Below are 50,630 nucleotides of genomic sequence, written 5' to 3'. Positions count from 1 at the left end.
TTACTGAAACCACGGGTGATAGAGAATGGTCTTTGCAATGGGAAAATAATTCATTAAAAAGCATTGAGTCCCGCTATCTAGATTTTCAAGACACTAACCATACTGGTAACTTAAAGTTACTCTTCAATGATAAAGAACAGATCAACCGTGTCATTATTGAAGATGATTTTGCTTATGTATCCCTCTTAGTTCCTCGCGATGATTTGGAGATTGATTTTAAAACCTTTAATGATTTACTAGCAAAGCAGAATATTTTTGCCGATAATCTATCAATTTGGTCTATCGAAGATGCACTTTTTAATCAATGGTTAGATCAAGGATTCTTAAATCAAGTTAAGCAATTAGAGTTATATAAAACAAAAATCGAACTTTCAACTACTGCTAGATTGATTAAATTACCTTCTTTAGAAAGACTAAACTATCGAGAATCTTCGTTATACCAAACAGATTTAGCCCATGCTGAAAAACAAAAACAACAATATCGAGCACAAGCACTCGCCTTATTTGCTTTACAACAAAATAGCAACGTAAAAATAAGGTTTACTGATGGTAGAGTTGATTACTTTCAAGCGTTTTTACCCGATGAGTTAAAGCAGCAGCTTCCTAAACAAGAATAACAATCATGATAGTCAGAATAGAACTCAATCAACTAGAAAATCGTAGTGGAATTATCCATTAATCTTTAACAATTTTTTCAGCGATATAAGTACAAACATCATTTAATTGGTCGAAAACCTTCTCAAAATCTTCAATATTGCCATAATAAGGGTCAGGAACGCTTTTTTTTTCTGTATTGGGTGATTCAGACATAATTAATCTAACCTTTTTCTTATCGACTTCTTTCTTTGCTTTAAAAATCAGATCACTGTAATTAGCATGATCCATAGCATAAATAATATCAAATTTATCAAAATCAGAAGTTACGAATTGCCTACTTTTTAATTGAGAAATATTGATATTGTTTTTTTTGCAAATTTCAATGGCTCGTTTGTCAGGTTTTTCATTAACATGATAATCGGCAATTCCTGCACTATCAATAATATAGTTATCCGGAAGCTTTGATCGTAGAATACCCTCTGCCATTGGAGAACGACAAATATTTCCTAAACATACCATTAAAATTTTCATATCTAAGATGTCAATTTTTTATTTAATTCGTCAACATAGGATTTGAATAACTTATTAGTTTCAAATAAATTGTCGACAGTTTTACAGGCATGTAGTACAGTAGCATGATCTCTCTTTCCTATTTGAAATCCGATTGAAGAAAGAGACGCATTGGTATATTTCTTGGCAAAATACATGGCTAACTGTCTTGCCTGTACAATATCCCTTTTTCTAGTTTTAGACTGTAATGCATCTATAGATACTTTAAAATAGTCACAAACTAGATTTTGAATATATTCAATTGTAATATCTTTTTTCGAATTGGTAATAAGGTTTGATAGTGTCTTTTCAACAAGTTCTAATGTTATTTCCTTCTTATTAAAAGTAGCCTGAGCAATAATTGAATTTAAAGATCCCTCAAGCTCTCTTATATTAGTTTTTATATTTTTAGCAATATATTCTAATACTTCTTCAGAAAGCTCAATCCCATCAAATTCCATTTTTTGCTGAAGAATTGCAAGTCTTGTAGTATAATCAGGAATTTGAATTTCAGTGGAAAGTCCCCATTTAAAACGTGAAATTAACCGTTGTTCGACATCTTGAATATCAACAGGGGATTTGTCAGAAGTTAAAATAATTTGTTTTCCGTTTTGATGAAGGTGATTGAAAATATGGAAAAAAACTTCTTGTGTACCTTTTTTGCCAGATATAAAATGAATGTCATCAACTATTAGAACGTCAATCATTTGATAGAAGTGCATAAAATCATTTCTATTATTTGACTTAGTAGCCTCTTGGAATTGCTGACAAAATTTTTCCATTGAAACATACAAAACTGTTTTTTCAGATTGTATTTTCTTTACCTCTAAGCCAATAGCATGGGCCAAATGAGTTTTACCTAATCCAACACTGCTATAAATAAATAATGGGTTGAAAGAAGTTCCACCAGGTCTTTTTGCAATTTGTTTTCCTGCTGATCGAGCCAGACGGTTAGAATCTCCCTCAATAAAATTCTCGAAAGTATAATTAGTATTGAGTTGGCTATCAATTTTTACTTTTTGTAACCCGGGAACTGCAAATGGACTTATAGATCCTCTTTCAATAAATAGAGGGGCTTCAACTTCCTGAAGCTTGATTTGTGCTTTTTGCGAACTTGGTATATTTACTGTAAAAGAAGCATCTGTTTGTTGGTTCTTTTCCATCATAATGGAATAAACCAATTTTGCATCTTTTCCAAGATTTTTAGTTAAAGCACTTTTGATTATTTTAATATAATTTTCTTCAAGATATTCGTAATAAAATTTACTAGGTACTTGAATTGTTAAAATTTTATCTTGAAGCTTTACGGCTTTTATCGGTTGAAACCATGTGAAATAAGATTTCTCAGAGATATTATCTTTGATATACTGTAGACAAGCTTCCCATATTGAAATCGCCGTTTTTATCATCTTAATTATGGTAAATATATGTTGAAATATTCAACAGTTTTTTAGATCACAAAATTGTTAATTTATTTTAGAAAAAAAAAGAGTATTTGCTGTTGTATTTTAAGAAATTTATTAGTAAGTAAATAAATATAAGTTTTATCTTATTTATATAAAGGCTAATTTTAGGCGTAATGTAAGTGAAAGTAATATAAAAAACAAAGTTGAACTAATTAATTGCAATATTTTAGGAAATAGAATGCTAAGATTTATTTATAAATTTCAATTAATTTTTATATGGAGTAAATTAATAAAAATAGTCTCCAACAATCAATATAAATGCTTCTATATAAAATAATGAAATTTGACTATTTTTCATGTCAGGATATAAAATTTTTTTAAAAATAAAAGGTTTGCTTAAGTAAGTAAAATATTCATATGAAAAGATGAATCAAGCTTAATGTTAATAATATTTTTTAAAATTAATATAAAAGAATTGTAATGATTTAAAAATTTAGCCTATGGTATCATATTTATAGAAACAAAATGTTGAGCAATATGAGAATCGAATTTTTCAAAAAATAAATTCTTTTTCTTCATAGGTATTTCAATGCATAGATTACATTTTTCATAAAAATTAGAATTTAAAATATCAATATTTAATTTTTTTAATAGCGTCATTACGGAAGATTGATGGGTATAATCAAAAGTTAGTTCATATTTTTCGCTAAGTTCTCTTATAATAATCTTTGCTGATTCTATGGTATGTTGGGCGCTTTCCTTATAAGCTTTAATTAGTCCGCCTACGCCAAGTTTTGTTCCTCCAAAATATCGTACGACAATTAAAATTACATTAGTAAGTTCCGAAGAAAGTAACTGATTATAAATGGGTAATCCTGCTGTTCCGGATGGTTCTCCATCATCATTTGCCCTATAAAGTTCTCCTGAAATTCCAAGACGATACGCATAACAATAATGAGTAGCATTGGGGTAAAGTTCTTGGCTATATTGTAAATAGTTTTTTATTTCTTGTTCATTACTTACATTAAATAAAAGACCATAAAATTTGCTTCCCTTTATTTTTAAAAGTGCATCAGTTATTTCAGAATCTATAGTTTTATAAATAAATTTATCAGACATACATAAATTTAAAATAAAGTAGATTTCGTGCTTACAATATGGAGGATATATTTCTTATGTATGAGATAAGATTATTTCCTATATATTCCTGTTCAGTGATTTCACCAAAGAGATTGGGAGATTTAGTGCCATTTTTGACGATAGTTTGAGAAGATATAATAATTGCCTCATCCCATAATTCCGAATCAATAAAATGTTGTAAAGTTTGTCTACCTCCTTCTACTATAATTGATTGAATATTTTTATCATATAGAATTTTCATTATCTGTGGAAGAATGTCCGTATCAAAATTTATCTTAAAATAATTTATTCCTTCTTCCGAACTCGTCATTATTTTATTAAAAACATAAGTTACGATATCCTGATTAAATATATTAAAAGAGGAGGGGGTTTCTAAATCTTTATCTATGAGTAATCTAATCGGATTTTTGCCGTAAATAGTTCTTGTTGTTAAACTGGGGTTATCTATTAATGCAGTATTTTTACCGACTAAAATTGATTGTTCTTGGGATCTTAATAAATGAGTTTTCTGTATTGAAAATGGGTTACTGATCCAGAAGGGGTGTTTTCTTTCCACTCCATTATCCATTTTTTTATTTAATGTTTCGGCCCATTTCAAGATAATGTAAGGTCGTTTTTTTATATGATATGTTAAAAATCTTTTATTTAGTTCTTTACATTCTTTTTCTAAAATGCCAATAATAACCTCGGCTCCAGAATTTTTAATCAATTCAACTCCTTTTCCATTCACCTTACCGGTGGGGTCTAAAGTACCTATAACAACTTTTTTAAACTCTAATTCAATAATTTTTAAAGCACAGGGAGGAGTTTTACCATGATGGGAACAAGGCTCCAAAGAAACATATAGTGTACTTTCTTTTAATAAACTTTGATCGTTTACAGAAGAAATAGCATTGATTTCTGCATGAGCTTCACCGGATCTCTTATGCCAACCTTCGCCAATAATTTTGTGATCATAAACAATTACAGCGCCAACTAAAGGATTAGGATAGGTGGTTCCTAATCCATTTTTAGCTAGTTCTATACAACGATGCATGTAGATCTCATCCTCATTTTTAGTCATAAATTTATATAACAAAAGATAATAATCCTAATCTGCACTGTCCTCTTCGTTTGATTCATCGCCAGACAAATTCAGATTAACAAGCTTAGAATATGTTTGCTTTAATTCTTCAAGTTTTGCTTTTTTTGCTTCAATATTATTTAAAGTATTTTGTAAAATAGGGTTATCTTGTTTCGCATTTGAAAAAAACGATAAATTATTTTCAAGTTGTACAATTTCATGTCCAAGATCTTGTATTTGCTTTCTCATCTTTCTAAGATCTTCATCCAGCTTTTTATCGTCTTTAGATTGTTTGTAATTTTCAACCTTAATATTTAACTGAATTTCATCAACAACATTCTTATCTATATCAAACTTTTTGATAATATTTTTTATCGCTTGATTAAATTCTTTGTTAATACTCATTTCTTCTCTTGGGACTTTTCCGATAGAGTTCCATTGAATGCTATATTCATTGATTTTAGCTAGCGCCTCTTCTTTATTGTTCGCAGTAAATGAAGATATTTCTGACAAAAGGTTTTGTTTTCTTTTCAAATTTTCGGTCCATTCTTCATTTACTTTGTTATTTCTTTGTTTATATCTATTAAAGAAGTAATTACAATTTTCTCTAAACTCATCCCATAGCTTATCAGAATATTTTCTTGGAACATGACCAATGTTTTTCCATTCGTTCTGAATCTTTTTATAAAGATTTAAGATCACATCCCAGTCTTCGCTATCTTTATTTGCTTTGGCAATCTCCAATAAATCGTTTTTCTTTTTAAGATTCTCTTGTTGTACCCTTTTTAAGTCTTTATAGAAAGTATTTTTTTTACCGTTTATTTCATGAAGAAGATTTTTGAATTTGCTCCATGTATCGCCACTTACTTCTTTAGGAATTCTACCTGTTGTAAAAAAAGCTTCTCGTAATTCTTCAATTTTTTTGACATTATTCTGCCAGAAAGAATGATCCGGATTTTCTACTGTTGCTATTGATTCAAGCTGAGAAATGATAGTTTGCTTTTTTTCTAAATTAGCTTGTTGTTCTTCTTTTATTTTTTCGAATAGTTCAGATTTTCTTTCATGAATTTTTTGAGTAATGGTTTTAAATTCTTGCCAAGTACTTTCTCTAAATTCTTCAGCTACTGGTTCTGCTTGTTCTTTCCAAAGTTTATGTAAATATTGCAGTTCGTTTAATGCTTTTTGTACACTTGGTTCAGTAATTAGTTCATTAGCTCTGCTTATTATAGCTTTTCTTTGTTCCAAGTTATGAGCATAATCTAACTCTTCAAGCTCTTTATTTAATTTAATAAACTCATGCGCATTATCCAAGTGATGAAAATATGTTCTGAATACATCTCCAGCTTTTGATTTTGGAATTTTACCTGCATTATGCCATTTTTCTTTTATATCTCTGAACTTTTTAAAGAAAGAACTTATGGATTCCATGGGAGTCGTATAAAGCTCTTTTAATTCTTCAATAATTTGAAGTCTTTTAGTAAGATTGTTTTGTTCGTTTTTTTCTTGCTCTTTATAATATGAGTTAAGTTTTGCTCTGTAATCATGATATACGGAATTAAATTTGTTTTTTAAAAATAGATCCGGTTGATAACTTAACTCATCGCCCCCTTCTTCAAGAAACTTTTCCTTTCTTGTAACCTCATGCTCATCAAATTTTTTCGTAAATATATCTCTTATTGAGTTTATATTTTCTCCAATTAAATAAACAGGGTATTTAGTAAGGAGGTGTTTAACTTCATCAATAAGTTTGTCTAATGAAAAAGACTCATAATCTTTTTCCGGGATCGTTGTTTCTTCAACGGAATGATCCGCCTTATTGTTTTCAGAATTAAGCTCATCAATAGAATCTTCCTTAGCAGAGTCTTGATGATAGGATGATTCTACATCATTTTGTAATGATTCAACATTTTTTTCATTTCCTTCTGCATGATGCAGGTTATCCGATTCAGTGCCCATATTATTGATATTTTTCCAAACAAAAATATAAAAAATATTGCATATGTGCTATATAAGTAATAATAAAATGTAAATGATTTAAATAATTAAAAGAAAATTAATTTTTATATTATAAGATAAATTAGTTATAAAAACCTAAGAGTAGTTTAATAAATAAAATAGTAAAAAAATAAAATTTAAAATTCCTTAAATATATGTTAAATTAGCTACATATGTTCAATCCTAGCCTCAATTAAAATATAATTTTTTAAAAATTTGTTTTTAAAGGATTTAAGGTTTTATATAACTGTTATAAAAGGAGAAATATTAATACTTATATGGGATGATTATTGAAAAAAATAGTAGTAAAAAACTAATGCTAGGTCTAATTTTTATAAGAATTGGAAAAATTATAAAGTATTAAATCCATTCAAAATCGAATATTTCAGAAAAATTTTTTTTAATAAGTTTTTTTACTTCATAAGGATCCACATTCCTTTCTAACTCTTTTTCTAAGGATGTGACTGATTTGTCTTTAATTCCGCAAGGAATTATGTAATCAAAATACGAAAGGTTAGGAGAGAGATTCAATGCAAAACCATGCATAGTAACCCATTGGCTTGCTTTTACGCCAATTGCACAAATTTTCCTAGCAAAAGGTTTATCTGCATCAATCCAAACTCCTGTTTCACCAGTTGATCTTTCCCCTTTTATTCCATAATGATTTATAGTTTTAATGATTACTTCTTCCAACTTCCGCATATACATATGTATATCGTTAAAAAAATTATCAAGGTCTAAAATAGGATAACCTACAATTTGTCCTGGACCATGATACGTAATATCACCTCCTCGGTTAGTTTTAATGAACTGAGCATCAATTTCTTGGAGTTTAGAATTAGTGATTAAAAGATTTTGAAAATTACCGTTTTTTCCTAAAGTAAATATATGAGGATGGGAGACGCTTAAAAAATAATTAGGCGTAAGTAGTGATTTACTATTACTAAGTTTTTTATTATTTAACTTAATTGAGATAATGTGTTGTAATAATTTTTCTTGTAATTTCCAGGTTTTAAGATAGTCAGCTTGATGCAAATCTTTATATATGACTTTTTTATTTTGAATTTTGTACATTCGGCAAATTTAATTTTATAAATATAAATAAATATATAGGAAAAGAAAGTCAGACTTATTAATAAACTAATATAAGCTAAGTCGAGACGAAGAAAGTAAGTGAAAAATATTATAAAATGTTATAACATGTAAAACCCTTTCAATAGAAACTATGAAAGGGTTCATTAACACTAAAAAACTTTATTAAAGAACAACTAATTATTGATGCAAATATACATCTTTTTTCTTAAAAACAAAAATAAATTACAGATTTAGGTAAAAATTGTTAATAAAATCTTTAAACTTGATATTATTATGTTAAGGATAAAATTTGAGATAAATAATTTTTTCTTTAACTTTTCTTAATAAACTTAGCATATATTAATTTTTTTTAAATATAAATCATTTAAAATGCTTTTTTATTAATAGTGTAAAATGAAATTTTTAAATTATTTTTGTTCAATAATTTAATGATGCAAATAAATATAATTATATGAGCTTAGAAATTAATGATCAAACCTTCAAAGAAGAAGTATTAAGCTCCAAGGAACCTGTTTTAGTGGATTTTTGGGCAGAATGGTGTGGGCCATGTAGAAGTTTAAAACCAATTGTGGATGAATTATCTGAAGAATTTAAGGGTAAAGTAAAAGTGGCTAAAATTGATATTGATGCAAATCAGGAAATTTCAGTAGAATATGGAATCAGAAATATTCCAACGCTTTTATTCTTTAAAAATGGACAAGTTGTAGATAAAGTTGTGGGGGTTCAACCTAAAGAACAACTTGCAGAAAAAATGAATGCATTATTGGATTAAGACAATTAGTAAAAATTAAAAAAAATAAAAATATCCTGAATTTATTCAGGATATTTTTATTTATAATAAAATATAATATTTATTCTAAATTAGGAATTGATTTTCCTCATTCGTAAGCTTTTAGGAGTTATTTCAAGATATTCATCATCTTTAATATATTCCATAGCTTCTTCTAATGAGAATTCAACTTTTGGGAAAATTTTGGCTGCTTGGTCAGAACCGGAGGCTCTCACATTAGTCAATTTCTTTCCTTTAATTAGATTTACCTCTAAATCGTTATCTCGGCTATGCTCACCTACTACCTGACCTTTATATATCTGATCTCCGGGTTCTACAAAAAATTTGCCTCTATCTTGTAGTCTATCAATTGCATAAGCCAAAGCTTGACCCGTTTCAGATGAAACCATTGATCCGTTTTGTCTTTGTGGAATTATGTCCTTAACCGGTTCGAAATCTTTAAATCTATGATTGATGATAGCTTCTCCGGAAGTTGCTGTTAGTAATAGATTTCGCAATCCGATAAGTCCACGAGAAGATATATCGAATTCTAAATGTTGCAAGTCTCCTTTAGGCTCCATCACTTTTAATTCTCCTTTTCGTTGAGTAACTAGTTCAATTGCTTTACCTGCTACTGCATCCGGAACATCAATTACCAAATGTTCATAAGGTTCATGTTTTACTCCGTCTATTTCTTTAATAGTAACTTTAGGTCTTCCTACTTGCAATTCATATCCTTCACGTCTCATAGTTTCAATGAGGACTGATAAATGTAAAATTCCTCGTCCAAATACATTAAATTTATCTTCAGAATCTGTTTCTTCAACTCGTAAAGCTAAATTAATTTCAGTTTCTTTCATAAGGCGATCCCTTAAATGGCGCGAAGTAACATATTTACCCTCTTTACCAAAAAAAGGAGATGTATTTATGGTAAATAACATACTCATAGTTGGCTCATCTACCGCAATACGAGGGAGTGCTTCTGGTTCATTTAAATCTGCAATGGTATCTCCGATTTCAAAATTATCAATTCCGATCACAGCACACAAATCGCCACTTCTTACAGATTCTACTGATTTTCTTCCTAACCCTTCGAAGACTTGTAATTCTTTAATACGTATTTTTTTATTTTTACCATCTTCTTGACATAGAGTATAATCTTTTCCGGAGACTAAATCTCCTCTATATACACGGCCTATTGCTATTTTACCGACAAAATTAGAGAAATCAAGGGAAGTAATTTGCATTTGAGGAGTTCCTTCAACATAAGGTGCTTCCGGTATCAGTTCGATGATCTTATCTAATAAATAGGTAATATTATCTGTTGGTTGTTTATAATCTCCCGACATCCATCCTTGTTTAGAAGACCCATATACGGTTTCAAAATCCAATTGCTCTTCTGTAGCCTCCAAATTAAACATCAGTTCAAATACTTGGTCGTGAACATGCTCTGGCTGGCAATTTTCTTTGTCTACCTTGTTGATTACTACAATCGGTTTTAAACCTAGCTCAATCGCCTTACTTAATACAAATCGTGTTTGAGGCATAGGCCCTTCAAAAGCATCTACAAGTAATAAAACACCATCAGCCATTTTAAGTACTCGTTCAACTTCTCCTCCAAAATCAGCATGTCCGGGAGTATCAATAATATTGATTTTTATTCCCTTATAATTTACAGAAACATTCTTTGACAAAATGGTTATTCCTCTTTCACGTTCTAGATCATTATTATCTAGAATTAAATCCCCGTCATTTTTCTCAACAACATTACAGGATTGAATAATTTTATCTACCAATGTTGTCTTTCCATGATCGACATGGGCAATAATTGCTATATTTCTAATTGATTGCATATATGATTTTAAAATTCAGGTGCAAATGTAAGTTTTTTATTACTAAATATATGGTTTTGTGATATTAAATTAAATTATAATAATAGTAATTAAAATATTTAGTTAAAAACAAGATTTATTGTAATTTTGATAGCAAATAAAAAGATTTGAATATGAAAATAGCTTATATCCTTTTTTTATTAGGTATAACAATAACAATGAATTCTTGTAAAGAGAAAAAAAAGATTCAAAATGAACCGGAAAAAATAAATTATAATGATAGTGCTAATCTTATAGACAAGAAATCTATAAATAAGGATGTCATAAGTTTAGAACCTATTAATGATATACCCACATTTGATACTAAATATGCTAACCAGTTTGTAATTGACATAAAATCTTATTTTGAACAAATGGCTGAAGCTTCCCGAAAAGGAGAAACTGATAAAATTTTGGAATTGCAATTAAAAGCAAACGATTTTGATACAGAATTTAAAAAAGTCAAAGAAAGTTTAGACCCAAAACAACAGGAAAAGCTTACGACTTGGTATATGCAATTGGTTAAAGCTGCTTCAAACTAGGATTTATTCGTAATAAATTTCTTATTTTTTAATTTATATTAGACTCAAACCAAAAATATAATGATCTTTACCTAATATATAATTCATAAATAATCTACTTAATTATTCAGCACATAACATATTAAATTTAATAATTGCACTATTACAGGATGAATTTCGAAAATGAAAAAATTATTATAAGTAAAAATATTTTAAAAAATTAGAATTATATAAGTATTTTCTTTGCAAGTTAATCCAATTGATAACATTGTTAAATTTTTTTTAACATTCTTCTTTTTAAGGAGCTAATAGCATCAAAATGAATATAAATAAAAGAATTACTTATTGATATATAATAATTTAAGTTAATAACTGTTTTCATTTTATATAAATATTTTAAAATAGCTGGAGAATAGTAGCACTGCATTAAGATGTAATAATATAAAATAAAATATTTTTATCTTTATACGGATAAATTATATTTATATGCTAACTAAAACTTATGGAAGTTCTGTTTATGGTGTAAATGCCCAATTAATTACAATTGAAGTAAATGTTGATAGAGGAGTAGGATATCAGTTAGTTGGAATGCCTGATACAGCTATAAAAGAAAGTGCCCATCGTATTTCTGCTGCTCTTAAAAATTGTGGTTATAAAATGCCAGGTAAAATGATTACCGTAAATATGGCTCCGGCAGATTTAAGAAAAGAAGGATCTGCTTACGATTTGACCATTGCTATTGGCATATTGGCAGCCTCTGAACAAATAAAAGGAGAAGGTTTGGAACAATATCTAATTATGGGAGAATTATCTTTGGATGGCTCTTTACAACCTATAAAGGGAGTATTACCCATAGCTATACAAGCAAGACAAGACGGATTCAAAGGATTTTTTCTCCCTAGACAAAATGCTAAAGAAGCAGCAATAGTAAATGACCTTGAGGTGTACGGAATCAATAATATAAAAGAAGTAATAAATTTCTTTGATAAAAAAGAAAAATTAACACCGGTTGTAGTTAATACGAGAGAAGAATTTTTTGAAAATAATAATAAATTTTTATTTGATTTTTCTGAAGTAAAAGGTCAAGAAAATGTAAAAAGAGCATTAGAAATTGCAGCTGCCGGAGGGCATAATGTATTATTAATAGGTCCTCCGGGAAGTGGAAAAACTATGCTTGCCAAACGAATCCCATCTATATTGCCACCATTAACCTTATCTGAAGCTTTAGAAACTACAAAAATTCATTCCGTGGCAGGAAAATTAGGATCTGAATCTTCGTTAATGACCGTAAGACCCTATCGTAATCCCCATCATACAATATCGGGCGCAGCTTTAGTAGGAGGGGGGAGTTATCCTCAACCGGGAGAAATCTCTCTATCACATAATGGAGTTCTTTTTCTAGATGAATTACCTGAATTTAACAGGCAGGTACTGGAAGTAATGAGACAACCTCTAGAAGATAGAATAGTAACTATATCAAGAGCAAAATTTACGATTACTTATCCAGCCAGTTTTATGTTAATAGCTTCCATGAATCCTTCTCCTTCAGGATATTTCCCCAATGATCCAAAAAATACCAGTTCAGTTCAGGAAATGCAAAGATACATGAATAAGATTTCAGGACCTTTATTAGATAGAATAGATATTCATATTGAAGTTACTCCTGTGCCTTTTGATGATTTATCGACAAAAAGGAAAGGAGAATCTAGTGCTGAAATAAGAAGTAGGGTGATTGAGGCAAGAAAAATACAATCAGAAAGATATAAGAAGATAGAAGGGATACACTATAATGCTCAAATTGGACCGAAACAACTGGATGAATATTGTTTATTAGATGATTCATCTAAAAAACTTTTGAAATCAGCAATTGAACGTCTAGGTTTGTCTGCCAGGGCTTATGACCGTATTTTAAGAGTAGGAAGAACCATTGCTGATTTAGAAAAATCTATAACAATACAATCGCATCATATTGCAGAAGCCATACAATATCGAAGTCTGGATAGGGAAGGATGGGTAAAGTAAGGTAATATTAAAAGGATAATATTGGCAAAAATTTTTTAAATTAATTGTAATTTTATTTCTCAAAATTTAATGAATATGGTAAGAATGGTTCAACCGTCGGATGCACCAAGAATAGCTGAAATATATAACTATTATATAGAAAATACAGTTATTACCTTTGAAGAAGAAAAAGTAAGCAAACAAGATATAGAACAAAGAATTCAAAAAATTCTTAAGAAGGGCTTTCCTTATATAGTTTATGAAAAAGGCGGGAAAGTAATAGGATATGCATATGTAAATAACTGGCGGGAAAGATCAGCCTATGATATTACCTTAGAAAATAGTATTTATGTGGATCGTTATGAAACCAAACAAGGCATCGGTAGTTTATTATTTACAAGATTAATCCAAGAGTCAGTGAAAATAAATATACATTCCCTAATAGGAGTAATTTCATTACCCAATGAACCGAGCCGTAGATTACATAATAAATTTGGATTTAAATTGATAGGAAATTTTAAAGAATCGGGTAAAAAATTTAATAAGCTGATAGATGTTGAATTTTGGCAGTTTATACTCGATTAAATAAATACGGAATTCATTTTTCATTGACAAAAAAATTAATTATAAAATTGTTTATATTAGTAATAATAGTAAATTGAATAAAATTTTAAAAAAAATAAAATGATACATCATATTGTAATGTGGAAATTAAAAGAAGCAGATAAAAAAAATAATGCTTTGAAAATTAAACAACAATTAGAATCTTTAAAAGGAATTATAAAAGAATTAGTGCATATTCAAGTGCACATTAATATGGATATTGCTCCTGAAAATAATTTTGATGTGATTCTTGAATCTCAATTCAAGAATTTTGAAGATTTAACTCTCTATACAAACCATCCGGAACACCTTACAGTTGTTAATTATATAAAAACAGTAGTTGAACAAAGAGTAGCAATCGATTACGAAGCATAATATCAAAGTAAACTTATTGACTAAAAAGGAAGTTTTTATTTAATAAAAGCTTCCTTTTTTACTAAAACAGATATTTTTTAATATTATAAGTATTATGAAGATAAGATTAAAAAATTAATAAGATCGTAATTTAGATATAATTTATGAATCAGTATCACATCTAAGCTTATAGCTGTTAACTAATATATATAAATTAGTAGAATATATCAATAATGTAATTATATGGTGGTTTTAGTATATATAATTATAAATAATTCATTGAAAAGCTATTTTTGTTGAAAAATAAATAAAGGTTATTAAATTTGCACAAAACATTTATCTAAATATATACCATGAAACTTCCAGCAATAGTTCAACTACACATTATTGTATTTATATGGGGATTTACAGGAGTAATAGGAAAACTAATATCCCTAGACGCCATACCTTTAGTTTGGGGAAGAACATTGGTAGCTGCTCTTATATTATTTTTTTATGTAAGTCTTTTTACAAAAAAAAAATTGTTAGTATCTAAAAAATTGATTTTACAACTCTTGGGCTGTGGAGTAATAGTAGGAATACATTGGTCTTTATTTTACGGATCTATCAAAATATCTAATATATCAATAGCAACCTCCACACTATCTACAGGAACCTTATTTGTTGCTTTTCTAGAACCAATTTTTTTTAAACGTAAAATTAAAATGTCAGAAATAATTCTAAGTTTAGTAATTATGACTTGCATATTTTTTATATTCAATACTGAAATAAGCTATTGGAAAGGTATACTTTTAGGAATCAGCTGTGCATTTTTATCTGCATTATTTTCTGTAGTTAATGGAATTATGTATAAAAAAGGAAGTTCAGATATCATAACCTTTTATGAAATGGTTGGAGCTTTTTTTACCTTAACGGCTTTAATGACTGTATGTAACGATTGGGAAGCCATAGCAACAATAAAGATAGAGGATGTATTTTGGCTGTTAATTTTAGGAGGATTACTAACAAGTTTTCCTTTATTAATGACTATGAAGCTCATGAAACATATAACTCCTTTTACTTTAATGCTTTCCGTAAATTTAGAACCCGTGTATGCTATACTTATAGCTTTTTTAATTTGGAAAGATTCAGAAAAAATGAGTCCTGTTTTTTATATATCGACTTCCATTATGATTCTTGCGATTTGTGTAAATGGATATCTAAAATCCAAGAATAATAAAATAAGCATTACTAAATAAATAATAGTATTTGCACTATTTTTGATTTTAACACAAGATAAAGTTAGTTATCATGTGTTATATACCCAAACTTCTAATGATATTTAGGTTATTGTTAGGACCTGTAATCATTTATTTGGCCTATAAAATTGAAGAGACTAATAAACTGTATATTGTTATTCTAATGTATTTGGGCTTATTATCTGATATTTTGGATGGGATAATTGCAAGAAAATTAGGGGTAGCTACTGAAAAACTAAGACGAATGGATAGTCTGATTGATCTGATTTTTTGGATTTCCATAGGTATTTCTTCATGGATTATAAGCCCGAAAATTATTGAAAATCATTTGATTCTTATACTTGTTTTGATTTTATTGGAAGGATTATGCTATATAATCAGTTTTATACGATTTAAAAAAGAAACCAGTACTCATGCCTATTCATCAAAATTGTGGGGAATTACTTTACTTTTAGTCTTTACCTCAATTATTGGATTTAATTACGGAGGATTCTTCTTTTATCTTACGGTTATTGTAGGACTTATTTCTTATATAGACATTTTATTAATACTATTCCTATTGCCAAAATGGGAACACGATGTTCCAAGTTTCTTTCATGCCTATTTAATAAGAAAAAATATACCATTTAAAAGACATTCTTGGTTTCATTAAGCGGTAAAAGAATACCCTTGCATAATTGTATAAGTAAAAGTAATTAAATATGGGTTTTAAATAATGAGAGGTATGAATTTATTGAAACGATGTGGTCACATTGAATGAAAAATAAAAATAAATGAAAATTTCAATAAAAGAGAAGGATAAAAAAGATTTAACTATGGCATTATATTGTTTGCCTGGTATCTTAATTATTTATAGCATAGGGTTTATATTTAAGGATCTTATTTATACAAGCATTGCAGTAGGTGGAGCCGTAACAGCAGGATATGGTGCTAATAAGAAAATTTTAAAATATCCTTTTGCTCCTATGATTATTTCAGTTATAGGAATGAGTGTATGTGCTTTTTTAGGTTCATTAATTGGACATTCTTATATAGGTTATATGATATGTTGTATTTTACTAGCATGTTTAGCCACTTGTGTAGGAACTATTAATCAAACCGCTTGGTGGATCGTTTTGCAATGGTCTATTGCCTTTTTTGTCGGTGGGTTTTATGTAGGTAACGTTTGGTCAGCACTACAAAGAGGAATTTTAATTCTGTTAGGTGGCTTATTTCAATCAGTATGCATTATATTTTTAATAGAAAAATTTTCATTTCAAAGAAATATTATAGATCCTGATAATCTTTTATCAATTATTAAGAATATATACGAAAATATTGATAAAAAAATACGTTTTCATACAACTATTATTTATGCGGCTTTAGCAATGATAGTTTGCTTTCTACTTATTCATATATTTAATATAAAATACTATTATTGGGTCATTATGACAGCCTTGGTTATTTTAAAACCGGATTTTATTGATACTTTAAAAAAAGCAAGTATAAGATTGTTAGGTACATTCATAGGATTTTTAATAGCCTATGGATTGATTAGGTGGAATTCGTCAAAATATAGTATGGTAATAGAAATCATTATATCATTATATTTATGTTATGTATTTGCTAATCGTAAATATGCAATATTTACAATATTCTTAACCATAAGTACAGTATTAATGTTTTCAATAAATGGCTCATCTGGTGAAGAAATAGCAATGGAAAGACTAATTTCGACATCAATAGGAGGAATATCTGCAATTCTGATAATGAGTTTAAGTTTCCTCCATCTTAAAAAAATAAAAAAGAATAGATAAAATATTGTTTATATTTATTTGAATATTTCATCTTTATGACTTTCAACCCAATCAATCATTGACTGAATAATAGGAAGTACACCTTTTCCCGTTTCAGATAAATAATATTCTACTTTGGGCGGAATTTCTAGATATGCTTTTCGTATAATTAAATTATGTTTTTCTAAATTTTTTAAAGTTTTTGAAAGCATTTTTTGAGAAATATCAGGAATGTTCTTTTTAAGTTCCCCATAGCGCATAGGAAGACCTGATTGCAGAACAACCAATATTAACAAGGACCATTTATCACTAAACCTGCTCAATATATTTCTAATAGGGCAGGAAGGATATTTTAAATCAAGGTTTCTAATTTCCATTTTTATTCTAAATATACAATACTATACTATATAATAATAATTTAAGTTAAATAAATGTTAATGTATCGAAATTATATAATTGATATTCAATATTTCTAACTCTATAGGTTCGTAAAGAACCTAATTGTTCGGTTAACTTCATTAGTCTAATTTTGAATGATATCAAAATCATTAGATAAATGACAATAAATTTTAATTTAAAAATTAGTTATAACAAAAATATTTTTTACCATGATGATAAGAAGACTTCTAATACCCATATATTTACTACTAATATCTTCAAATTTAAAATCTCAAAAAACGGTAGATTTATCTTTGCATAATTTGAAAGCCGTAAATACGATTATGGATTTGGAAAATAGGGAGGGAGAAAAAGTAGTTAGAGCAGTGAAAGACTTGGCTGTAAAAGAATTTGACGAACCTACTTTTGTACGAATTAATTCTATAAATTTTTCGAACGGAATAATCGAAGTTAAGGTATTAAGCAGTCTCTTAGCCGATGCTCCTGATTTTGCGCGAGGATTTATTGGAATAGCTTTTCGCATTAATGATACTAATTCTAAGTTTGAAAGTATTTACCTTCGTCCTTTAAATGCAACCGTTGAGGATCAGATACGAAGAAATCGAAGCATACAATATTTTTCCTATCCGGATTTTAAATATCAACGATTGAGACAAGAATTCTGTGGTAAATACGAGTCCTATGCAGATATAGCACTTAACGAATGGATCCAGATTAGGATAGAAGTGCAAGGTGAAAAAGCTAAATTATATATAAATGATGCAAAAAAACCTTCATTTATTATTAACGATTTAAAATTGGGAGAAAATCAAAAAGGTGCAATTGGACTATTTGTTGACATCGGCACGGAAGGATTTTTTAAAGATATAAAGATAACGTTACAATAAAAAATGAATTGTATTTAGATGTTGAGATTCAAAGATAATTCTAATTTAACTTGAAATCTAAATACAATTCGTTTTTTATTACATCTAATATTTCTTTATTAATATTCACCCTACGATTCATGGATTGAGATTCTAAATACACATTATTTTTTTTATCAATAATTTCAAAATGTATATCTTTAGAACCTGAATTTTCATCACAGACCTTATTTAAGGCAGTAATTGTATTTTCGTCTAAATTTTCCAAATTAATTTTGATAGTTAGTTTCTTAGCATGTTTTCCTATTATATCGCTCAGTTCCTCAATGTTCAACACATTTATATAAACAAACCCATTATCTTTAATCATACCAACAGTGATTCTAACCAAAACAAATAAATTAGGAATTAAATATTTTTGTAAATCCAGATAATTTTTTTTAAGTTTTAACGAAATAGTTCCCGTTTTATCTTCCAAATCAAAAAATGCTATTCTTGTTCTTCCATTATTAATTTCTTTATGTTCAAAACGAGAAATCATTCCAGCTATATAAACCTCTTTGTTAATATATTTATCTTTGTTTTCATTAATCTCAGCAATATCTGTAGGTTTTATTAAAGCGATTTCATATTTATAATTATCCATAGGATGAGCTGAAATATAAATTCCAACTACTTCCTTTTCTCTGCTAAGCTTATACATGGTGCTCCATTCTTCGGTTTCAGGAATTACAGGTTTCATCACATCAAAACCGTCGTCTCCCAGATCACCAAATAAAGAATTTTGTGCAGAATTTTTATTATCTTGATAAGCCATACCGTATCTTACTAGCTTTTCAATAGTACTAGAACCATTTTCTTCTTTAAAAAATTGAGCACGATTCGTAGACAATCCATCGAATGCACCTGCCAAAACTAAATTTTCAAGCACTTTCTTATTAATATTTTTTAAGTCAGCTCTTTCAAAAAATTCAAACAAGTTCTTGTATTTTCCATTATTATATCTTTCACTTACCACAGCTTCCACAGCATTTTCTCCAATACCTTTTATAGCTCCCATCCCAAATCGGATTGCTCCCTTTTCGTTTACAGTAAACTCATAATCACTTTCATTAACATCGGGTCCGAGTACTTCAAGCCCCATATTTTTGCATTCTTCCATGAAAAAACTTAAAGTAGTAAGGTTATTTAAGTTGTTACTTAGCAGAGCTGCCATAAATTCTGCCGGATAATGGGCTTTTAAAAAAGCGGTCTGAAAAGCAATAAAAGCATAACAAGTTGAATGAGATTTGTTAAAAGCATATTGTGCAAAGGCTTTCCAGTCTTCCCATATTTTTTTTAGCTTATCCTCCGGGTGTCCACGTTCAATAGCTCCTTCAAGAAAACGAGCTTCCATTTTATTAAGAACCTGAATCTGCTTTTTACCCATAGCTTTTCTCAACACATCCGCATCACCTCTACTAAAACCAGCCAATTTTTGAGAGAGAAGCATTACTTGTTCTTGATATACGGTAATACCATAAGTATCGGCAAGATATTCTTCCATATCTTTCAGATCATAGGTAATTTCTTCTTTACCATTTTTACGGTTAATAAAGTTTGGAATATACTGTAAGGGACCGGGACGATATAAAGCGTTCATCGCTATCAGGTCTTCAAACTTATCGGGTTGTAAAGCTTTCAGGTGCTTTTGCATTCCCGGAGACTCGTATTGGAATATCCCCACGGTATTTCCATTTTTAAATATTTCATAAGTTTTTTCATCATCCAATGGAAACTCATCCGGATTTAAAACTGTTCCGGTTCTCTTTCTGATGATTTCAATTGTATCACTTATTATTGTTAGCGTACGCAGCCCTAAGAAATCCATTTTCAACAGACCAGCGCTTTCCACTACAGAGTTGTCAAATTGTGAGACCAATAAAGAAGAATCTTTGGCCACAGCAACCGGTATTAAATTGGTTATATCTTCAGGGGTAATTATAACACCGCAGGCATGAACCCCAGTATTTCGAAGACTACCTTCCAATTGAAAAGCATTTTGAATAACTTTTCCTTCCAGATCGTTGTCATCAAATTTTTGCTTAAGTTGAAGAACCGGTATAGATTCTTCTTTGCCAAAATCCTTAATAAGTTCATCTTCAGACTTATTTTTCAACTTGGTAAGATTTAAATTAGAAGGTAAATTTTTGGATAAACGATCCGTATCACTCAAAGGCAATTCCAACACCCTACCCGCATCTCTGATAGCAGATCTACCTGCCAAAGTGCCGTAAGTAATAATTTGAGCAACTTGATTTTCTCCATATTTATCGACCACCCATTGTATAATTTTTTCACGTCCTCTATCGTCAAAATCAATATCAATATCGGGTAAAGATACACGATCCGGATTTAAAAAACGCTCAAAAAGTAAATCATATTTAATTGGGTCTATGTTTGTAATACCGATGCAATAAGCAACGGCAGATCCAGCAGCCGAACCACGTCCGGGACCGACAGAAACTCCCATTTTTCGAGCCTGAGAAGTAAAATCCTGAACGATGAGGAAATATCCCGGATATCCCGTTTTAGCAATAGTTTCCAATTCAAATTCCAATCGTTCTCTGGTTTCCGCAGATAAATCATTACCATATCTTTTCTTTGCTCCTTCCCAAGTAAGGTAAGCTAAATAAGCATTTTCTCCTCTTTTACCTCCATCTATCTCATCCTCTGGGTTTTTAAATTCTTCCGGAATTTCAAACTTCGGAAGTAAAACATCTCTTGTTAATTGGTAAGGTTCAAATTTCTTTATAAAGTCTTCGAAATTTTCAATAGCCTCAGGAATGTCCGCAAACAATTCAGCCATTTCGGTTTGAGATTTGAAATTGTATTCATCGTTAGGGAGACCGAATCTTTTTCCGAAACCTCTTCCTTTAGGAGTTGATTGTTTTTCGCCGTCTTTGATACACAAAAGAATATCTTGAGTTTCAGCTTCTTTTTTATTTATATAAAAAGTATCGTTTTGAGCTAAAACTTTAACCCCGTATTTTTTTGCAAATTTTAATAAAACTTTGTTTAGATGTTCTTCCTCGTCTAAATGATGCCTAAGTAATTCTACATAAAAATCATCCCCAAATAAACCATACCAATAAATAAACGCTTCTTCAGCCTGTTTTTCTCCAACATTTAATATTAAGCTGGGAATTTCTGAAGTTAAACTTCCGGTAGTAGCTATTAAATTTTCTTTATATTGTTCTATAAGCTCTTTTCCAACTCTAGGATATCCAGCATACAATCCTATTTTGTATCCTAAAGTAGATAATTTTGAAAGATTCTTAAATCCCTCATGATTTTTAGCAATTAAAATTTGAGTATATCTACGATCTGGATTATCCTTTGTAAATTTATTTTGTTTATAATATTCAGATATATACAATTCGCACCCAATAATGGGTAATATTTCTCTCTTTAAAGGTTCCGTACTACCATCTTCTAAAATTTTGGCATTGTGTTCATTAATAGTTCCGTTGGCTTTTTTAATCTCATTAAGAAAAGCAAAAGCTCCCATTAAGTTACCTGTATCCGTTATGCCTAAAGCAGGCATATTATATTCAATAGTCTTTTTTATCAGGTCAGCATGTTTACTGGTGGAAGTAAGAATTGAATAAACGGAGTGATTATGAAAATGAAAATAAGAAGTATAATTTATTTCATCCAATGACTTTTTAGTACCTCCAGAAAATTCTTTACGTTGTTTGTTAAAATCTTTAACCTGAGTACGTATTACTATATCAAAGGGTTGGAAAGGTTCAGGATGGTTTTTAATAAAAGAACTAAGCTCTTCTTCGGTACAATGCAATTTATTTGCACTCACTTGATTTAGTCTAACTAATTCCCAAAAAGCCTGAGCAGTTGCATTCACATCTGCAGCAGCATTGTGAGCTTCGTCAAAACTGTGTCCGAATAATTTTTCATATAATTCGGAAAGTTTTGGAAATTTGAAACCACCTCCCATCCCACCGGGAAGCGCACAAAAGTCTACGCCTTCACGAGCAGTATCAATTAAAGAAAGATCAGCAATCTTATTCTGTATAGATTTTCTATAAAATTCGGTTCCGACAATAGGAATATCAAAAGCAATATTCTGTCCTACCAAAATTGGATTTTTGTCTAATACAGCATTAAATTGCTCAAGTACGGAAGTAAGGTCATGCCCTTCAGCTAATGCTTTTTCAGTACTGATTCCATGAATTTTCTGGGCATTAAACGGAATGTCATATCCTTCAGGTTTAATAATATAATCATAGTTTTCAATTAAATTACCATTTTCATCATGCAATTGCCAAGCAATTTGAACCATTCTTGGCCAATTTTCAGTATCAGAAACAGGAGCATTTGCATTAGCCGGTAGACCAGTGGTTTCAGTATCAAAAACTAAGAATTTCATGATACAAAGTTAGTGATTTCCTAATGAATTATTGATTATAAATACGGCAAATACAGTACTTTAAAATAATATAAATTTTAATAATAAAGAAATTAGTTAAGTTAAATTTTAATGCTAACTAATAACTATTTTATGTAAATATAAGGCAATAAATGTAAATTTTATATTTTATAAAATGTATAAGAGATATGGAATGAATTATTAGTTTCTTGTTTTATAATTGAGAAGTTCTTAAAAAAGAAAAATAGTTCTATTCAAAAATAATTAATATATAAATCTAATTTTAATTAAAGTTTTTATTATGACAACATATTTGGAATCATTTTTGTTTATTTTATACTAAAAAGTAATTAAAACCTATGGCATGGAAAATAATATTATTGAAAAACTTCAAAAAGAGGTAGGATTAAGTGAAGAACAAGCTATAAAATCCTTACATATTATAAAAGACTATATGGATAATGAAAATATTCATGTTGATTGGGAAAAGTTTTTTAAAGGAAAATATGAACATTTTAAAGATACAGTTACTTCTTTTTTTAGTAAAGTAGGAGATAAGGTTGAAGACTGGAGCGATAAAATAGGAGATAAGGTTGATGATTTGACTACAGAAACCAAACGGAAAATAAGAGACGTATCTAAAGATAAAGACTAATGGAGTATATCAACAAATGCCATGGAAGCTTATTATTAAGCTTCCTTTTTTATTAATATTAGTAAGGCTAGAATAATATTTTGAATTTAACACTTACCTCAATTTTAGGAACATAATTTTAAAATAGTAGAAGCTATGAAGTGATAATAGTAATAAATGGAATCTTTTTTATATAAAAATATCAAATAACTCATAAAATATGTATTTTTGTATCTCTCCTTTAATAAGATAAAAATGTTACTATTAAAATTTGGAGGCACAAGTGTAGGAAGTGCCGAACGTATTAAGAATTTGGCTGAATTAACTAAAGGGAAAAAACCTAAAATAGTTGTTTTATCAGCAATGAGTGGTACTACAAATTCCTTAGTGGAAATTTCTCAAGCATTATATGAGAAAAATATACAAAAGGCAAAAGAACTTATAGACACTCTGGAAAATAAATATAGAAACGAAGTAAAAGACTTATATAAGAATGAAACTATCTTAAAAAAAGGTAATGAACTACTAGATGAATATTTTGGTTATTTATCTTCATTTTTAAAATTTCCTTTATTTACTTCGAAGGAAGAAAAAATAATTTTAGCACAAGGAGAACTTCTTAGTACATATATGTTTCATTTCTATATGAGTGAAATAGGAGAGAAGACTCTACTTCTTCCAGCCTTAGACTTTATGAGAATAAACAAAGATGGGGAGCCTGATTTTCCTTATATCGAAGAACATATTAAAGAAGAACTTAAAAAATATCCAGATATAAATTATTTCATTACTCAAGGATACATATGTAGAAATGCCCAAGGAGACATTGATAATTTACAGAGAGGAGGAAGTGATTATACGGCTTGCATAATCGGAGCAGCTATAGACGCAGAAGAAATACAAATCTGGACAGATATAGATGGAATGCATAATAATGATCCACGATTTGTTGACAAAACCCATCCAATAAGCGAATTAAGTTTTGAAGAAGCAGCAGAATTAGCTTATTTTGGAGCAAAAATTTTGCATCCAACATGCATCCTTCCGGCACAAAAAAGAGGAATACCCGTAGCCTTAAAAAATACAATGCAGCCTGAGGCTAAAGGTACTTTAATAGGTAATATAAATACACCTGAAGGTATTCGTGCCGTAGCGGCAAAAGATGGTATTTACGCTATCACCATTAAAAGCGTTAGAATGCTATTAGCTTATGGATTTCTTAAAACCATATTTGAGATATTCGATAAGTACAAAACCTCAATTGATATGATTACAACTTCGGAGGTGGCCGTTTCTTTGACTATAGACAATTCATCGAACTTGGATAATATCTTAAAAGAATTAAATGAGATTGCCAATGTTGAAGTTGAAAAAGATCAAACAATTATCGCAATAGTAGGAAATATTGCTAAAAATGAAGCAGGGTATGCAGTTAAAATTCTCGATGCCCTAAAAGACATACCTTTGCATATGATTTCATATGGAGGAAGTGAACATAATATTTCTGTAGTAATAGATAGTGTAAATAAAAAAGAAGCTTTACAAGCGCTTAATACTAAACTTTTCGGATATTAAAATATTCAATATAAATTAACTAGAAAGAATTACATTTTTAAAAAAGCTTTTAAGAAACGCCTTAATAGCTTTTTTTTATCTTTATAAATAAAATTTTATACTAATTTAAGTATAAATCAAATACATTATCAAGTTGAATAAAACGGCAATAATAATAGGAGCAACCGGATTAGTAGGTAGTAGTTTATTAAATTATCTCTTAAAAAGTTCAAATTATACGAAAGTAATTCTTCTAGCTAGAAAAAATATTGAAATTAAACATCAAAAACTAATTTGCTACCAAATTGATTTTGATTTAATTGAATCCTACAAAGATTTAATTACAGGAGATGATTTCTTTTGTTGTTTAGGAACAACATTAAAAAAAGCTCATACTATTGAAAACTTTAAAAAGGTTGACTTTAATTATCCATTGCAATTTGCTCAAATAGCTAAAACCAATAAGGTGAAAAATTTTTTATTAATATCTTCAATTGGGGCTAACTCAGAATCAGGTAATTATTACATTAAAACTAAAGGGCAATTAGAGGATAAAATCAAAGAGTTGTTTTTTCATGGAACTTTCATTTTTAGGCCATCGATTTTAAAAGGTCATCGAAATGAACTTCGACTTAAAGAAAAAATAAGCGAAATATTTTTATCTATATTTTCATTTTTATTATTAGGGAAATTAAAAAAATACAGACCTATCTTGGCAACACAAGTAGCAAAAGCTATGTATATAGAAGCTCAAAAGGGCTTAAAAGGAATATATATTTTTGAGTCGGATGTCATGCAAAATATAGAATAGAATTTTATCTAAAAATATTACACTATTCGATAATAAAAAACTAACGAAAAAATATAGCAAAAAATAGTAAAAGTGTACATAAATTAGGAAAAAACTAAATGATTTCATAAAATTAGCTAAAATGGTAAATATGAATGTGCAAATTCAATCTAATAAACTGCAATACTATGAAAATTAAACATTTATAGATGGGAAAAATTGCATATTAGAAAATAAAAAAGGAAACATTAATTATAATATTGGTAAAAAATTTCTAATTTCGCGAAAAATTATTCATATGAATCTGGTAATTGTTGAATCGCCTGCAAAGGCCAAAACAATAAAAAAATTTTTAGGAAAAGATTTTGAAGTTGAATCAAGTTATGGTCATATAACAGATCTGGCTAAAAAGGATATGGGGATAGATATGAAAACCTTAGAACCTATATACCAGGTTTCCACGGATAAAAAAGAAGTCGTGAAGAAACTTAAATCTTTAGCAAAAAAAGCGGATACAGTTTGGTTGGCTTCCGATGAAGACCGTGAAGGAGAAGCCATTGCCTGGCATTTATTTAATGAATTAAATTTAAAATCTGAAAATACTAAAAGAATAGTTTTTCATGAAATAACCCAAAATGCCATTCAAAAAGCCATTCAAAATCCCAGAACCATTGATATTAATTTAGTAAATGCGCAACAAGCTAGGAGAGTATTAGACAGATTAGTAGGGTTTGAAATGTCACCTATTCTATGGTCTAAAGTAAAAGCAGGTTTATCTGCAGGCAGGGTCCAATCCGTAGCAGTTCGTTTAATTTGTGAAAGAGAAAAGGAAATTGAGAAATTTATTCCGGTTCCCATTTATAAAGTAGAGGCAGATTTTTATAACAAATCAAAAAATTTATTAAAAAGTAAATTAAACACAGATTTTGCTGATTATTCGCAAGCATTAGATTTTATACAAAGAGCAAAAGGAAAAATATTTTCCATTTCCAATGTTGAAACTCGTCCAAGTAAAAGAAGTCCATCAGCTCCTTTTACAACATCTACCTTACAACAGGAAGCCTCAAAGTTAGGATTCTCAGTAAGTAGGACTATGATGATTGCTCAACAACTATACGAATCGGGATACATTACATATATGAGAACCGATAGTGTAAATTTATCCGAAGAAGCAATTAATTCAGCTAAAAGTGTTATTGTGAAAAATTTTGGTAACGAATATTTACACACACGTCAATATACCACTAAAAATAAATCAGCACAAGAAGCTCACGAAGCCATACGACCAACAAATTTATCTATGCAGGAGGCAGGGGCAGATGATTCTCAAAAAAAATTATATCATTTAATATGGAGAAGAACTTTAGCTTCACAAATGTCTGATGCAAGATTAGAAAGAACCATTGTAGATATATCCGCTTCAGATTTAAAAGAAAAATTTATTACAAAAGGCGAAGTAATTATTTTTGACGGATTTTTAAAAGTTTATCAGATCCAAAAAGATGAAGACTCCCCAGAAGAGGATAATGAAGGTCTATTGCCGAAAGTGGAAAAAGGTGAGATAGTACAATTATCACAAATCATAGGAGAAGAAAAATTCAGCAGACCTGCACCAAGATATAACGAAGCATCTTTAGTAAGAAAATTAGAAGAACTGGGTATTGGTCGTCCTTCTACCTATGCACCTACAATTTCCACCATTCAGAAAAGACAATATGTTGAAATAAGAGATTTAGATCCTAAGCAAAGAGAAGTAAAGAAAATATTATTAAAAAATGATAATATTAAAGAAAAAATAGAAGTGGAAAATTACGGAGGAGATCGAAGAAAACTTATGCCTACCGATATTGGATTGGTAGTGAATGAGTTTTTAACTGAACATTTTCCCACCATTCTAGATTATGGTTTTACCGCAAAAGTAGAAGAAGACTTTGATAATATTGCAGGCGGAAATGAGAATTGGAAAGAGATGCTATCCGGATTTTATAGTGACTTTCATCCGCATGTAGAAGAGGTTAAAGAAACAGCCGAAAGAGCTACTGGAGAAAGATTGCTGGGACAAGATCCGATAAGCGGAAAAAATATTTATGCACGAATTGGAAGATTTGGACCAATGATTCAGATGGGAGAAACAGAAGAGGAAGAAAAACCGAAGTTTGCCGGTTTAATGAAAGGGCAACATATAAATTCAATTACTTTAGAAGAAGCACTTAAATTATTTGAGCTTCCAAGGTATTTAGGAGATTATGAAGATAAAAAAGTGGAAGTAAATACAGGCAGATTCGGACCCTATGTAAAACATAATAGCAAATTTTTTTCTCTCAAACCTAAAGAAGGAGACGAAATTGCTACCATAACATTAGATAGGGCGATAGAATTAATAGAAGCTAAAAGAGAGGCTGATAAGAATAAATTTATTAAAGCTTTTGAAACCGAAGATCCTATCATAGAGATTTTAAATGGAAGATGGGGACCTTATATAAAACAAGGGAAAGAAAACTTTAAAATACCTAAAGAGGTTGAAGTAGATAAATTAACTCTTGAAGATGTTAAAAAAATTATCTCAGAAACAGGAAGTAAAGCTAAGGCAAAAAGCAAAACAAAAAAGAAATAAGTGGAGGCATTACGGCATTTTTTGCATCCGGTAGATGAATCTCTGTTATATGGGCTGCCTGATTCTGTAGGAAGTAAGATACAATTCTACTGGGATGATAAATTAGAAGAGAACAGTATAGTAATTATCGGTTGCCCTGATTTAAGGGGAACCGGACATAGTAAAGAATTTTCTAACATACGATTGATACGTGAAGAGTTCTATCGATTAATATGGAATGACTGGAATATAAAATTATATGATTTAGGCGATATCATACCAGGAGATGAATGGGAAGATACAGATTTTGCTTTAAGAAAGGTCTTGGAAGAATTATTGGAAATGAAAGTTCAACCCATAGTTTTAGGAGGAAATATGGGATTGAATTATACTGTTTATAAAGCACTTTCCATACTAAATAAACCTTTAAATTATACTGCGGTTGATACTAAAATTGAAATTGAAAATGCGAAGGGAAAATTAACCGATAAAAATTATCTATCTAAGATGATAGTGGAAGATGTAAATTTGTTGTTCAATTTTACCAATATAGGCTATCAAAGTTACTATGTATCTCAATCCACATTAAAAAAATTCAATACCCTTGATTTTGAGGGAATACGTTTAGGAAATATTGCTAGTAATATAAAAGATTCAGAACCGGTCTTTAGAAGTTCCGACTTTGTAGGAATTAATTTAGATTCGGTAGAATCCTATGATGGAACTCTTTCAACCGGAAGTACGGTAAATGGATTTACGAATAGAGAAATATGCAGTATATCAAGGTATGTAGGCTTGTCCAAGCAAATTAAAATAATCGGTATTTATAATTTTTTAGGATATTCATACAATAAAATGAATGAAAAGTTAGTTTCACAAATGCTATGGTATCTCATTGATGGTAAAAATCAGCAAGAGTATTATGAGAATGATGAATATATCAAATATACAGTCATACATGAAGATAAAGAACTGGTTTTTTTAAAAGATAAGTATGTTGATAAATGGTGGTTATCTATAGATATTGAAGGCGATGGAAATGCGGTTTTTTTAGTTCCTTGCTCGTTGAATGATTATAAAGATGCTTTAGAAGGAAATGTTCCAGAACGCTATTGGAAAACCTTTAAAAAATTTTTATAAAAAGATGAGAAGATTAAAATACCTCTAATTTTATTTAAGTGACAAAAAAATTTTTAAATAAAATAAAAAAATAGTAGTTTTACAATTTTTAAAAAGAAATATTTTGGTTATAATGAGAAAAATATTATTACTCTTATTGGCAGCAACAACAATAATTTCTTGTAAATCGACCAGGAAAGGTAAAGCAGGAAAGCCGGGAGTTAAAGGAGAGGTTGTAATTACGGAAAAAGGTCAGCAATGGAATAATAAAAAACCTTATGGTATGGTCCCTATTCCAGGTGGAGCTTTTGTTTTAGGACAGTCAGATATGGATTTCACAGGAACAAATACTAAAGCGCCTTTAACTACCGTTACAGTTTCAGCCTTTTATATGGATGACACAGAAGTAACAAATGCAGAATATAGAGTGTTTGTTAAATATGTTAGAGATTCAATTGTTCGTTCACTTTTAGCAGAAAGAGGAGGTGAAGAAGGAGGAGAAGGAATTGGAAAATATTCATATTTAAATAAAAAATCAGAAAAAGAACAAACTGCATATCAACAGATGTTAGAAGAGCAGGGAGGAAGAGATGGTTACGATGAATCTAAAAAATTGGATTGGTCGGTTCCATTAGAATGGAATACCTCACGATATCCTGACGTTGCCTATGCAGAAGTATTGGAATCTTTATATTACCCACCTGAAGAAAGATTTAACTACGAAAGAGTTATTGATCCAAGAAAGTTAATTTATCAATTTACCTGGATAGACCAACTTGAAGCTGTGAAAAATAAAGGAAGAGGTGAAGATTTCTTAAAAAGAGAAGAGATAGCTATTTATCCTGATACTACTGTTTGGTTAAGAGATTTTAATTATTCATTTAATGAACCCTTATTTGAGCAATATTTCTGGCATAAGGCCTACTCTAAATATCCTGTCGTAGGTGTAACTTGGGATCAGGCAAGAGCTTTCTGTGCTTATAGTACAAAATCTAAAAACGATTTTAATCAAAGTAGAAAAAGAAAACTTGATAAAATATTTCCCTATAGACTACCTTCAGAAGTGGAATGGGAATACGCAGCAAGAGGTGGTCTTGAAAATGCTCCTTATCCTTGGGGAGGCCCTTATCTAATTGACGATAGAGGCTGTTATTTGGCTAACTTTAAACCTAAGCGAGGTGATTATATGGAAAGTGAGAATGGATTCTTATATACAGCTCCTGTAAAATCTTTTCTTAAAAATGGATTCGGTCTTTATGATATGGCAGGTAATGTATCTGAATGGACCATTTCAGCTTATAACAATAGCTCCTATATTATATCATCCACATTAAATCCTTATTTAGGTAACAGAATTGAAGACCCGAGAAAAGTTATTAAAGGCGGTTCATGGAAAGATATCGGATACATGTTAATGGTTAACGAAAGAGATTGGGAACATAAAGATTCTGCGAGAAGTTTTATTGGATTCAGAAGAGTTCAAACCATACCGGAAGGAGCTAAAGGAAAATTTCCACCTATAAAAAAACAAGCTCCGGTAAGATAAAATATAATTATAAAATAAATAAATATTAAATATAAATAATTAAATTTAAAAAGATGGCATTGAAAACAAAAACGAAGGATAAGGTATTAAATATGGTGTACTCATTGGGTGCAGCAGTAGTTATCGTTGGAGCATTATTTAAAATTAATCACTGGGGATTAGGGCCTATTACAGGAAGTACTATACTTGCAATAGGATTAATTGTAGAAGCATTTATATTTGTAGTATTTGCATTCGATCCACCTCCAGCAGAATATGAATGGGAAAAAGCATATCCTGAATTATTAAATGGTGCACCGGCAGGAAAAAAATCAAAGCCGCAGCCGCAAATGCAAGAAGCAGAAATCTCATTATCTAATAAATTAGATGAAATGCTTTCTCAAGCTAAATTAGATGCAGGATTACTAGAAAGACTCCGCGGAGGAATTGAAAACTTTGGTAATGCTGTTGAAGGCATAAACAAAACAGTGGAAGCAAGTTCAGTTACAGAAAAATACAAAAATCAGTTAAGTATAGCTTCTTCACATTTGGAACGCCTAAATGCATTGTATCAGTTACAATTAGATAATGGTAAAATTTATACTGAAGCAAATCAAAAATTTGTTGATGATTTATCAAAAGCTGGAGAGTATTCACATACATTCCAACTACAATTAGCTGAATTAACAGCAAATCTAAATAATTTAAACAAAGTATATGGTGGTATGCTTAATGCCATGAAAGCTTAATAATTTTAAATTAAAAATTAAATAAGTAAAAATGGCAGCAGGAAAACAGACACCACGCCAGAAGATGATAAACCTAATGTATTTAGTGTTTATATCAATGCTGGCAATGAATGTGGATAGAGAAATTTTGCGTTCTTTTGAAGGAATTAATGAATCCTTGCAATTATCCACAAAATTAACTGATGAAAATAATAAAACCTTTTACGAACAGATAGAGGCTAAAAAAGCTGAAGGAAAAGAAGGATATGAGGAAATAGCTAAAAAGTCCGATGAAGTAAAAAATCAAGCAAAAGAAGCTATAGACGCGATTCAAAATGTTAAAAAGAATCTTACAGAAATAGCTGACTATAGACCTCCTTCCGCGGGAGAAGAAACAAACTATAATTCTCTTCAAAATACAGATGTAGTTAATAAAGTATTCTTTGTTAATGATAATACTCCAACTAAGGAGGTACAAGAGATGATTACGAAAGTTCAAAACTTTACAAAATTTATACTTCAAGGAGCAGGAGAAAATGCAAAAATGAGAATTGAGCAATTGTTCGATTTTTCAGATAAACAAAATAAACCTTGGGTTGTAAATCAATTTTATGATCAACCTATGATTTCTGCACTAACAAATCTAACAAGATTAGAATCTAATATTAGAACGGAAGAAGGAAATAGGGTTAGAGATTTATTAGCTAATAAACTTGAAGATGAAATAGAATTGAAAGCATTTGTACCTATAGTATCCGCTCCAAAATTCGTTAGAGCAGGAGAAAAATTCAATGTTGTAATCGGTTTTGGAGCCTATGATAACACTCTTAAAGGATCAATTACATTAAACGGACGTAATATTCCTTTATCAGGTGGAAAAGCGGTTGTTAATATGGTAGCTTCGGGTATAGGAAAACAAAGTTTATCAGGAAATATATCTTATCAAACTCCAGGAGGGATAAAAACTGAAAAATTTAATGAAACTTACGAAGTTGTTCAAGATGTTGTTAAGGATTTACCGACAGGCGGTACAGTTGTTGCAGATAAAATGAATGTTGTTTATAGGGGAGTTGATAATCCAATGAGTGGTTCGGTTACCGGTGTAGATGCATCAACAATAAGTATGACCACATCTAATGGTAGTCTATCAAAATCTGGTAAAGGGTGGATTTATAAAGCCGGATCAGGCACAACGACATCATTTACAATTTCAGGAAAAACATCTTCAGGAAAAACAGTTTCTACTACTGTAGGGTTTAGAATTAAAAATGTACCAAAAGCACAAGGAACTATACGTGGAGCAAATGTTGTAAGTATGCCAGGTAGCTCTGTACCTAATCAAACTGTATCTGCTGCTATACCGGATTTCGAATTCCCGGTTACATTTAATGTAACAGGATTCAAATTGAAAAGACCAGGTGCGGCTGCAAGACCATATTCTGGTAATTCATTGAGAGCTGCTGCTGATTATCTTAAAGGTTTAAAATCGGGAGATCAAGTATTAATATTTGATATCGCTGCAACTGCTTCAGGAATATCTCAACAAAGTATTTCACCGATACTTATCAATGTTCAATAATAAAGAAATTAATAATACTATTTTAACATGAAATCTTTACTAATTAGTTTGGCAATCTTAACATGTTCAGGAGCATTCGCACAAAATATATTAAATGCTAAATCACCTGTTGAATTAAGAGAAATGAGAGAAGAAAGGTATGATATTGTAAATGGTACAGATACAATCTCTACTGCTCCTACTGTATTACCTTATGGATATATTGAAGATAAAGATATTCTATGGTCTAAAGTAGTATGGGAGATTATTGATTTAAATGAAAAATTAAATCAACCATATTATTATGCACACGACGATGTATCAACAACTTATATCTCTTTATATGATGCTCTTTTTAATGGAATAGATTCAGGGAAAATTACTGAAGTTTATGACGATGATAACTTCACATCAAGGATTTCTCCAGAAAATCTCCAAAATAAGATTCAAGCTATAAGAGAATCGGAATGGCTTCAAGATAAAAGGGCATCTGGTGAAGAAATTACTGCGCAAGATTTGATTGAAGGAGTGGATAATTATAAGACTGATACTCGTAGTGTAAAATTGATTAAGATTAAAGGAATGTGGTATATTGATAAGCGACTTGGGCAAATGAAATATCGTTTGTTAGGGCTCGCTCCGATGGGGCCTGATCCACAAGTGCTTGGTTTAACTGAGGCTACCATGTTAGGCTATCAAGGAGATGATGAGATGATTGATTTATTCTGGATATTTTATCCTGGAGCTAGAGAAGTATTATCAAGTTGTACAGTGTTTAATCCTAAAAATGGATCTTCATATATTACTTATGATGATGTATTAAATGCTAGAAGATTTAGTTCCATTATATATAAATCTCAATCTGAATATGGAGATGGATTGATTACAAATTACATTCCAGGTGATGCAAAAGCTCAGCTTGAAGAGAGCAATAGGATTAAAAATGAAATTCTACAGAAAGAAAATAATATGTGGAATTACTAATGATAATTTTTTTTAAATGTATATATAGTCCTGAATCAAATTTTTGATTCAGGATTTTTTTTAAATTTGCTTATGATTAACACTACTTTTGATTATAAAATATTATGGTAGATTACCTTATTGTCGGACAAGGATTAGCTGGTTCATGTTTGGCTCACAAACTTCATAAAGAAAATAAATCATATAAAATCATTGATATTGTTTCAAATTCTGCATCATTTGTATCCTCAGGAATGTATAATCCTGTAGTATTAAAAAGGTTTACACCCGTTTGGAATGCTGAACCTGAGATTGAAAAATTATATCAAGTATTTAGAGAATTTGAAGATTTATTGAAAGTTAAGTTAGTATATAATTCAGATTTATATAGAATCTTTGCCAATGAAGATGAAGTAAAAACCTGGAAAAAAAAGTCTGAAAGAAATGAAAATTTAAAACCTTTTTTAGATACGGAAATTTATAATTCTATAAATCCATATATTAAAGCTGATTTCGGTATGGGTAAAGTATTTAAGTCAGGTAAAATATTTGTTAGAGAACTTTTAAGAGAATTCAGAAAATTCTTACTTAAAAATAATAGTTTGATAGATGATATTTTTGATTTTAGTTTTTTAAAAAAAGATAATGGATTTTACAATTATAAAGGAATTAAAGCTTTAAAAATTGTTTTTTGTGATGGATATGCTTTAAAATATAATCCTTATTTTAGCTATCTTCCTATGGAAGGCGTCAAAGGTGAAACTATGGTTATTCATGCAAATGGATTAGAACTTACTGATATTGTGAAATCTAAGGTTTTTATTATGCCTATGGAAAAAGATTACTATTATGTGGGTGCTACCTATCATTATCGTGAAATTAATGATGAAATATCTGAAGAAGGACAAAATGAATTAATTACTAATTTAAATAAATTTTTAAAAATAGATTATAAGATAATAAAAAAATTTGCAGGAATACGACCAACAGTAGTTGATAGAAGACCTCTCTTAGGAGAACATCCTGAATACGAAAATATGTTTATTCTTAATGGATTAGGAAGTAGGGGGGTGATGTTAGCACCAACGATGGCTAATGAGCTCTATGAATTCATGGAGAATTCAAAAGAATTACTTTCTGAGGTCAATATTAAAAGATTTAATTAATATAAATGGGAAATTCAAATATTATTGTAATAGGTATTATTGTTATTACTAGTATAATCAGTATCAAAGGATTTAATGATCAAGAATTTTTTGATAGATACAAATTCAATATAAGAGCAATCTTAATAGATAAGCAATGGGATAGAATGATAGTTTCTGCTTTTTTACATGGAGATATAGCTCATCTTTTTTTTAATATGTATACCTTTTATTTCTTTTCAAGTTTAGTATTAAATTACGGTACTATTTTATTTATACTAACTTATTTCGGCTCAATTATTGGGGGAAATACATTAGCATTGTTGATGCATAAAAATAATCCGTATTATAGCGCTATAGGAGCGTCTGGAGGAGTGTCTGGGATTTTGTTTGCATCTATCATTTTAGATTCTCAAATTCCAATTGGAATTTTTCCTTTGCCTTTTTCAATTCCAGGATGGATTTTTGGTATTATTTATTTGACATATTCATTATATGGAATGAAGACTCAATTAGGTAATATTGGTCATGATGCGCATTTAGGGGGAGCAATCTTTGGTATTTTATGTGGACTAGGGTTTGTATTTTTGTTTCCCAACCATCCTTATATATATTTTAATCCTTTATATTTTTTATTAATGATGATACCTCTTGTTTATTTGGTCTTTATTTCTTTTTTCAATGATAAAAATAAGTAGAAATATCATAACTTTAAATTTCTGTAATTATTGAATAATAAGGTGTTAGATACAAGAAAATACACAAGGCTAAAATTAAAAATAAAAAAAGTTCAAAAATATTATTTTAAAATTCTAAATCCTATTTCACAATTTAAGCATTGTCTTTTTAAACATTTATTATTATATAAATATAAGAATGCCTGAGAATCTAAAGCTGACTTACATTTAATACCTAAATTTTTATAATTGGATATGATCGAATTATTTTCGTGTTCAATCTCGTAAAGGATTTCAAAGATTTCTTCATCTAAGGAATTTCCAATGCTTTGAGAATAAGCAAATTTTATAGGTAAAAAAGCATTAAGAATTAATAAATTTTTTTGAGATATAGATAATTTTTTTTCGAAATATTTTGTTGTTTTTTTATCGAATACATAATGATCATTCCAATATATAGAAGCTTTTACGTCGTCTAGTAATTGATAATATTGCTGAACTGTTTTTATTCCTATTACATAAGAAAATAAATTCTGATATATGGATAGTAAATTTGCAAGTTGAGATAATCTGAGAGAAGGAAAATTAAAGGGTCTCAGTCTCATGTATTTTATTTCGATTAATTGCGTTGGAATGTTATATTTTGATTGTATAAATTTATATTCATTGAATAAATTTTGTGGATAATCATCCATATAATTGTTTAATTCATGAGTGACTCCAAATAATAAGGATTCCATATTAAATTTATTTTTTGAAATCTTTCGGATGATCTTATAATCTATAGATAAAAATATCTGTTCAAAAGCTTCAGCATTAATTTTTAGACCAAATGTGTATGCTAAAACAGCACCAAGGGTGGCTTCCCAATCATTCTTTTTTAGTTTGAGAATTTGGTAAATATGCTCACATTTACTTTTGAGTTTTTCTAAATACAGATTTTCAGAGAAATTTAAAAATTCTGAATCTAAACAATTACTGATTAACTTTTCACAAGGAATAAAATCGAATGAATTTTCTTTTAAAAAAGTATAATTATTCTTAATTTCATCACATATATAAGTTTTCAATTCAAGGATTGGAAATGATGAGTTATGAATTTTACAATCTTTGTCATCGAACTCATATACTACATGTAATATTACATTTTTATAGCTTTTGTTATGGTCATGTTTATGTTTAATCCAATCAGATGATCTTACGTGAATTTCAATATTACCATTCCATTCAACAGAATCAATTTTTATTTTAGCAAATAAAAAATCAGGTCCGGCATTCGTATTATAAGTACCGACATTAATAATATCAATTTTTTTCCCTTCTATAGTATATAAATGTAGAGTATTAAATTTTTTAAATTGCCATATATGATGCAGTAATTTTTCTTTTATCATGGAAGTAGTTCAAAGTAATTAATAAGATAAAAGTAATAAAAAATAAAAAAGTTTTAGCCAATAAGCTAAAACTTTTTTAGTGATTTTTGTAGAATAAATATTATTATCTTTTTTCAATATCTACGTAATCGCGTTTTGGACTACCTATATAAATTTGTCTTGGTCTATTTATTGGCTCACTATTCATTCTCATTTCTTTCCATTGTGCAATCCATCCAGGTAATCGTCCTAAAGCAAACATGATGGTAAACATTTCTGTAGGAATGCCTAATGCTCTATAGATAATTCCTGAATAAAAATCAACATTTGGATATAATTTCTTTTCAATGAAATAAGGATCATTTAAAGCTACTTCTTCTAATTTTTGGGCAATTTCAAGAGTTTCATCTTCAACACCTAATCTACTGAATACGTCATCAGCAACTTTTTTAATTACTTTAGCTCTAGGATCAAAATTTCTATATACCCGATGTCCAAATCCCATTAAGCGGAAGCTGTCATCTTTAGATTTAGCCTTATCAATCCATTTTTGAAGATCTCCGCCATCATTCTTAATCATTTCTAACATTTCGATTACCGCTTGATTTGCCCCTCCATGTAATGGTCCCCAAAGAGCAGAAACTCCTGCGGAGATGGAAGCAAATAAACCTGTTTGAGCAGATCCTACCATTCTTACAGTAGAAGCAGAACAATTTTGCTCATGATCTGCGTGTAGTATTAACAGCTTATTAATGGCATCTACCACAACTTCATCAATTTCTAAATCTTCAGTAGGCATTCTGAACATCATTTGATAGAAGTTATGTGGATAATCTAATCTATTATTGGAATAATTTAGGGGTAAACCTAGTTTTAGGCGATAAGTCCAGGCGCATAAAACAGGAAATTTACCTAAAAGTAATGTATATGCATTATATAAGTCTCTTTCTGATTTAACATTTACAGCATGAGGATTGAAGGCAGTTAAAGCACTTGTAAGCGTTGATAATACCCCCATTGGATGCGCAGAGCGAGGAAATGCTTTTAAAATTTGTTTCATTTCTTCACTTACCAAGCTATTCTTTTTTATATCTGCTTCAAATTGATTTAATTGTTTCAACGTTGGAAGCTCGCCTTCTAATAATAAATACATAACCTCTGTAAAGGTTGATTTTTTTGCAATTTGTTCAATAGGATATCCTCGATAATATAATTGGCCTAAATCTCCATCGAGGTATGTAATTTTACTCTTTGTGGCACCTGTATTCTTGAAGCCAACATCTAAAGTAATAAGTCCAGTCTCATCTCGTAGTTTAGAAATATTTATACCTCTGTCCCCTATAACACTCTCAACAATCGGATATTCATATTCTTTGCCTTCATAGGATAATTTTACTGTGTCTGACATATTTAAGTTCTTTCTTATTTTATTAGTTGTTTTATGCTTGTGAAATATATGAAATTATATTATTCGAAAAAAAAATTATAGATGAAATATTAAAAAATAGGTGCATAAATAACGAATCTTTAAACAATTGTTAAGAGGTATTTTCTTTTTTATTAACAGTAAATAAAAAATTTAATTTTAATAAAATTGAAAAATTTCAACTATTGTTAATTCTGATATAAGATAAATTTTTCAATTTATCATAATAAAAAACGGAAAGATTTATTAAACCCTCCCGTTTTTTTATTTATGTTTAATTTAAAATTAAATTATCTTTTAACTTTAAAAGCTTTAAATTGAGGGTAAACTGCTACTTCACCTAAACTTTCTTCAATTCTTAATAATTGATTGTATTTAGCCATACGATCAGATCTTGAAGCAGAACCTGTTTTAATTTGACCGCAGTTTAAAGCTACAGCAAGATCAGCAATTGTGTTATCTTCTGTTTCTCCTGAACGGTGAGACATTACTGCAGTATATCCAGCATTTTGAGCCATTTGTACAGCGTCAATAGTTTCTGTAAGAGTACCGATTTGGTTAACTTTAATTAAAATTGAGTTACCCACTCCTTGTTTAATACCGTCTTCAAGTCTTTTAACATTGGTTACAAATAAATCATCTCCAACTAATTGGACTCTTTTACCTATTTTTTCAGTAAGTATTTTCCATCCGGCCCAATCATTTTGATCCATACCATCTTCAATTGAGATAATTGGATATTTTTCTGTTAATTCAGCTAGATAAGAAGCTTGTTCTTCACTTGTTCTAACTTTACCTCCTTGACCTTCAAAAATTGAATAATCGTATTTATTATCTTTGAAAAACTCGGAAGATGCACAATCTAATGCTAACATAACGTCTTGACCTGGAGTATATCCAGCTTTTTTAGTCGCATCTAGAATGGTATCTAATGCATCTTCAATATTTTTAAAGTTTGGAGCGAAACCACCTTCATCCCCAACAGCAGTACTTAAGCCTCTGTCATGTAAAACTTTCTTTAGAGAGTGGAATATTTCTGCGCCCATACGAATAGCAGTAGTATAACTATCTGCAGCAACCGGCATAATCATAAATTCTTGAAATGCTATGGGAGCATCAGAATGAGCACCAGCATTGATAATATTCATCATTGGAACAGGAAGTACTTTACCATTTACTCCTCCTACGTAACGATATAAAGGTAGACCTAATTCTTTTGCAGCAGCTTGAGCAACGGCTAAAGAAACACCTAATATAGCATTGGCGCCTAATTTTCCTTTATTAGGAGTTCCATCTAGGTCAATCATTGTTTTATCTATTAAAGCTTGTTCAAAGACATCAACTCCAACTAATTCAGGTGCAATAACATCATTTACATTTTCAACAGCTTTTAAAACTCCTTTTCCTAAATATTCTTTTTCTCCGTCTCTTAATTCAACAGCTTCATATTCACCGGTAGATGCTCCAGATGGAACAGCAGCTCTTCCCAAAGTTCCATACTCAGTGATTACATCAACTTCTACTGTTGGATTACCTCTGGAATCCAAGATTTGTCTTGCATGAATTTGTGCTATTAGACTCATAATATTATAAAATTTGTTTGTTAAAATTTTATACAAAAATACTCATTTATTAATATATAAGAGGTATGAATAATCGTTTTTTTATTGTAAAACACTTTAGGCTTTTAAGGTGAAATAAATTTTAAGCATACAGGCATATCTAACTTGATGTTTTGATTGGTATCATGCAATAATCCGTATTTTAGATCAATCGAAAATACTTGAATGGTGTCACTATCTTGATTGGCTACTATTAAAAATTTACCATTAGGAGAAATTACAAAATTTCTAGGGTTAATATTGGTTCTCTCATAATCTATAGGAGTTAATTTCCCTGTATTTTCATCAATTTTAAAAATTGAAATACCGTCTTTTTTTAAACGATTAGATGAATATAAAAATTTCCCGTTAGGATGTATATGGATATCCGCGCTACCTTCAGCTTTATATTCATCTGAAATTGTTGTTTGAATCTCTTCTAAATTACCATTTGTATATCTAAAGGCAACTATAGTCCCTCCAAGTTCATTTATAAGATAAGCAAATCTTTTGTTTTGATGGAAAACAAGATGACGTGGACCTGAACCAGGAGCCACATTAATATAAGCAGGGGTGCAAAATGTGAGGAAATTACTTTCTTCAGAATAATTTACTTTGAATTTATAAATTCTATCACTACCTAAATCTGTAGCAAAAAGATAATCATAATCTGGTGAAAAAACGGTACAATGAAGATGTGATTGATTCTGTCTTACATCGTGTATGCTGCTGCCTGAAAAGTTAACTTGTTGGATCATAGGATTTAAGCTTCCGTCGGATTTTGTTTTAAATACGGAAATACTTCCCCCTATATAATTTGCTGTTACTATATATTTATCTTGAAGTTCAATGGTTATATAACAGGGAGCCGCACCAAATGCAGATTGAGAATTTTGGAATGAAATTTTTCCTGTTGCTTTATTAAAAAAGAAAGAATTAACTATAGAACTTTCTTTGTCATCATTTTCACTCACTGAGTATATATGATCTTTTTTATGGTTAATTACCAAATAAGAGGGATTATTTACAGATACACTATCAATAAAAGAGGTATTACCGGTTTCAGAATCGAAATCATAAATATAGATGCCGTTACTCTCTCCTTCGGTATAAGTACCTATTACTAAATAGAATTTCATTTTCTTTTTTAGGTATTAAAATAATTAATTTAAATTAGTGAAAAATATTTATATAAAATTATAAATTATTTTTATAACTTTGAAATATAAATATTATATAAATGTTTTAAATAGGAATTTAATTCACGAATTATAATAGAGTAATATTGACTATTTGTGTGCTTCTAAGAGTATATTGACTATAATAATATTTAAACTTTATAAAAGCAAGTGACTTATCTTATTAGATGACTTGTGATTTTATGCAAATAACTACTTAGCTATTCTTTCACTTATTATTAATAATTAAGAATTCGAATCTATTATAATTAAAAGCACATTAATTGTAAAATAGGTTATTTCTTTTTTATTTTAATAAACATTTATCAACCCATAATTACTATTTAAATTAAACTATTTACTGTCTAATGATAGATAGAGTGAATAATTAAGTTTTTACTTTAAAATTAAATGAAATTTAATAATCAAAAGATAATAATAAAATAATTTAAATATTTATAAACATGGGAATTTTACAAAATAAAACTGCGTTAGTTACTGGGTCTAGTTCAGGTATTGGAAAGTCAATAGCAGCGCTATTTGCGCGTGAAGGAGCAAATGTTATTATTACTTACCATTCCGGAAAAGATAGGGCTGAAAATTTGGTAAACGATTTATCCGGATTGAATATTAAGGCCAAAGCATATCAGGTAAATATTTCAAATTATAATGAAACTCAAAATTTTTTCAATCTTATAAATAAGGATTTTGAGGATATTGATATTTTAGTAAATAATGCAGGTATTAATGGGAAAAATACGTACGTTGAAGATATGAATCTTGAAGATTGGGATAGAACTATAAAAACTAATTTATATGGTCCTTTTTATTGCATTAAAGAATTTTTAAATCTTAAGAAAAAAAATAATTCTTATAAAGGATCCCGAATTATAAATGTTACTTCAATACATGAATTTGTATGTCGTCCAGGGGATGCTGATTATAATACAGCTAAAGCGGGTATGAGAAATTTGACAAGAACACTCGCTATAGAATTAGCACCTAAGGAATTAACAGTTAACAATATTGCACCTGGAATGATCCTTACACCTATTAATAAGCAATTTACTGATGAAGCTAAATTATTAAAAGAAAAAGAAGATATTATTCCTATGAAAAGAGGAGGTACCCCTGAAGAAGTTGCGAATGTAGCATTATTTTTGGCTTCGCAAGCAAGTTCATATGTTACGGGAGCTACCTATACTGTAGATGGTGCTCTATCTATACTTGGACAAAACGCTTAAATAATTTTCTTTACGGTATTTTTTAAATATGAGTATAGTAGACTTTTTAGTAGCCTGTATTCCAATTTTATCTTGGGGTTTTCTTCCTGTAATTGCTACTCTTATAGGAGGAAAAGCCATTGAGCAGTCATTTGGAATTGCAATAGGGAGTTTTATATTTGCGTGTTTAGTCTATGCAATAAAACATCCGGCAATTAGTCCTCATATTATTGGAATTAGTTTAGCATCTGGTATTTTTTGGGCTATAGGATCCGTAGGGCAATTAATGGGATTAAAATATTTAGGAGTGTCGAAATCCATGCCTATTTCAAATGGTACACAAATTATTGGAACTTCTTTACTAGGAGTGATGTTAGGAGATTGGAGCTCAGTTGATTCTAAAATATTTGGTTTTACAGCTTTAGCATTAATAATAATCGGTATTGTTTTTACATCTTATAAAGAATCATCTAAAGATAAAAAAAATGAAAAGTCAAATTGGGGGAAGGGGATAATGGTTAATTTACTTTCTTCTTTAGGTTTTACTCTCTATGTAGGAATTTTAAAATATTTTAAAATAGATGGATGGTCAAGTCTTTTACCTCAATCCATAGGGCAAATATTCGGAATTAATGTTTTAGCCTTTTTATTTTTTAAAAACAATCCTTATACTAAAATTTCATTCAAGAATAGCATAGTCGGAATATTATGGGCGATAGGTAATATAGCTATATTAGTTTCACAAGTTAAATTGGGTTTATCAGTGGCTTATCCGGTGGGGCAAGCATCGATAATTGTTGCTATCATAGCTGGGGTATATATTAATCATGAAAAGAAAACTAAAAAAGAATGGATATCATCTATAATTGGGATGTCAATTATAGTTTTAGGTTTGTTTTTCATTTATTTATCAGGAATTTATGATAGATCCTAAATAAATAATGATTTTTAGGAATATTAACGGATAATAAATTTTAAAGTATGATATAAGTTTTTCTTTTATTTAATAGGAAAAATTAATATTTTATTTCAAAATATCGTAAAATCCTGAAGAGCCGAATAAACAATTAATTCCGAATGTTATACCTTTCATTCCTCGATTTTCATTTCCTTTTTCCCAACTGTAACCTACTTTTAGTCTAACTACATTTAGAAAATGTATTCCTAAGCTGGGATTAATATTATGTGGAGTCATTGAATATTCACCAAGAAAAATTCCATATGAAAGAGTAAGATGGGATTCCGGTATAAATTTAAAATTATTATTAAAACTTCCATAATAAGTTCCAACTCCAAGATCTAATCCACACCCTCGATGAGGATTAATGCGATAAGCGTATTCAATGCCTGCGTATCCTGCATTAGTATTGATATAGGTATCACCTACATTTAATGCAATTCCATGACTTGATGATTGACAAAATAATTTTAAAGTACCTGTCATTAATGTAATTATAAAAAATTTTTTCATAATTTTATTTTTCTTGGTATATAAAAGAATTTTATCTAATATGTTATTAAAAAGAATAAAGAATTTAAAATGATATTAGATTTAAGTTAGAAACTTCCAAATATAAAAATTAAATTAATAATTTTCGTTTAATCCTAATGATAGTTTACTAAAGTTAATTTCATTTTTGTCACCTGTATTTTTACCTAAAACGTCAGATAGTTTCACTGCATTTAAATATTCATCATTTGGTTTTTCTTTTACATGGGTTAATTTAATCACCATGTTAAGAGGCTTTACGCCTACATCATTAGATAAATACGTTCCAATACCATAAGTGTCGTGGATTCTATCTTTGACATGTTCTTTTATTTTTTTTACTTCAGCTAAATTTAATGAATCGCTAAACACAATAGTTTTAGAAGAAGGATCAATTCTATTTTTTTTATAAAAATTAATAGTATTTTCTGTAAATTCTATTGGATCTCCACTGTCACAACGGACTCCATCAAACAATTTAGCCAGTTTTAAATTAAACGATTTAAAAAATGATTGAGTTGTATAGGTATCTGTTAAAGTAATCCCCAAGCTACCTTGAAAAACATCTACCCATGCTTCGAGTGCTTTAATATTAGCGGATCGATAACCAAATAGAGCTCCATGATACATAAACCATTCATGAGGCATAGTTCCGATAGGAGTAGTATTATATTTCATAGCTAGATAAACATTACTGGTCCCTTTAAAGTATTTATCAGAATTTTCCTTTAATACCCCCACTACTTTATCCTGTACTTCAAATGAATAACGTCTTCGGGTTCCGAATTCAGAGTAGTCTGCTTGTAAATCTTTTAGTCCTTTAGCCTTTTCTTTAGCTTTTATTTCAATATCTTTAGGTTTTGAGCCAATCATTTCAAAATATAATTCTGAAATTATAGCCATTAGAGGAACTTCCCATAACACAGTTCTATACCAATATCCTTCTACATATAGGTTAAGATTTCCACCTTCTTGAGATAAATGAACTTCATTAGGATTGTATCTATAACCCTCTAAAAAATCAACAAAAAATGGGTCTAAAAAGTAGCATCTTTTTAAAATATAATTTTTTTCATCATTTGATAGTTTTAAGCTGATCATTTTATTAATTTCTTCTTTCAACCTATCTGCAAAACCATCTGGAAAATTATTTTTACCGCGATTGATAAAATCGTATCTAACATATGCCCATGGATATAATCTTTGAATGGCATGCATTACTGAAAATTTATATAAATCGTTGTCTGTAAAATGCTTAATTATCATGATTATAATTTGTTATTCTAAAAAGAGATTTTTCAAAGTTACAATTTTTATGATTAAATCTATTATTTATAAGGTATTTAATGAATAAAACTTGAAAATTTTACTATAAATAGGATAAAAATAAAAGGATTATATTTGGTGCGTTAAAAAACTTATTTATATGAAAGCATTAATAATTGTCGATATGCAAAATGATTTTCTTCAAGGGGGGAAGTTAGCTGTACATGGTGGAAATGAAATTATTTCGATAATCAATAAAATTCAGGGAAAATTCGATTTAGTTGTAGCTACTCAAGACTGGCATCCTAATGATCATAGAAGTTTTGCCTCTCAACATCAAGGCAAAAATGTTTATGAAAAAATAGATTTACTAGGTATGGAGCAGATCTTATGGCCGGATCATTGTATACAGGGTACATTTGGCGCAGAAATATCTTCAGATCTAAGTCAAAATAGAATTGAGGCTATTTTTAGAAAAGGTATGAATAAAAATATTGATAGTTACAGTGGATTTTTCGACAATGGTAAACTAAAATGTACCGGATTAGGGGATTTTTTTAAAGGCAGAGAAATAAGTGAAGTATATGTATGTGGACTTGCTGCTGATTATTGTGTTTATTATACAGCAAAGGATGCGTTAGAGTTAGGGTTTAAAACTTTTATAATTGAGAATGCAACCAAAGCAATAGATGCTGTTAATTTTGATCTTATTAAAGAGAGCTTTGTAATTAATAATGGGAATATTACTAATCTTTTTGAATAATATAGTATAATATTGTTATAATGTTATAAAATAACAAAAATAAATTGTAGTTTTTTTATAAAATAAAACCCCGCGTTAAAGCGGGGTTAAAACTAACTACTATGAAAATTCACTGCCTTATGAACAATTATATTAATACAAAATTCATGCCATAATGTTTTTTTTTGCTATAAATGTAATTTATTGTAAAAATAACTTATAAATATTAAATTTAATATAATTAAATTACTTTTTAATAAAAAATAATATAAATAATCAACATTTCGATTGACGATAGTGATATTATTTAAAGATGATATTATTATTTTTTTAAGATCAGGATTAATTATTAATAAAATAAAATCTGAATAATTTGATATATTATTTATTACAAAAATAAAAGAATAGTATATATAATTATATAATATATATAATTATTGGGAATAAATTATAAAATGTTTAATAATAAGCATTTTTAAATCGTATGAAAAAATAAAAAAGCCCCATAATAAAAATGGAGCTTAAAACTAACTACTATGAAAATTCACTGCCTTATGAATAATTATATATAAGCAAAACTCATGCCATAATATTTATTTTATATATATATAAATGTTATAAATGTAATATTTTTGGATATTAAATAAGATATAATTATCTTAAATAAAATTAAATTGGAGGAAATATAAAAAAATAAAAAAGCCCTATAATAAAAAAGAGGCTTAAAACTAACTACTATGAAAATTCACTGCCTTATGAATAATTATATAGAGACAAAATTTATGCTATAATATTTATTTTATATATGTATAAATATTATAAATATAATATTTTTGAATGTTAAATAAGATATAATTAGTTTTAAATATATTGAATTCAAAAAAATATATAAAAATAAAAAAGCCCCATAATAAGAATGGGGCTTAAAACTAACTACTATGAAAATTCACTGCCTTATGAATAATTGTATTAATACAAAATTCATGCCATAATATTTATTTTATATATGTATAAATATTATAAATATAATATTTTTTGGTATTAAATAAGATATAATTAGCTTAAATGAAATTGAATTGGGAGAAATATATAAGAATAAAAAAGCCCCATAATAAAAAATGGGGCTTAAAACTAACTACTATGAAAATTCACTGCCTTATGAACAATTGAATAAAAACAAAATTTATGCCATAATATTAATTATTAATTATATATATATTATAAATATAATATTTTTGGATGTTAAATAAGATATAATTAGTTTTAATAAGATCAAATTAAAAAATATATAAGAATAAAAAAGCCCCATAATAAAAATGGGGCTTAAAACTAACTACTATGAAAATTCACTGCCTTATGAACAGTTATATAATATCAAAATTCATGCCATAATATTTGTATTGTATGTATAAAAATATTATATATATGATACATTCGGATATTAAATAAGATATTATTAGCTTAAATAAAATTGAATTGGGAAAAAATATATAAGAATAAAAAAGCCCCATAATAAAAATGGGGCTTAAAACTAACTACTATGAAAATTCACTGCCTTATGAACAGTTATATAATATCAAAATTCATGCCATAATATTTGTATTGTATGTATAAAAATATTATATATATGATACATTCGGATATTAAATAAGATATTATTAGCTTAAATAAAATTGAATTGGGAAAAAATATATAAGAATAAAAAAGCCCCATAATAAAAATGGGGCTTAAAACTAACTACTATGAAAATTCACTGCCTTATGAACAGTTATTAAAAAGCAATTATTATGCCATAATGTGTAATATTTTTATTTAAATATGTTTAAATATTATAAATAATAAATATTTTTTTTTATTAAAATAATATATTGTAAAATATTAAATTAAAAAGTTTCGTTATTAAAAACTAGGCTTAAAACTAACTACTATGAAAATTTACTACTTTATAAATAACCGCATAAAATAGTAATTATGTATAATTTTTATAATTAATTTGTTTAATAATATAAATAAAAAAATATCTATATTTTATTAAAATAATATATTTAGTAATAGTATGATGATTAATGTTTTTTTACTAATTTATGAAAAGATTTATTATTTAAAATATGAACACTATAAATATAAATAATTCGTATACTTAATTTACTCTGATATGTTTGTTAAACAATACTTGTAAAAATTAAAACTAGATTTTTTAAATTATTTATTCGAAAAAAAATAAGATAAATAAAGTTAGTGAGATTTTAATAATTATTCTCTAAAATTTATTTTTATAAGCTGATTTTATTTGTCATTAATTATAAATAAATTGAATTATAATATTTTTATAAAAATAAACAACAAATATGATTCATGAATGAAAAAAAAATAGATGTCCTAGTATATGAATTAATATGTGTGTGATTAAATAAAAAAAACCCCGTTACTAGAACGGGGTTTAAAAACTAACTACTACGAAAATTCACTGCCTTATGAACATTTATAAAAAAAACAAAATCCATGCCATAATAAAAAATTATAATTGGTTATATAGATATATTTTGTTGATTTGTAAATTAATGTTCATTTCAAATAAATAATTTATATAAATTTTTAAAGATAAACGAAATCGCACTTATTTGAAGTGATAAAATTTTCAAAATACAAATAACTAAATAAATTTCAATTTGAAATTTATTATTAATTAAAATTTAGGAAATATGTCATAAAAAGGCCTGTCATTTAAAACGAGGTTTGAAACTGACTACTATGAAAATAATAAATTTCACAAAGCTTATGCTATAATTATAATATTAAATTTCAATTAATGTTATAAATATTTGTTATTAAAATGCTATTTATTATAAAATTATGTATATGATAACAATTAATGAATCTATTTAATTTAACTTAAATAGAATTAATTTTGATATGATCAATTATTTAAAGCTTATGATAATTTTAAAATAAATAAAATATTATTAGTGTTGCTAAACCAATTTTATTTATTAGTCCATTTTTTATATGGATTTTTCATTAGCATTGAATTATAATATCTTTCATCTCCAGTGACTTCTCTTCCTAACCAGTTTGGTTTTTTTAAAGTTTCATTTTCATTATTCAGTTCAACTTCCGCAAGAATCAATCCTTCATTTTCACCATAAAACTCGTCAATTTCAAATATTTTATTTTCATAAGGAACTATATAACGTATTTTATCAATTATTCCTAATTCACAAATCTTTATTAATTCTGAAGCTTCTTCAATAGGGATTTCTTTTTCCCACTCAAGCCTACTCAATCCATTATTTTTGCTTATTCCTTTAACTGTAATAAAACCTTGATTATCTTTAATTCTAATTCTTACCGTTCTTTCAGGAACCGAGGAAAGGTAACCTTGACTTATTCTAGTGCTTTTTATCGACTGGGATTTAAATTCTCCGACAACTAAAAACTTTCTTTCGATCTCTAGGAACATACTTTTTTTAAATTTGGCTTAATTTTATTCAATCATTTCTAACTTAATGCATTAAAATGCAATATATTTGAACTATATATTTTAGATAAAAGGGTAAGTGTTTTATTCTTTTTTCTTCCATAATTGCTCTAAATATTTATATCTATTGGCAACATAGTTTGAATACATTTTAGATATTTTGAAGCCTTCTTTACCATCTAAAAATCCAAATTGAATAATATAATGATGTATAAAGCGATAGATAGGTTTAATATGATGATGGAAAAAATTTGATTTTACATTATTTGTATATAATTCTTCTGCTTTTAGTTTAGAATATTGGTCTAACTTTTTTAAATATTTTTTTTCAGAAGTGAAAGAATAATGATCAAGGCCATTTTTTAAATATCCAGGTTCGCTAACACATTCAATTTCTTCATGTACAAATTTATTCTTTTTGTAAAAAGATTTATTTTTTTTAAATAAACGTATTACTTTATCATTTTTCCATCCACTATAACGTAAATGTTTTCTTTTGTAGTAAAAGTTTCTACGAATCCAATAAGCATCTTTAGGTTTTGAAGAATTAATTGTCATAAGAATCTCTGCTTTAAGAAGAGATGGGATATGCTCATCCAAGTCAAAAAAAACGATCCAATCATAGGAAGCATGTTTTATAGCATAGTTTTTTTGATTAGTGAAATTATCGAATTTTCTTTCTATAAAACGTACCCTACTATCTACCTCAAAATATTCTTTAGTTTTATCTGTGCTAATAGAATCTACTACTACAATTTCATCTACAAAAGATAAATCTTTTAAGAAGCGTTTTACATTTTCTTCTTCATTATAAGTAATACATAATGCACTGATTTTCGGTTTATTTTTAATTAAATCGATAGATGTGTTTGAAGATTTCTTCGGAATACCTAAAAC

41 protein-coding genes (1 of these 41 cut by a window edge) are annotated in these 50,630 nt (G+C 28.6%); 24 read left to right on the top strand and 17 right to left on the bottom strand.

The genetic code is table 11. The features are described from left to right. The coding region (locus Q0T35_RS04375; RefSeq protein ID WP_295841111.1) for a hypothetical protein at positions 1-617 on the top strand (617 nt) is incomplete at its 5' end. 58 nt (positions 618-675) lie between these two features. Here the strand turns inward: Q0T35_RS04375 and Q0T35_RS04370 are convergent. From Q0T35_RS04370 to lipB, 6 genes are all read right to left on the bottom strand, one after another. Beyond that, complete coding sequence (locus Q0T35_RS04370; RefSeq protein WP_295841108.1) at positions 676-1,128, bottom strand: low molecular weight protein-tyrosine-phosphatase; 453 nt, start codon at positions 1,126-1,128, stop codon at positions 676-678. A 2-nt stretch (positions 1,129-1,130) separates the two neighbouring features. Continuing rightward, a complete protein-coding gene (gene dnaA / locus Q0T35_RS04365; protein ID WP_295841107.1) occupies positions 1,131-2,555 on the bottom strand; it encodes a chromosomal replication initiator protein DnaA in 1,425 nt (474 codons plus the stop codon). Positions 2,556-3,050: 495 nt separating this feature from the next. Then, on the bottom strand, positions 3,051-3,671 hold the full coding sequence (locus tag Q0T35_RS04360) for a YigZ family protein (protein ID WP_295841105.1): 621 nt from the start codon (positions 3,669-3,671) through the stop codon (positions 3,051-3,053). A 31-nt stretch (positions 3,672-3,702) separates the two neighbouring features. Then, positions 3,703-4,755, bottom strand: a complete 1,053-nt coding sequence (gene ribD / locus Q0T35_RS04355) for a bifunctional diaminohydroxyphosphoribosylaminopyrimidine deaminase/5-amino-6-(5-phosphoribosylamino)uracil reductase RibD (RefSeq protein WP_295841104.1) — start codon at positions 4,753-4,755, stop codon at positions 3,703-3,705. Between the two features lie 27 nt (positions 4,756-4,782). After that, positions 4,783-6,711: a DUF349 domain-containing protein gene (locus tag Q0T35_RS04350; protein ID WP_295841103.1), complete on the bottom strand. Its 1,929-nt coding sequence runs from the start codon at positions 6,709-6,711 to the stop codon at positions 4,783-4,785. 399 nt (positions 6,712-7,110) lie between these two features. Then, positions 7,111-7,824, bottom strand: coding sequence for a lipoyl(octanoyl) transferase LipB (gene lipB / locus Q0T35_RS04345; protein ID WP_295841101.1), 714 nt, complete (start codon positions 7,822-7,824; stop codon positions 7,111-7,113). A 472-nt stretch (positions 7,825-8,296) separates the two neighbouring features. Here lipB and trxA point away from each other — a divergent pair, with 472 nt between their 5' ends. Beyond that, positions 8,297-8,617, top strand: coding sequence for a thioredoxin (gene trxA, locus Q0T35_RS04340; protein ID WP_293918768.1), 321 nt, complete (start codon positions 8,297-8,299; stop codon positions 8,615-8,617). Between the two features lie 89 nt (positions 8,618-8,706). Here trxA and typA read toward each other — a convergent pair whose 3' ends face one another. Continuing rightward, positions 8,707-10,467, bottom strand: a complete 1,761-nt coding sequence (gene typA, locus Q0T35_RS04335) for a translational GTPase TypA (RefSeq protein ID WP_293918766.1) — start codon at positions 10,465-10,467, stop codon at positions 8,707-8,709. A 152-nt stretch (positions 10,468-10,619) separates the two neighbouring features. On the opposite strand from typA, the gene Q0T35_RS04330 reads away from it, so the two are divergent. From Q0T35_RS04330 to Q0T35_RS04300, 7 genes are all read left to right on the top strand, one after another. After that, complete coding sequence (locus tag Q0T35_RS04330) at positions 10,620-11,027, top strand: hypothetical protein (RefSeq protein ID WP_293918764.1); 408 nt, start codon at positions 10,620-10,622, stop codon at positions 11,025-11,027. A gap of 465 nt (positions 11,028-11,492) precedes the next feature. Further along, positions 11,493-13,028, top strand: a complete 1,536-nt coding sequence (locus Q0T35_RS04325; protein ID WP_295841100.1) for a YifB family Mg chelatase-like AAA ATPase — start codon at positions 11,493-11,495, stop codon at positions 13,026-13,028. 75 nt (positions 13,029-13,103) lie between these two features. After that, positions 13,104-13,592 (top strand): N-acetyltransferase family protein, encoded by a 489-nt coding sequence (locus tag Q0T35_RS04320; RefSeq protein WP_295841099.1) that lies wholly within the window; start codon positions 13,104-13,106, stop codon positions 13,590-13,592. Between the two features lie 99 nt (positions 13,593-13,691). Then, the gene (locus tag Q0T35_RS04315) at positions 13,692-13,985 is read left to right on the top strand and encodes a Dabb family protein (RefSeq protein ID WP_295841097.1); all 294 of its coding nucleotides are present in this window, start codon (positions 13,692-13,694) and stop codon (positions 13,983-13,985) included. A 332-nt stretch (positions 13,986-14,317) separates the two neighbouring features. After that, entirely contained in the window at positions 14,318-15,202 is an 885-nt protein-coding gene (locus Q0T35_RS04310; RefSeq protein ID WP_295841096.1) for a DMT family transporter, read from the top strand. Between the two features lie 52 nt (positions 15,203-15,254). After that, complete coding sequence (locus Q0T35_RS04305) at positions 15,255-15,854, top strand: CDP-alcohol phosphatidyltransferase family protein (protein ID WP_295841095.1); 600 nt, start codon at positions 15,255-15,257, stop codon at positions 15,852-15,854. A gap of 121 nt (positions 15,855-15,975) precedes the next feature. Continuing rightward, positions 15,976-16,998: an FUSC family protein gene (locus tag Q0T35_RS04300; protein WP_295841093.1), complete on the top strand. Its 1,023-nt coding sequence runs from the start codon at positions 15,976-15,978 to the stop codon at positions 16,996-16,998. 14 nt (positions 16,999-17,012) lie between these two features. Here the strand turns inward: Q0T35_RS04300 and Q0T35_RS04295 are convergent, their stop codons facing one another. Further along, entirely contained in the window at positions 17,013-17,354 is a 342-nt protein-coding gene (locus Q0T35_RS04295) for a helix-turn-helix domain-containing protein (protein ID WP_295841092.1), read from the bottom strand. 231 nt (positions 17,355-17,585) lie between these two features. Here Q0T35_RS04295 and Q0T35_RS04290 point away from each other — a divergent pair, with 231 nt between their 5' ends. Further along, entirely contained in the window at positions 17,586-18,263 is a 678-nt protein-coding gene (locus Q0T35_RS04290) for a family 16 glycoside hydrolase (protein WP_295841090.1), read from the top strand. A 40-nt stretch (positions 18,264-18,303) separates the two neighbouring features. Here Q0T35_RS04290 and dnaE read toward each other — a convergent pair whose 3' ends face one another. Then, the gene (gene dnaE, locus Q0T35_RS04285) at positions 18,304-22,671 is read right to left on the bottom strand and encodes a DNA polymerase III subunit alpha (protein ID WP_295841089.1); all 4,368 of its coding nucleotides are present in this window, start codon (positions 22,669-22,671) and stop codon (positions 18,304-18,306) included. Between the two features lie 364 nt (positions 22,672-23,035). Here dnaE and Q0T35_RS04280 point away from each other — a divergent pair, with 364 nt between their 5' ends. The 11 genes from Q0T35_RS04280 to Q0T35_RS04230 all read left to right on the top strand — a co-directional run bounded on the left by Q0T35_RS04280 (position 23,036) and on the right by Q0T35_RS04230 (position 35,978). Further along, entirely contained in the window at positions 23,036-23,326 is a 291-nt protein-coding gene (locus Q0T35_RS04280; protein WP_295841087.1) for a hypothetical protein, read from the top strand. 234 nt (positions 23,327-23,560) lie between these two features. Continuing rightward, positions 23,561-24,880, top strand: coding sequence for an aspartate kinase (locus Q0T35_RS04275; RefSeq protein ID WP_295841084.1), 1,320 nt, complete (start codon positions 23,561-23,563; stop codon positions 24,878-24,880). Positions 24,881-25,013: 133 nt separating this feature from the next. Next, complete coding sequence (locus Q0T35_RS04270) at positions 25,014-25,670, top strand: NAD(P)H-binding protein (protein ID WP_295841083.1); 657 nt, start codon at positions 25,014-25,016, stop codon at positions 25,668-25,670. 277 nt (positions 25,671-25,947) lie between these two features. After that, entirely contained in the window at positions 25,948-28,263 is a 2,316-nt protein-coding gene (gene topA / locus Q0T35_RS04265) for a type I DNA topoisomerase (protein ID WP_366937725.1), read from the top strand. Then, positions 28,264-29,382, top strand: a complete 1,119-nt coding sequence (locus tag Q0T35_RS04260; RefSeq protein ID WP_295841081.1) for a hypothetical protein — start codon at positions 28,264-28,266, stop codon at positions 29,380-29,382. Positions 29,383-29,494: 112 nt separating this feature from the next. After that, the gene (gene gldK, locus Q0T35_RS04255; protein WP_293917468.1) at positions 29,495-30,907 is read left to right on the top strand and encodes a gliding motility lipoprotein GldK; all 1,413 of its coding nucleotides are present in this window, start codon (positions 29,495-29,497) and stop codon (positions 30,905-30,907) included. 53 nt (positions 30,908-30,960) lie between these two features. Then, positions 30,961-31,635: a gliding motility protein GldL gene (gldL, locus tag Q0T35_RS04250; protein WP_293917469.1), complete on the top strand. Its 675-nt coding sequence runs from the start codon at positions 30,961-30,963 to the stop codon at positions 31,633-31,635. 31 nt (positions 31,636-31,666) lie between these two features. After that, positions 31,667-33,193, top strand: coding sequence for a gliding motility protein GldM (gene gldM, locus Q0T35_RS04245; RefSeq protein ID WP_293917472.1), 1,527 nt, complete (start codon positions 31,667-31,669; stop codon positions 33,191-33,193). A gap of 27 nt (positions 33,194-33,220) precedes the next feature. After that, positions 33,221-34,156, top strand: coding sequence for a gliding motility protein GldN (gene gldN, locus Q0T35_RS04240; RefSeq protein ID WP_293917474.1), 936 nt, complete (start codon positions 33,221-33,223; stop codon positions 34,154-34,156). Positions 34,157-34,260: 104 nt separating this feature from the next. Beyond that, positions 34,261-35,301 (top strand): FAD-dependent oxidoreductase, encoded by a 1,041-nt coding sequence (locus Q0T35_RS04235; RefSeq protein WP_293917476.1) that lies wholly within the window; start codon positions 34,261-34,263, stop codon positions 35,299-35,301. A gap of 5 nt (positions 35,302-35,306) precedes the next feature. After that, positions 35,307-35,978 carry a rhomboid family intramembrane serine protease gene (locus Q0T35_RS04230; protein WP_295841080.1) on the top strand — a complete coding sequence of 224 codons (672 nt, stop codon included), beginning with the start codon at positions 35,307-35,309 and terminating at the stop codon, positions 35,976-35,978. Between the two features lie 101 nt (positions 35,979-36,079). Here Q0T35_RS04230 and Q0T35_RS04225 read toward each other — a convergent pair whose 3' ends face one another. The 4 genes from Q0T35_RS04225 to Q0T35_RS04210 form a co-directional block, all read right to left on the bottom strand. Next, positions 36,080-37,351 carry a DUF2851 family protein gene (locus Q0T35_RS04225; RefSeq protein WP_295841079.1) on the bottom strand — a complete coding sequence of 424 codons (1,272 nt, stop codon included), beginning with the start codon at positions 37,349-37,351 and terminating at the stop codon, positions 36,080-36,082. A 103-nt stretch (positions 37,352-37,454) separates the two neighbouring features. Then, positions 37,455-38,738, bottom strand: a complete 1,284-nt coding sequence (locus Q0T35_RS04220; protein WP_293917482.1) for a citrate synthase — start codon at positions 38,736-38,738, stop codon at positions 37,455-37,457. Between the two features lie 308 nt (positions 38,739-39,046). Continuing rightward, positions 39,047-40,339, bottom strand: coding sequence for a phosphopyruvate hydratase (eno, locus tag Q0T35_RS04215; protein ID WP_293917486.1), 1,293 nt, complete (start codon positions 40,337-40,339; stop codon positions 39,047-39,049). Positions 40,340-40,443: 104 nt separating this feature from the next. Continuing rightward, positions 40,444-41,496, bottom strand: a complete 1,053-nt coding sequence (locus Q0T35_RS04210) for a lactonase family protein (protein WP_293917488.1) — start codon at positions 41,494-41,496, stop codon at positions 40,444-40,446. Between the two features lie 503 nt (positions 41,497-41,999). On the opposite strand from Q0T35_RS04210, the gene Q0T35_RS04205 reads away from it, so the two are divergent. Together Q0T35_RS04205 and Q0T35_RS04200 are read left to right on the top strand one after the other, a co-directional pair. After that, entirely contained in the window at positions 42,000-42,779 is a 780-nt protein-coding gene (locus Q0T35_RS04205; protein WP_293917490.1) for an SDR family oxidoreductase, read from the top strand. A 28-nt stretch (positions 42,780-42,807) separates the two neighbouring features. After that, positions 42,808-43,692, top strand: a complete 885-nt coding sequence (locus tag Q0T35_RS04200) for a GRP family sugar transporter (protein ID WP_293917491.1) — start codon at positions 42,808-42,810, stop codon at positions 43,690-43,692. Between the two features lie 90 nt (positions 43,693-43,782). Here Q0T35_RS04200 and Q0T35_RS04195 read toward each other — a convergent pair whose 3' ends face one another. Both Q0T35_RS04195 and pncB read right to left on the bottom strand, forming a co-directional pair. Then, on the bottom strand, positions 43,783-44,229 hold the full coding sequence (locus Q0T35_RS04195; RefSeq protein ID WP_293917492.1) for a hypothetical protein: 447 nt from the start codon (positions 44,227-44,229) through the stop codon (positions 43,783-43,785). 114 nt (positions 44,230-44,343) lie between these two features. Continuing rightward, a complete protein-coding gene (pncB, locus tag Q0T35_RS04190; protein WP_295841076.1) occupies positions 44,344-45,513 on the bottom strand; it encodes a nicotinate phosphoribosyltransferase in 1,170 nt (389 codons plus the stop codon). Positions 45,514-45,673: 160 nt separating this feature from the next. On the opposite strand from pncB, the gene pncA reads away from it, so the two are divergent. After that, entirely contained in the window at positions 45,674-46,276 is a 603-nt protein-coding gene (pncA, locus tag Q0T35_RS04185; RefSeq protein WP_295841075.1) for a bifunctional nicotinamidase/pyrazinamidase, read from the top strand. Between the two features lie 2,962 nt (positions 46,277-49,238). Here pncA and Q0T35_RS04180 read toward each other — a convergent pair. Both Q0T35_RS04180 and Q0T35_RS04175 read right to left on the bottom strand, forming a co-directional pair. After that, a complete protein-coding gene (locus Q0T35_RS04180; protein WP_295811021.1) occupies positions 49,239-49,715 on the bottom strand; it encodes a CYTH domain-containing protein in 477 nt (158 codons plus the stop codon). 102 nt (positions 49,716-49,817) lie between these two features. Then, positions 49,818-50,630: the 3' end of a glycosyltransferase family 9 protein gene (locus tag Q0T35_RS04175; protein ID WP_295841074.1), read on the bottom strand. It continues 1,053 nt past the right edge of the window; 813 of the gene's 1,866 nt are visible here — the last part of the coding sequence; its start codon lies beyond the right edge, outside the window — the gene reads right to left on this strand; the stop codon is at positions 49,818-49,820.

This window comes from uncultured Apibacter sp., from assembly GCF_946479295.1.
Taxonomy (GTDB): Bacteria; Bacteroidota; Bacteroidia; order Flavobacteriales; family Weeksellaceae; genus Apibacter.
The sequence above is the reverse complement of the archived record's forward strand: the minus strand, read 5'-3'. Positions and strand labels throughout refer to the sequence as shown.

Coding starts and splice junctions, on each gene's coding strand:
- Q0T35_RS04195 (WP_293917492.1), bottom strand. CDS start 44,229: ATGAAAAAATTTTTTATAATTACATTAATGACAGGTACTTTAAAATTA.
- gldL (WP_293917469.1), top strand. CDS start 30,961: ATGGCATTGAAAACAAAAACGAAGGATAAGGTATTAAATATGGTGTAC.
- Q0T35_RS04280 (WP_295841087.1), top strand. CDS start 23,036: ATGGAAAATAATATTATTGAAAAACTTCAAAAAGAGGTAGGATTAAGT.
- Q0T35_RS04330 (WP_293918764.1), top strand. CDS start 10,620: ATGAAAATAGCTTATATCCTTTTTTTATTAGGTATAACAATAACAATG.
- Q0T35_RS04300 (WP_295841093.1), top strand. CDS start 15,976: ATGAAAATTTCAATAAAAGAGAAGGATAAAAAAGATTTAACTATGGCA.
- trxA (WP_293918768.1), top strand. CDS start 8,297: ATGAGCTTAGAAATTAATGATCAAACCTTCAAAGAAGAAGTATTAAGC.
- Q0T35_RS04235 (WP_293917476.1), top strand. CDS start 34,261: ATGGTAGATTACCTTATTGTCGGACAAGGATTAGCTGGTTCATGTTTG.
- gldM (WP_293917472.1), top strand. CDS start 31,667: ATGGCAGCAGGAAAACAGACACCACGCCAGAAGATGATAAACCTAATG.
- topA (WP_366937725.1), top strand. CDS start 25,948: ATGAATCTGGTAATTGTTGAATCGCCTGCAAAGGCCAAAACAATAAAA.
- Q0T35_RS04205 (WP_293917490.1), top strand. CDS start 42,000: ATGGGAATTTTACAAAATAAAACTGCGTTAGTTACTGGGTCTAGTTCA.
- Q0T35_RS04275 (WP_295841084.1), top strand. CDS start 23,561: ATGTTACTATTAAAATTTGGAGGCACAAGTGTAGGAAGTGCCGAACGT.
- Q0T35_RS04310 (WP_295841096.1), top strand. CDS start 14,318: ATGAAACTTCCAGCAATAGTTCAACTACACATTATTGTATTTATATGG.
- Q0T35_RS04230 (WP_295841080.1), top strand. CDS start 35,307: ATGGGAAATTCAAATATTATTGTAATAGGTATTATTGTTATTACTAGT.
- ribD (WP_295841104.1), bottom strand. CDS start 4,755: ATGACTAAAAATGAGGATGAGATCTACATGCATCGTTGTATAGAACTA.
- pncB (WP_295841076.1), bottom strand. CDS start 45,513: ATGATAATTAAGCATTTTACAGACAACGATTTATATAAATTTTCAGTA.
- Q0T35_RS04315 (WP_295841097.1), top strand. CDS start 13,692: ATGATACATCATATTGTAATGTGGAAATTAAAAGAAGCAGATAAAAAA.
- Q0T35_RS04295 (WP_295841092.1), bottom strand. CDS start 17,354: ATGGAAATTAGAAACCTTGATTTAAAATATCCTTCCTGCCCTATTAGA.
- Q0T35_RS04350 (WP_295841103.1), bottom strand. CDS start 6,711: ATGGGCACTGAATCGGATAACCTGCATCATGCAGAAGGAAATGAAAAA.
- gldK (WP_293917468.1), top strand. CDS start 29,495: ATGAGAAAAATATTATTACTCTTATTGGCAGCAACAACAATAATTTCT.
- Q0T35_RS04200 (WP_293917491.1), top strand. CDS start 42,808: ATGAGTATAGTAGACTTTTTAGTAGCCTGTATTCCAATTTTATCTTGG.
- Q0T35_RS04370 (WP_295841108.1), bottom strand. CDS start 1,128: ATGAAAATTTTAATGGTATGTTTAGGAAATATTTGTCGTTCTCCAATG.
- dnaE (WP_295841089.1), bottom strand. CDS start 22,671: ATGAAATTCTTAGTTTTTGATACTGAAACCACTGGTCTACCGGCTAAT.
- Q0T35_RS04325 (WP_295841100.1), top strand. CDS start 11,493: ATGCTAACTAAAACTTATGGAAGTTCTGTTTATGGTGTAAATGCCCAA.
- gldN (WP_293917474.1), top strand. CDS start 33,221: ATGAAATCTTTACTAATTAGTTTGGCAATCTTAACATGTTCAGGAGCA.
- Q0T35_RS04220 (WP_293917482.1), bottom strand. CDS start 38,738: ATGTCAGACACAGTAAAATTATCCTATGAAGGCAAAGAATATGAATAT.
- Q0T35_RS04290 (WP_295841090.1), top strand. CDS start 17,586: ATGATGATAAGAAGACTTCTAATACCCATATATTTACTACTAATATCT.
- Q0T35_RS04320 (WP_295841099.1), top strand. CDS start 13,104: ATGGTAAGAATGGTTCAACCGTCGGATGCACCAAGAATAGCTGAAATA.
- pncA (WP_295841075.1), top strand. CDS start 45,674: ATGAAAGCATTAATAATTGTCGATATGCAAAATGATTTTCTTCAAGGG.
- eno (WP_293917486.1), bottom strand. CDS start 40,339: ATGAGTCTAATAGCACAAATTCATGCAAGACAAATCTTGGATTCCAGA.
- Q0T35_RS04305 (WP_295841095.1), top strand. CDS start 15,255: ATGTGTTATATACCCAAACTTCTAATGATATTTAGGTTATTGTTAGGA.
- dnaA (WP_295841107.1), bottom strand. CDS start 2,555: ATGATAAAAACGGCGATTTCAATATGGGAAGCTTGTCTACAGTATATC.
- Q0T35_RS04180 (WP_295811021.1), bottom strand. CDS start 49,715: ATGTTCCTAGAGATCGAAAGAAAGTTTTTAGTTGTCGGAGAATTTAAA.
- Q0T35_RS04360 (WP_295841105.1), bottom strand. CDS start 3,671: ATGTCTGATAAATTTATTTATAAAACTATAGATTCTGAAATAACTGAT.
- lipB (WP_295841101.1), bottom strand. CDS start 7,824: ATGTACAAAATTCAAAATAAAAAAGTCATATATAAAGATTTGCATCAA.
- typA (WP_293918766.1), bottom strand. CDS start 10,467: ATGCAATCAATTAGAAATATAGCAATTATTGCCCATGTCGATCATGGA.
- Q0T35_RS04225 (WP_295841079.1), bottom strand. CDS start 37,351: ATGATAAAAGAAAAATTACTGCATCATATATGGCAATTTAAAAAATTT.
- Q0T35_RS04210 (WP_293917488.1), bottom strand. CDS start 41,496: ATGAAATTCTATTTAGTAATAGGTACTTATACCGAAGGAGAGAGTAAC.